This window comes from Paraburkholderia tuberum STM678 (genome assembly GCF_902833905.1).
Lineage (GTDB): Bacteria > Pseudomonadota > Gammaproteobacteria > Burkholderiales > Burkholderiaceae > Paraburkholderia > Paraburkholderia tuberum.
In genome coordinates, this window is record NZ_CADFGP010000010.1 from 112,875 (window position 1) to 170,545 (window position 57,671).

General features: G+C 65.4%; 42 protein-coding genes and 5 pseudogenes (3 of these 47 running past the window's edge). 18 read left to right on the plus strand and 29 right to left on the minus strand.

Annotation, left to right across the window (positions count from 1 at the left end; genetic code table 11):
- A protein-coding gene (locus tag HWY30_RS11295; protein ID WP_090804144.1) for a hypothetical protein crosses the window boundary here: on the minus strand, window positions 1-56 show its 5' end (the start). 211 nt of this gene lie to the left of the window's left edge; 56 of the gene's 267 nt are visible here — the first part of the coding sequence; its start codon is at window positions 54-56; its stop codon lies off the left edge, out of view.
- Between HWY30_RS11295 and HWY30_RS41575 the strand changes: the two are divergent.
- Window positions 1-174: pseudogene (locus tag HWY30_RS41575) on the plus strand (ShlB/FhaC/HecB family hemolysin secretion/activation protein); its annotated part reaches 24 nt to the left of the window's first position; the annotation flags it as partial. The gene HWY30_RS11295 and the pseudogene HWY30_RS41575 sit on opposite strands and share 80 nt — an antisense overlap.
- A 201-nt stretch (window positions 175-375) precedes the next feature.
- Entirely contained in the window at window positions 376-861 is a 486-nt protein-coding gene (locus HWY30_RS11300; protein ID WP_090804143.1) for a DUF2147 domain-containing protein, read from the plus strand.
- Between the two features lie 159 nt (window positions 862-1,020).
- Here HWY30_RS11300 and HWY30_RS11305 read toward each other — a convergent pair whose 3' ends face one another.
- The 6 genes from HWY30_RS11305 to typA all read right to left on the minus strand — a co-directional run bounded on the left by HWY30_RS11305 (window position 1,021) and on the right by typA (window position 10,858).
- Entirely contained in the window at window positions 1,021-1,479 is a 459-nt protein-coding gene (locus HWY30_RS11305) for a transposase (protein ID WP_090804141.1), read from the minus strand.
- A 99-nt stretch (window positions 1,480-1,578) separates the two neighbouring features.
- Entirely contained in the window at window positions 1,579-2,676 is a 1,098-nt protein-coding gene (gene zapE / locus HWY30_RS11310; RefSeq protein WP_090804139.1) for a cell division protein ZapE, read from the minus strand.
- A gap of 88 nt (window positions 2,677-2,764) precedes the next feature.
- Entirely contained in the window at window positions 2,765-4,207 is a 1,443-nt protein-coding gene (lpdA, locus tag HWY30_RS11315; RefSeq protein ID WP_090804138.1) for a dihydrolipoyl dehydrogenase, read from the minus strand.
- 138 nt (window positions 4,208-4,345) lie between these two features.
- Entirely contained in the window at window positions 4,346-5,620 is a 1,275-nt protein-coding gene (odhB, locus tag HWY30_RS11320) for a 2-oxoglutarate dehydrogenase complex dihydrolipoyllysine-residue succinyltransferase (RefSeq protein ID WP_090804136.1), read from the minus strand.
- A gap of 141 nt (window positions 5,621-5,761) precedes the next feature.
- Entirely contained in the window at window positions 5,762-8,623 is a 2,862-nt protein-coding gene (locus tag HWY30_RS11325; RefSeq protein ID WP_090804134.1) for a 2-oxoglutarate dehydrogenase E1 component, read from the minus strand.
- Between the two features lie 405 nt (window positions 8,624-9,028).
- Entirely contained in the window at window positions 9,029-10,858 is a 1,830-nt protein-coding gene (gene typA, locus HWY30_RS11330) for a translational GTPase TypA (RefSeq protein ID WP_090804133.1), read from the minus strand.
- Between the two features lie 326 nt (window positions 10,859-11,184).
- Here typA and HWY30_RS11335 point away from each other — a divergent pair, with 326 nt between their 5' ends.
- The 4 genes from HWY30_RS11335 to HWY30_RS11350 all read left to right on the plus strand — a co-directional run bounded on the left by HWY30_RS11335 (window position 11,185) and on the right by HWY30_RS11350 (window position 16,195).
- A complete protein-coding gene (locus HWY30_RS11335) occupies window positions 11,185-11,700 on the plus strand; it encodes a MarR family winged helix-turn-helix transcriptional regulator (RefSeq protein ID WP_090804131.1) in 516 nt (171 codons plus the stop codon).
- 52 nt (window positions 11,701-11,752) lie between these two features.
- Window positions 11,753-13,273, plus strand: a complete 1,521-nt coding sequence (locus HWY30_RS11340; protein WP_090804130.1) for an efflux transporter outer membrane subunit — start codon at window positions 11,753-11,755, stop codon at window positions 13,271-13,273.
- Between the two features lie 83 nt (window positions 13,274-13,356).
- Window positions 13,357-14,598 carry an EmrA/EmrK family multidrug efflux transporter periplasmic adaptor subunit gene (locus HWY30_RS11345; protein WP_090804128.1) on the plus strand — a complete coding sequence of 414 codons (1,242 nt, stop codon included), beginning with the start codon at window positions 13,357-13,359 and terminating at the stop codon, window positions 14,596-14,598.
- Between the two features lie 34 nt (window positions 14,599-14,632).
- Complete coding sequence (locus tag HWY30_RS11350) at window positions 14,633-16,195, plus strand: DHA2 family efflux MFS transporter permease subunit (protein WP_090804126.1); 1,563 nt, start codon at window positions 14,633-14,635, stop codon at window positions 16,193-16,195.
- Window positions 16,196-16,319: 124 nt separating this feature from the next.
- Here the strand turns inward: HWY30_RS11350 and truB are convergent, their stop codons facing one another.
- From truB to rimP, 5 genes are all read right to left on the minus strand, one after another.
- Window positions 16,320-17,255, minus strand: coding sequence for a tRNA pseudouridine(55) synthase TruB (gene truB / locus HWY30_RS11355; RefSeq protein WP_090804125.1), 936 nt, complete (start codon window positions 17,253-17,255; stop codon window positions 16,320-16,322).
- A 78-nt stretch (window positions 17,256-17,333) separates the two neighbouring features.
- A complete protein-coding gene (gene rbfA / locus HWY30_RS11360) occupies window positions 17,334-17,699 on the minus strand; it encodes a 30S ribosome-binding factor RbfA (RefSeq protein ID WP_008922231.1) in 366 nt (121 codons plus the stop codon).
- A 222-nt stretch (window positions 17,700-17,921) separates the two neighbouring features.
- The gene (infB, locus tag HWY30_RS11365; RefSeq protein ID WP_090804123.1) at window positions 17,922-20,843 is read right to left on the minus strand and encodes a translation initiation factor IF-2; all 2,922 of its coding nucleotides are present in this window, start codon (window positions 20,841-20,843) and stop codon (window positions 17,922-17,924) included.
- A gap of 94 nt (window positions 20,844-20,937) precedes the next feature.
- Window positions 20,938-22,413: a transcription termination factor NusA gene (gene nusA / locus HWY30_RS11370; RefSeq protein WP_090804122.1), complete on the minus strand. Its 1,476-nt coding sequence runs from the start codon at window positions 22,411-22,413 to the stop codon at window positions 20,938-20,940.
- Complete coding sequence (gene rimP / locus HWY30_RS11375) at window positions 22,410-22,868, minus strand: ribosome maturation factor RimP (protein WP_006052964.1); 459 nt, start codon at window positions 22,866-22,868, stop codon at window positions 22,410-22,412. Before rimP ends, nusA begins: the two co-directional genes overlap by 4 nt.
- Before the next feature lie 654 nt (window positions 22,869-23,522).
- Between rimP and HWY30_RS11380 the strand changes: the two are divergent.
- Window positions 23,523-23,989: pseudogene (locus tag HWY30_RS11380) on the plus strand (IS110 family transposase); the annotation flags it as partial.
- A 302-nt stretch (window positions 23,990-24,291) separates the two neighbouring features.
- Here the strand turns inward: HWY30_RS11380 and rluB are convergent.
- The 4 genes from rluB to HWY30_RS11400 form a co-directional block, all read right to left on the minus strand.
- Window positions 24,292-26,067: a 23S rRNA pseudouridine(2605) synthase RluB gene (gene rluB / locus HWY30_RS11385; protein WP_090804120.1), complete on the minus strand. Its 1,776-nt coding sequence runs from the start codon at window positions 26,065-26,067 to the stop codon at window positions 24,292-24,294.
- Window positions 26,068-26,130: 63 nt separating this feature from the next.
- Window positions 26,131-27,174, minus strand: a complete 1,044-nt coding sequence (scpB, locus tag HWY30_RS11390) for an SMC-Scp complex subunit ScpB (RefSeq protein WP_090804119.1) — start codon at window positions 27,172-27,174, stop codon at window positions 26,131-26,133.
- A gap of 384 nt (window positions 27,175-27,558) precedes the next feature.
- A complete protein-coding gene (locus HWY30_RS11395) occupies window positions 27,559-28,779 on the minus strand; it encodes a pyridoxal phosphate-dependent aminotransferase (protein ID WP_090804117.1) in 1,221 nt (406 codons plus the stop codon).
- A gap of 190 nt (window positions 28,780-28,969) precedes the next feature.
- On the minus strand, window positions 28,970-29,872 hold the full coding sequence (locus HWY30_RS11400) for a LysR family transcriptional regulator (RefSeq protein ID WP_090804116.1): 903 nt from the start codon (window positions 29,870-29,872) through the stop codon (window positions 28,970-28,972).
- A 403-nt stretch (window positions 29,873-30,275) separates the two neighbouring features.
- On the opposite strand from HWY30_RS11400, the pseudogene HWY30_RS11405 reads away from it, so the two are divergent.
- Both HWY30_RS11405 and HWY30_RS11410 read left to right on the plus strand, forming a co-directional pair.
- Window positions 30,276-30,671, plus strand: a pseudogene (locus tag HWY30_RS11405) (transposase); the annotation flags it as partial.
- A gap of 332 nt (window positions 30,672-31,003) precedes the next feature.
- Complete coding sequence (locus tag HWY30_RS11410) at window positions 31,004-31,255, plus strand: hypothetical protein (protein ID WP_090804114.1); 252 nt, start codon at window positions 31,004-31,006, stop codon at window positions 31,253-31,255.
- 371 nt (window positions 31,256-31,626) lie between these two features.
- Here HWY30_RS11410 and HWY30_RS11415 read toward each other — a convergent pair whose 3' ends face one another.
- A complete protein-coding gene (locus tag HWY30_RS11415) occupies window positions 31,627-31,950 on the minus strand; it encodes a hypothetical protein (RefSeq protein WP_018418368.1) in 324 nt (107 codons plus the stop codon).
- A 265-nt stretch (window positions 31,951-32,215) separates the two neighbouring features.
- Here HWY30_RS11415 and HWY30_RS11420 point away from each other — a divergent pair, with 265 nt between their 5' ends.
- From HWY30_RS11420 to HWY30_RS11430, 3 genes are all read left to right on the plus strand, one after another.
- Window positions 32,216-32,935, plus strand: a complete 720-nt coding sequence (locus HWY30_RS11420; protein WP_425199369.1) for a YdcF family protein — start codon at window positions 32,216-32,218, stop codon at window positions 32,933-32,935.
- Between the two features lie 199 nt (window positions 32,936-33,134).
- On the plus strand, window positions 33,135-33,374 hold the full coding sequence (locus tag HWY30_RS11425; protein WP_090804113.1) for a hypothetical protein: 240 nt from the start codon (window positions 33,135-33,137) through the stop codon (window positions 33,372-33,374).
- A 235-nt stretch (window positions 33,375-33,609) separates the two neighbouring features.
- Window positions 33,610-33,867, plus strand: a complete 258-nt coding sequence (locus HWY30_RS11430) for a DNA-binding protein (RefSeq protein WP_090804111.1) — start codon at window positions 33,610-33,612, stop codon at window positions 33,865-33,867.
- Window positions 33,868-33,947: 80 nt separating this feature from the next.
- Here the strand turns inward: HWY30_RS11430 and HWY30_RS11435 are convergent.
- Window positions 33,948-34,109: pseudogene (locus HWY30_RS11435) on the minus strand (putative quinol monooxygenase); the annotation flags it as partial.
- Between the two features lie 492 nt (window positions 34,110-34,601).
- On the opposite strand from HWY30_RS11435, the gene HWY30_RS11440 reads away from it, so the two are divergent.
- Entirely contained in the window at window positions 34,602-35,897 is a 1,296-nt protein-coding gene (locus HWY30_RS11440) for a sensor domain-containing phosphodiesterase (protein ID WP_090804110.1), read from the plus strand.
- A gap of 12 nt (window positions 35,898-35,909) precedes the next feature.
- Here HWY30_RS11440 and arfB read toward each other — a convergent pair whose 3' ends face one another.
- On the minus strand, window positions 35,910-36,314 hold the full coding sequence (gene arfB / locus HWY30_RS11445; RefSeq protein WP_090804108.1) for an alternative ribosome rescue aminoacyl-tRNA hydrolase ArfB: 405 nt from the start codon (window positions 36,312-36,314) through the stop codon (window positions 35,910-35,912).
- A 189-nt stretch (window positions 36,315-36,503) separates the two neighbouring features.
- On the opposite strand from arfB, the gene HWY30_RS11450 reads away from it, so the two are divergent.
- The gene (locus tag HWY30_RS11450) at window positions 36,504-37,145 is read left to right on the plus strand and encodes a VC0807 family protein (protein WP_090804107.1); all 642 of its coding nucleotides are present in this window, start codon (window positions 36,504-36,506) and stop codon (window positions 37,143-37,145) included.
- 55 nt (window positions 37,146-37,200) lie between these two features.
- Here HWY30_RS11450 and HWY30_RS11455 read toward each other — a convergent pair whose 3' ends face one another.
- The 3 genes from HWY30_RS11455 to recC are packed head-to-tail and all read right to left on the minus strand — an operon-like array spanning window position 37,201 to window position 46,411.
- Window positions 37,201-39,300 (minus strand): AAA family ATPase, encoded by a 2,100-nt coding sequence (locus HWY30_RS11455; RefSeq protein ID WP_090804105.1) that lies wholly within the window; start codon window positions 39,298-39,300, stop codon window positions 37,201-37,203.
- Window positions 39,297-43,022 carry an exodeoxyribonuclease V subunit beta gene (recB, locus tag HWY30_RS11460; protein ID WP_090804104.1) on the minus strand — a complete coding sequence of 1,242 codons (3,726 nt, stop codon included), beginning with the start codon at window positions 43,020-43,022 and terminating at the stop codon, window positions 39,297-39,299. Before recB ends, HWY30_RS11455 begins: the two co-directional genes overlap by 4 nt.
- The gene (recC, locus tag HWY30_RS11465; protein ID WP_090804102.1) at window positions 43,019-46,411 is read right to left on the minus strand and encodes an exodeoxyribonuclease V subunit gamma; all 3,393 of its coding nucleotides are present in this window, start codon (window positions 46,409-46,411) and stop codon (window positions 43,019-43,021) included. The genes recB and recC overlap by 4 nt, the downstream gene beginning before the upstream one ends.
- Before the next feature lie 213 nt (window positions 46,412-46,624).
- On the opposite strand from recC, the gene HWY30_RS11470 reads away from it, so the two are divergent.
- Window positions 46,625-49,165 carry an FUSC family protein gene (locus HWY30_RS11470; RefSeq protein ID WP_090804101.1) on the plus strand — a complete coding sequence of 847 codons (2,541 nt, stop codon included), beginning with the start codon at window positions 46,625-46,627 and terminating at the stop codon, window positions 49,163-49,165.
- Between the two features lie 19 nt (window positions 49,166-49,184).
- On the opposite strand, the gene HWY30_RS11475 is transcribed toward HWY30_RS11470, so the two are convergent.
- Window positions 49,185-49,394 (minus strand): hypothetical protein, encoded by a 210-nt coding sequence (locus HWY30_RS11475; RefSeq protein WP_090804099.1) that lies wholly within the window; start codon window positions 49,392-49,394, stop codon window positions 49,185-49,187.
- Window positions 49,395-49,680: 286 nt separating this feature from the next.
- Window positions 49,681-50,166, minus strand: coding sequence for an Lrp/AsnC family transcriptional regulator (locus tag HWY30_RS11480; protein WP_090804098.1), 486 nt, complete (start codon window positions 50,164-50,166; stop codon window positions 49,681-49,683).
- A 139-nt stretch (window positions 50,167-50,305) separates the two neighbouring features.
- Between HWY30_RS11480 and HWY30_RS11485 the strand changes: the two genes are divergently transcribed.
- A complete protein-coding gene (locus tag HWY30_RS11485; protein ID WP_090804096.1) occupies window positions 50,306-50,974 on the plus strand; it encodes a cysteine dioxygenase family protein in 669 nt (222 codons plus the stop codon).
- A 31-nt stretch (window positions 50,975-51,005) separates the two neighbouring features.
- Here the strand turns inward: HWY30_RS11485 and HWY30_RS11490 are convergent, their stop codons facing one another.
- From HWY30_RS11490 to HWY30_RS11505, 4 genes are all read right to left on the minus strand, one after another.
- Entirely contained in the window at window positions 51,006-53,810 is a 2,805-nt protein-coding gene (locus HWY30_RS11490; RefSeq protein WP_090804094.1) for a mechanosensitive ion channel family protein, read from the minus strand.
- Between the two features lie 118 nt (window positions 53,811-53,928).
- The gene (locus tag HWY30_RS11495; RefSeq protein WP_090804093.1) at window positions 53,929-54,576 is read right to left on the minus strand and encodes an NAD(P)-dependent oxidoreductase; all 648 of its coding nucleotides are present in this window, start codon (window positions 54,574-54,576) and stop codon (window positions 53,929-53,931) included.
- Window positions 54,577-54,756: 180 nt separating this feature from the next.
- Complete coding sequence (locus tag HWY30_RS11500) at window positions 54,757-55,206, minus strand: Rrf2 family transcriptional regulator (RefSeq protein ID WP_090804091.1); 450 nt, start codon at window positions 55,204-55,206, stop codon at window positions 54,757-54,759.
- A gap of 90 nt (window positions 55,207-55,296) precedes the next feature.
- The gene (locus tag HWY30_RS11505; RefSeq protein WP_167368673.1) at window positions 55,297-55,761 is read right to left on the minus strand and encodes a BCAL1086 family glycoprotein; all 465 of its coding nucleotides are present in this window, start codon (window positions 55,759-55,761) and stop codon (window positions 55,297-55,299) included.
- A 214-nt stretch (window positions 55,762-55,975) separates the two neighbouring features.
- On the opposite strand from HWY30_RS11505, the pseudogene HWY30_RS11510 reads away from it, so the two are divergent.
- Together HWY30_RS11510 and HWY30_RS11515 are read left to right on the plus strand one after the other, a co-directional pair.
- Window positions 55,976-56,158 (plus strand): annotated as a pseudogene (locus tag HWY30_RS11510) (SDR family NAD(P)-dependent oxidoreductase); the annotation flags it as partial.
- 173 nt (window positions 56,159-56,331) lie between these two features.
- Window positions 56,332-56,655 carry a hypothetical protein gene (locus HWY30_RS11515; protein WP_090804088.1) on the plus strand — a complete coding sequence of 108 codons (324 nt, stop codon included), beginning with the start codon at window positions 56,332-56,334 and terminating at the stop codon, window positions 56,653-56,655.
- A gap of 42 nt (window positions 56,656-56,697) precedes the next feature.
- On the opposite strand, the gene HWY30_RS11520 is transcribed toward HWY30_RS11515, so the two are convergent.
- Window positions 56,698-57,671, minus strand: partial view of a sensor histidine kinase gene (locus tag HWY30_RS11520; protein ID WP_090804087.1) — the 3' portion only. The gene runs 784 nt beyond the window's last position; 974 of the gene's 1,758 nt are visible here — the last part of the coding sequence; the start codon falls outside the window, past its right edge; its stop codon occupies window positions 56,698-56,700.

Sequence of the window (57,671 nt, forward strand, 5' to 3'; positions counted from 1 at the left end):
GATTCCGGCTGGAGCGCGACGGTCGAGGCCGACCGGCCGATCACGCTCGGCTTCACATATGCGCACTGCTACAGCCTCGATGTGTCCGTCGGAAAAGCGGTCGGTGATGCGCCGGTGGAGAGCGCATCGCACAGTCCGCGCATCAACGCGAGGTTCTGCTACCAGCTGAATTGACACGCTTCAGAAGTGCCGCGAGCGGATTAGAAGCTCCACTATCAAACGACGCATGCACTTTCGCGTATTCTGCGCTGACGATGCAAACGGCACACCGCTGGCACCGTTGCGCATCGCGAGGGCCGGTAACGCACATCCGACCACGATGCCCATAACGCCGCGCGACCATGATCGCGCCGTCTCATATCAAGGAGGAAGGCAATGACGCAATTCACTCGACGTGCCGGCGCGCTTGCGCTGCGCACCGCCCGTCACGCCGCGCTCGCCGGCGCCCTGCTCGCCAGCGCCGTGACCGCGATGGCGCAGACCGATACACCGATCGGCACGTGGCAAACCATCGACGATCACACGGGCCAGCCGAAGGCGCTCGTGCAGATCGCACAAGACAGCAATGGCGAACTGAACGGCAAGGTTATCAAGGGTCTCGGCGCGAACGACCAGCCGGATCGCCGTTGCACCGAATGCACCGACGCGCGCAAGGATCAACCGGTCCTCGGCATGACCATCATCAACAGCATGAAGAAGGATGGCGACGCGTGGGATCACGGCCAGATTCTCGATCCTGAAAACGGCAAGGTCTACAAATGCAAGATGCATCTCGAGGACGGCGGCAACAAGCTCGTGGTGCGTGGCTACATTGGGGTCGCGCTGCTTGGCCGCTCGCAAACGTGGATCCGGCAGCAATGAGGATCGACGTGCGGCGCATGCGTGGCGCCTCGCACGTCGCCTGAATGTGCGCATGATGCTGCAACGATGCGCGCTCTGCGCCAGGAGGTGCAACATAAAAAACGGCCGGCGATCAAGAATCGCGCGGCCGTTTTCATTGGGGCAAGCTGTTTGCGATGCTCATGCTGCCTGCTTGAGCGGTGCAGCGTAAGCGATCGGCGACGCCGGCACCGACGTGGCCGGTACCGGATCGTATACGGCGGCCGGAACACGAAACGCCGCGGGCACGCGCTTGGACGCGGCGCGCTTGTGCCGCACGCTCGCGTGCGTGCGCATACGCGCTTCCATCAATCTGCAGAAATCTTCGCTCGCGGTGTCGAGCAGTTGCTCCGTGACGTGCTTGAGCACGCCCGATTCGTACCACGACTTGAAGCGGCGATGACAGGTCTGATATGGCGGGTAGCGGCGCGGCATTTTGGACCAGGTGGCGCCGCTATACATGACCCAAAGCACGCCGTTGAGCACCGAGCGGGTATCGGCAAGTGGACGGCCACGCATTTCGGTACGCGGCCGGAGTTCGGGCAGCAGTGGCGCAACGCGCTGCCATTCTTCATCGGTGATTTCGCGATACGGGTTCATGCTTCCTCCTTTGTCAGAACAACGACAAAAGATAGCCAGTTATCCGTGCGCGGAATATCAGACCACTCCGAATCCTGAAAATGTGTCGTGCGCGGTAGCTCAGGTTAGGGACGTGTCGACGATCCGGCGCGGCGTGTCGAGATACTCCTTCGACTGCATCTCGACGATGCGCGACACCGTACGCGTGAATTCATTAGCCATCGGACCGTCGACGTACAACTGCTCCGGCGGCACCGCAGCCGACATCAACAGCTTGACCTTGTGGTCGTAGAACACGTCGATGAGCCACGTGAAGCGGCGCGCTTCCGACGCCATGCGCACCGACATCTGCGGCACGTCCGACAGGATCACCGCGTGAAAGCGGGTCGCGAGTTCGAGGTAGTCGTTCTGCGAGCGCGGGCCCCCGCACAGCGTCGCGAAGTCGAACCAGACCACGCCGTCCGCGCGGCGCAGCGCCTTCAGCTCGCGCTTCTCGATATGCAGCAGCGGGCTTTCGTCGGGCACCGCGGCGAGGCGCGCGAAGGCGTCGCGCAGCGCCTTGCCGGCGGCGGCGTCCAGTGGCGTGTGATAGACCTCCACCTGCGCGAGCGTGCGCTGGCGATAATCGATCCCCGCGTCGACGTTGATCACGTCGAGCTTCTGCTTGATCAGTTCGATCGCGGGCAGCATGCGGTCGCGATGCAGGCCGTCCGGGTACAGCGTGTCGGGCGCGTAGTTTGACGTCATCACGAACTGCACGCCGTTCTCGAACAGCTTGTCGAGCAGGCGATACAGGATCATCGCGTCGGCGATATCCGAGACGTGGAATTCGTCGAAACAGATCAGCCGATAGCGCTTCGCAATGCGGCGCGCGAGTTCGTCGAGCGGATCGGCCCGGCCTTTGAGCTCTTCAAGCTCGCGATGCACTTCGCGCATGAACTCGTGGAAGTGCAGACGGGTTTTGCGATGCAACGGCACGATCATGTAGAAGCTGTCCATCAGGAAGCTCTTGCCGCGGCCCACGCCGCCCCACATGTACACGCCGCGCGGCAGATCAGGGTGAATGATCAGCTTTCTGAACGCGTTCGAGCGGCGCGACTTGTATGCGACCCACTCTTCATAGCACCGCTGCAGGCGGTCGACCGCCGCGCGCTGCGCCGGATCGGATTGATAACCGCGCGTCTGCAGTTCTTTTTCGTAGTATTCGGTGACGTTCATCGTGTTGCTGCAAAAAGAAAGGCGGGAGGGATTGAACCCCGCCCGCCTTTGGTGATGCCAAGGTTGCGTTTCGCTCAGGCGTGCGTGCTTACATGTTCAGCGCGCGCTTGTCGACGGCGAGTGCCGCTTCGCGCATGACTTCCGACAGCGACGGGTGCGGATGGCAAATACGGCCGATGTCTTCCGAAGCCGCCTTGAACTCCATCGCCACCACGGCTTCCGCGATCAGGTCCGATGCGTTCGCCGAGATGATGTGCACGCCGAGCAGTTCGTCGGTCTTCGCGTCGGCGATCATCTTGACGAAACCGTCCGCCTTGTTGATGCCGAGCGCGCGGCCGTTAGCCATGAACGGGAACTGGCCGGTCTTGATCTCGCGGCCTTCCGCCTTCAGTTGCTGCTCCGTCTTGCCGACCCATGCGATTTCCGGTTCGGTGTAGATCACCCACGGAATGCAGTTGTAGTCGATGTGCGGCTTCTGACCGTCGATCACTTCGGCAACCAGCACGCCTTCGTCCTCAGCCTTGTGCGCGAGCATCGGGCCACGCACCACGTCACCGATCGCGTACACGTTCGGCACGGCCGTCGCGCAGTGGTCGTCCACGTCGATGAAGCCGCGCTCGTTGGCCTTCAGGCCGATCGCTTCGAGGCCGAGGTTGTCGGTGTTCGGCACGCGGCCGACCGACACGACCAGGCGGTCGGCTTCGAGCGTCTGCGCGTTGCCGTCCTTGTCCGTGTAGGCGATCGTCACGCCGTTCGCGCTCGTCTTCACTTCGCCGACCTTCACGCCGACGTGGATGTCGAGACCTTGCTTCTTGAACTGCTTGGCCGCTTCCTTCGACAGCGCCTGGTCAGCCACGCCGAGGAATTCCGGCAGCGCTTCGAGCACGGTCACGTCCGCGCCGAGGCGGCGCCACACCGAGCCGAGTTCCAGACCGATCACGCCTGCGCCGATCACGGCGAGCTTCTTCGGTGCCGTGTCGAACGAGAGTGCGCCTTCGTTGTCGGCGATCAGCTTGTTGTCGACCGGAATGCCCGGCAAATGACGCGCCTTCGAACCCGTTGCGATGATCACGTTCTTCGCCGTGACGACTTCGCTGCTTGCACCATCTTCGCCTTCGCCGCTCACTTCGATCTGCACGCCGGCGTCCGTCTTGCCGGTGAACTTGCCATGGCCCTTGAGCCACGTGATCTTGTTCTTGCGGAACAGGAATTCGATGCCCTTGGTCATCTTCTCGACGATGCCGTCCTTGCGGCCCATCATCTTCGAGATATCGACCGAGACGTTTTCCACCGAGATGCCGTGGTCGGCAAGGTGATGCGACGCGTTCTCGAACTCTTCCGACGAAGCGAGCAGCGCCTTCGACGGAATGCAGCCGACGTTCAGGCAGGTGCCGCCGAGCTTCAGCGTGCCGGCCGGGTTCTTCCACTTTTCGATACATGCGACGGTCTTGCCGAGCTGCGCTGCGCGGATGGCGGCGATATAACCGCCAGGGCCTGCGCCGATCACGACGACGTCAAATTCTTTGGACATGACAATCCCTTTGATGGCGGAACGGCGCCGGGCCACCCGAGGTGGCGCGCGCCGTTCCTGTACTGCGAAATGCTAAAGACGTGCTACGGATGACGCCGGCCCGCGCAAACCGCGGGCCGGCGTCGGTGGAACGTGCGCTTACAGGTCGAGCAGCAGGCGAGCCGGATCTTCCAGCGCATCCTTCATCGCGACCAGCGACAGCACTGCTTCGCGGCCGTCGATGATACGGTGGTCGTACGACAGCGCGAGGTAGTTCATCGGGCGGATCACGATCTGGCCGTTTTCGACCACTGCGCGTTCCTTGGTGGCGTGCACGCCGAGAATCGCGGACTGCGGCGGGTTGATGATCGGGGTGGACAGCATCGAGCCGAACACGCCGCCGTTCGAGATCGAGAACGTACCGCCGGTCATTTCTTCGATGGACAGCTTGCCGTCCTTCGCCTTCTGGCCAAATTCGGCGATCTTCTTCTCGATGTCGGCGAGGCTCAGCTGATCTGCATTGCGCAGGATCGGCACCACCAGACCGCGCGGCGAACCGACAGCGATACCGATGTCGAAGTAGCCGTGGTAGACGATGTCGTTACCGTCGATCGACGCGTTCACGAGCGGGAACTTCTTCAGCGCGTGAACAGCCGCCTTCACGAAGAACGACATGAAGCCGAGCTTCACGCCGTGTTCCTTCTCGAACTTGTCCTTGTACTTGTTGCGCAGCTCCATGACCGGCGCCATGTTCACTTCGTTGAACGTCGTGAGGATGGCGTTGGTTTGCTGCGACTCGAGCAGACGCTCGGCGATACGAGCACGCAGACGCGACATCGGCACGCGCTGTTCCGGACGGTCCTTCAGCCATTGATCGGCCGATGCCGGGGCCTTGACGTCCGGCAGCGACGGCTTCGCAGCCTTCGGTGCGGCAGCCGGAGCCGGTGCAGCCTTGGCAGCCGGAGCAGCCTGGCCGGCGACGAGCACGTCGCCCTTCGTGATACGGCCGTCGCGGCCGGTGCCGGCGACGTCGCCCGCAGCCAGACGCTTCTCTGCCATCAGCTTGCCGGCAGCCGGCGAAGCAGCGGTGTTCGAGCCCGTTGCGACAGCGGCCTGAGCCGCCGGTGCGGGAGCCGCGGCAGCGACCGGAGCCGGCTTCACTTCGGCTTCGACAGCGGCGGCGCCTGCGGTGCCTTCCGTGTCGATCTTCGCGATCACCTGCTCAGCCGTGACCGTGTCGCCGTCGTTCGAAATGACTTGCGCGAGCACGCCTGCTGCCGGCGCCGGCACTTCGAGCACGACCTTGTCGGTCTCGATTTCGATGAGGATTTCGTCCTGAGCGACAGCCTCGCCGGGCTTCTTCTTCCACTGCAGCATGGTTGCCTCCGAGACCGACTCGGAGAGCTGGGGAACCTTGACTTCAACAATAGCCATTATGAGTATCCTGAATACGTATCGGGTGACGGCGCTTCTTCACGACCGCCTGCGAACCGTGAACGCCGCGCCTGACCCTCATGGGAAACGTTCGGCGCGGCGCGGGAAAGCGCACTGCGCTTTCCCGGCTCGTCTGTTTCTTTATTTAGCGATCGACGCGCTCTTGAGACGGCCGAAAGCGCCTTCGATCAGCGCCTTCTGCTGCTCGTAGTGCTTCGCGTAGTAGCCGACTGCAGGCGAAGCCGAAGCCGGACGGCCGCTGTACGCCAGCTTCTGCCCTTCCTTCATGCCTTCCTTGAGATGGTGCTCGATGTAGAACCACGGGCCCTGATTCTGCGGCTCGTCCTGCACCCACACCACTTCGGTTGCGTTGTCGTACTTCTTCATTTCCGCTTCGAACTGCTTGTGCGCGAACGGATAGAGCTGTTCGATACGGATGATCGCGACGTCGTTCACCTTCGCTTCGCGGCGATGCGCGACCAGGTCGTAGTACACGCGGCCCGAGCAGGCCAGCACGCGCTTGACCTTCTTCGCGTCGATGGTTTCGTCCACTTCGCCGATGACCGGCTGGAACGAACCCTTCGCGAGTTCCGACAGATCCGACACGGCTTCCTTGTGACGCAGCAACGACTTCGGCGTCGCGACGATCAGCGGCTTGCGGAACAGGCGGATCATCTGGCGACGCAGCAGGTGGAAGACCTGCGCCGGCGTGGTCGGCTGAACGACCTGCATGTTGTGGTCTGCGCACAGTTGCAGGAAACGCTCGATACGGGCCGACGAGTGCTCCGGACCCTGGCCTTCGTAGCCGTGCGGCAGCAGCATGGTCAGGCCCGACACGCGGCCCCACTTCACTTCGCCCGACGAGATGAACTGGTCGATCACGACTTGCGCGCCATTCACGAAGTCGCCGAACTGCGCTTCCCACGCGACGAACGTGTTCGGTTCAGCGGTCGAGTAACCGTATTCGAAGCCGAGCACCGCTTCTTCCGACAGCACCGAGTCGATCACCGTGAACTTCGCCTGACCTTCGGCGATGTTCTGCAGCGGCACGTAGGTGCCGTCGTTCCAGCGCTCGCGGTTCTGGTCGTGCAGCACTGCGTGACGGTGCGTGAACGTGCCGCGGCCCGAATCCTGACCGGTCAGGCGCACGGCATAACCGGATGCGACCAGCGACGCGAACGCGAGGTGCTCGCCCATGCCCCAGTCGAGCTTCGCTTCGCCGCGGCCCATGGCGCGACGGTCGTTGATCACGCGCTCGACGAGCGGGTGAACCTTGAAGTTTTCCGGAATCGTGGTGATGCGTTCGGCGAGGCGCTTCAGTTCCGCGAGCGGCACGGCCGTGTCGGCCGCGTCGGTCCACTTGCGGTTCAGGAACGGCACCCAGTCCACCGCGTACTTGCTCTTGTAGTTCGAGAGCACCGGGTCGACCGTGTGGTGGCCCTCGTCCATCGCCCTGCGATAAGCCTTGACGAATTCCTCGCCATCCTCGGCCTTGATGACGCCCTGCTGAACGAGCTTTTCCGCGTACAACGCACGCGTGCCGGGGTGCTTCGAAATCGTCTTGTACATCAGCGGCTGCGTGACCGCCGGGGTGTCCTGCTCGTTGTGGCCCAGCTTGCGGAAGCAGACGATGTCGACGACGACGTCCTTGTGGAACTGCATGCGGAAGTCGATCGCCATCTGGGTGGCCAGCACGACCGCTTCGGGATCGTCACCGTTCACGTGCAGCACCGGCGCTTCGATCATCTTGACGACGTCCGAGCAGTACAACGTGGAGCGCGAGTCGCGCGGGTCCGACGTCGTGAAGCCGATCTGGTTGTTGATGACGATGTGCAGCGTGCCGTGCGTGCCATAACCGCGCGTTTGCGCGAGGTTCAGCGTTTCCATCACGACGCCCTGGCCGGCGAAAGCCGCGTCGCCGTGGATCTGCACCGGCAGCACCTGAACGCCGTTTTCGTCGCCGCGACGGTCCATACGCGCCTTCGCCGAGCCCTCGACCACCGGGTTGACGATTTCGAGGTGCGACGGGTTGAACGCGAGCGACAGGTGAACCGGGCCGCCTTCCGTCGCGACGTCCGACGAGAAGCCCTTGTGGTACTTCACGTCGCCAGCCGGCAGATCATCGACGTGCTTGCCTTCGAATTCGGCGAACAGGTCTGCCGGCATCTTGCCGAGCGTATTGACCAGCACGTTCAAACGGCCACGGTGTGCCATCGCGATGACGATTTCCTGAACGCCGCGCAGACCGCCGTGACGCACGACTTCGTCCATCGCCGCGATGAAGCTCTCGCCGCCTTCGAGCGAGAAGCGCTTCTGGCCGACGTACTTGGTGTGCAGGAAACGCTCGAGGCCTTCGGCGGCCGTCAGGCGATTCAGGATGTGCTTCTTCTTGTCGTTGTTGAAGCTCGGCGTCGAACGGATCGATTCGAGGCGCTCCTTCCACCAGCGCTTCTGCTCCGGATCGCTGATGTACATGTACTCGACGCCGATCGTGCCGCAGTACGTGTCGCGCAGGGCTTTGACGATCTCGCGCAGCGTCGCGCGCTCGAACCCGAAGTACAGATTCGTTGCGCTGAACTCCTGGTCCATGTCGGCTTCGGTGAAGTCGTAGAACGCGGGTTCAAGTTCGGGGATCGCGGGACGCTCGCGGCGCTTCAGAGGATCGAGATTGGCCCATTGCGAGCCGAGGAAGCGATATGCGCCGATGAGGGACTGGACGTAAACCTGTTTGCGGGCGGTTGCGAGATCTTCGCCGCCGGCCGTTGCGCGCGGCAGGAAGGCATTGGCCTTGGCGCGCTGGGCAAACGATTCGACGATCGGGCCATGGGCCACGTCGTTGGCGTTGCTGCCGTCCGATGCGGGCACGTTCTGCAACGCATCGAAATAGCTGCGCCAGGTCTCGGGCACTGACGCCGGATTATCGAGATACGCTTCGTACATTTCTTCAACGTACGGAGCATTGCCGCCGAACAGATAAGAGTTCGACTGGAATTGCTTCATCATTTTTACGCTCACCTTTCTTCGAGTTTCTCGAGAAATAGCGGGTTACCGAACCTTCCGCGACACGGCCTGACCGTTTAGCGGATTGCGCGAATCAAGTCTTGCTTGGAAGGACCTAAAACTTTGCACCCGGGAGCATAGCACAGAACGAATAGTCCAGATAGCGAACGGCACAGGCGCAAAGCCTGTGATGGCGGGCGTTTCGCGGGTGACGGGGTGCCTTTTCACAGCGCGCAACAGTGTTCTGTGAGAAATGAAGGCGAACGGCGCGATGGGTGTCTACATGTGTGCCGCCCCGGAAAGTGGCAGGCATGATGCAGCGCCAAACGTTTTGATGCGCCAAAAACAAGGAAGCCACCCGAAGGTGGCTTCCGCTTCCTGCTATCCAGACGGATATTCGAGTCCGGCTTATTCGCCGGCAACCTTGTTGCGGCTCGCGCTGCGGCGCTCGTGTTCCTTCAGGTAGCGCTTGCGCAGACGGATCGACTTTGGCGTGACTTCGACCAGCTCGTCGTCGTCGATGAACTCGACCGCGTATTCGAGCGACAGCTGAACCGGCGGCACGAGACGCACGGCTTCGTCGGTGCCAGACGCGCGCACGTTGGTAAGCTGCTTGCCCTTGATCGGGTTCACGACGAGATCGTTGTCGCGGCTGTGGATGCCGATGATCATGCCTTCATACAGCGCTTCTCCCGGCGCCACGAACATGCGGCCGCGGTCCTGCAGCTTCCACAGTGCGTACGCGACTGCCGCGCCGTCGTCCTGCGAGATCAGCACGCCGTTGCGACGTTCGCCGACCGCGCCTTCCTTGACCGGCTGGTAAGAATCGAACGTGTGGCTCATCAGTCCCGTACCGCGCGTGAGCGTGAGGAATTCCGACTGGAAGCCGATCAGACCACGCGCCGAAATACGGTACTCGAGACGCGTGCGGCCACGGCCGTCCGATGCCATGTCGAGCATTTCGCCCTTGCGGCGGCCAAGTTCTTCCATCACGCCGCCCTGGTGGGGGTCTTCCATGTCGACGGTCAGATTTTCGTACGGCTCGTGCTTCTCGCCGTCGATTTCCTGCATCACGACGCGCGGACGCGACACGGCCAGCTCGTAGCCTTCGCGGCGCATGTTTTCGACCAGAATGGTCAGGTGCAGCTCACCGCGGCCGGCCACTTCGAACGTCGTTTCGTCGCCGGTATCGCGCACGCGCAGCGCGACGTTGTGATTCAGTTCCTTCATCAGGCGGTCGCGAATCTGGCGGCTCGTGACGAACTTGCCTTCACGGCCCGCGAGCGGCGACGAGTTGACGAGGAAGTTCATCGTCAGCGTGGGTTCGTCGACGGTGATCATCGGCAGCGCTTCCGGCTGTTCCGGCGAGCAGATCGTCACGCCGATGCCCACTTCCTCGATACCGTTGATCAGCACGATGTCGCCCGCCTCGGCCGAGTCGACCTGCACGCGATCGAGACCCTTGAACGACAGCACCTGGTTGATCTTGCGATTGAGGATTTCGCCTTCCGGGCCCGATCGCACCGCGACGGCCATGCCCGGCTTGATGCGGCCGCGCGTGATACGGCCAATGCCGATACGACCAACGTACGACGAGTAGTCGAGCGACGTGATTTGCAGTTGCAGCGGACCTTCCGGGTCGGCCGGGCGCACCGGCACGTGCTGCAGGATTGCCTCGAACAAAGGACGCATGTCGCCGTCGCGTACATCAGGCGTGAGACCCGCGTAGCCGTTCAGGCCCGATGCGTAGACGATCGGAAAGTCGAGCTGCTCTTCGCTGGCGCCGAGCTTGTCGAACAGGTCGAAGGTCTGGTTGATCACCCAGTCGATCCGCGCACCCGGACGGTCGACCTTGTTGACCACGACGATCGGCTTCAAACCCAGTGCGAGCGCCTTCTTCGTGACGAAGCGGGTTTGCGGCATCGGGCCTTCCACCGCGTCAACGAGCAGCAGCACCGAGTCGACCATCGACAGCACGCGCTCCACTTCGCCGCCGAAGTCGGCGTGCCCCGGCGTGTCGACGATATTGATGTGCGTGCCCTCGTACTCCACCGCGCAGTTCTTCGACAGGATCGTGATGCCGCGCTCTTTTTCGATGTCGTTCGAGTCCATCACGCGCTCGGCGATCTGCTGGTTCTCGCGGAACGTGGCGGTCTGACGGAGGAGCTGGTCGACGAGCGTGGTCTTGCCGTGGTCGACGTGAGCAATGATGGCGATGTTGCGTAGGGCGCGGGTCATAGGAAACCTGAAGACGGTTGAGTGCGCCGCTTGCTTATGCTGCTGGTTGAAGAGCCAAACCACGACAACAAGCCCAAAGCGCACTTTTGGGAACCCAAAATTATAGCACGCACGGATGATCCTTTTCTGGTATTCCCCGATAGACCGTCCGCTCTCCGCGCCTGCGCGAGTTGCGCGAATCGCGCCTTGCCCCGCCCTACGTCATTCCGTACGGTTTGTTGCTTGAGCGCGAAATAATCCTTGCCTAAGCTGTATCAACGCTTGTCGCGTCAATCAACAGCCAGCTATACTAATGCCTAGTCAACCATTGCATTCGCACGAGAATCATGACGGAGCCGTCCAACGAATCCACGCCGGATCTCAGCGAGTACCAGCTCGGTGAAAGCGTCGGCTATCTCATCTCACGGGTGAGATCGACGCTATCAAACCTGATCACGCAGCGCAGCATGGCCGAACTCGGCATCACCAGCCAGCAAGGCAGCATCCTGTTCATGGTGGCGAGCGGCAAATGCCTGCTCGCGGCTGAGTTGGCGCGTGAATACGGAATCGACGCAAGCGCCGTCACGCGCCTGATCGACCGGCTCGAAAAGCGCGGCCTGCTCACGCGGGTGCGCAGTAACGAAGACCGGCGCGTCGTGCGCCTCGCGTTGACGCCGGAAGGCCATGCGATCGCGGCTCGCATGCCGGCTATTTTCAATGGCGTGCTCGATAACCTGCTGAACGGGTTCACCCCGGAAGAAGTGGGCTTCCTGAAGAGCATGCTGCGTCGCGTGCTCGTCAATTCCGGCGAGCACACGGGACTTTCCCGCGACGCCGCAAGCCATCCCGATAGCAAATCGTAATAGCTTGCTTGCTGCGTCCATCAATACATTCCACTCAAAGAAGAGTCGAGCGATGAAATCCCTTTCCCTGTCCGCGCCCGCGCTGTCGAGCCGGGCCGCTGTCGCCGCAGCGGTGACGGCGCTCGCCCTCACGGGGTGCGCGAACTACTTCGGCGTCAAAAGCGACAAGCAGATCGCGTCGCCGACGCAGTACGAGTCGACGCAGAGTCTGCCCAACGAGGGCGGCCAGTGGCCATCGCTCGACTGGGCCAACCAGTTCGGCGACCCGCAACTGCCGAAGCTGATCGCGGAAGCGCTCGAGGGCAGCCCGTCGATCGCCCAGGCGCAAGCGCGGCTCGCAAAGGCTTCCTCGTATATCGAAAGCTCGCGCGCAGCGCTGTTCCCGAAGGTCAGCGCGAGCTATTCCTGGACCCGCGAGCTGTATTCGGCAAACTCCCTTTACCCGCCTCCGTTCGGCGGCACCTGGTATAGCGAGAACAACGTGCTCGCGAGCGCGTCGTGGGATCTCGACCTGTGGGGCAAGAACCGTCAGCGGCTCGGCCAGGCCGTGTCGCAGCAGAAAGCCGCCGAGGCCGATATGCAGCAGGCGCGCGTGACGCTCGCCGCGTCGGTCGCGAGCACCTACAACCAGCTCTCGCAGCTGTATGCGTTTCGCGACATCGCCGCGCGTGAAATCGCGAACCGCCAGGACGTCGGCCGTATCACGAATGACCGCGTGACGGCCGGCCTCGACACCAACGTCGAGAAGCAGACCGCCGCCGGCAACGTCGCGACGAGCCAGTCGAACCTGACCGACCTCGACGGCCAGATCACCGTCGTGCGCTACCAGTTGGGCGCGCTGCTCGGCAAAGGCCCGGACCGTGGCCTGCGGATCGACAAGCCGGTGCTCACCGGCGGCGACGTGGTCGCTCTGCCGGACAACATCCCGGCCGACCTCGTGGCGCGTCGCGCGGACATCGTCGCCGCGCGCTGGCAGGTCGAAGCCGCGATGCATGACGTGAAGGAAGCGAAAGCCGAGTTCTACCCGGACGTGAATCTCGCGGCCGGCTTCGGCTTCGACGCGTTCGGCTGGGGCCGTTTCCTGACCGCGTCGAGCCGTCAGATCCAGTTCGGCCCGGCGATCCATCTGCCGATCTTCGACGCCGGCGCGTTGCGCGCGCAGTTGAAGGGCCGCTACGCCGACTTCGAGGGCGACGTCGCGAACTACAACCAAACGCTGATCAACGCGCTGCAGGACGTCTCGACGCAGGTGTCGTCGATCCGCTCGATCGACCGCCAGGAGGGTGACGCCCAGCGCGCGCTCGACGCGTCGAGCAAGGCGTACCAGCTCGCCGTAATCCGCTACAAGGCCGGCCTGTCGCCGCAGCTGCAGGTGCTCACCGCCGACGAAAACCGCCTTGCCGCGGAGCAGACGGTCACGGGTCTGCAGATGCGCCGCCGCAGTCTGCAGATCGGTCTGATCAAGGCACTGGGCGGCGGCTTCGACGCAACCCAGACCGGTCTCGTCGTGCCGACCGATGCTCCCGCATCGGCCAACGCCGCGAACCACGCCACGAGCACCGCCGCGAACTGAGCGAGCCCGCCCGCGCCGACGCACACGCATACACACGAACACCCGAATAAACGACGACGTTCAAAAGAACCCGGAGCACATCAATGAGCACCCCCCAGCAGCCCGCCACTCCACCGCAAGCGGCGAACAACGGCAAACGCAAGCGCATGATGACGCTGCTCGTCATCGTGATCCTGATTGCCGCGGTCGCGTACGGCCTGTACTACTTCCTCGTCGCGCGCTTCCATGAAGACACCGACGATGCCTACGTGAGCGGCAACGTCGTGCAGATCACCCCGCAGGTCACGGGCACCGTGATCGCGGTCAACGCGGACGACACCCAGGTCGTCAAGGCCGGCGACCCGCTCGTCGTGCTCGACCCGGCCGACGCGCGCGTCGCACTCGAACAGGCCGAGGCCAATCTTGCGCAGGTGGTGCGCCAGGTGCGCGGTCTGTTCGCCGACGACAGCCAGTACGAAGCGCGGGTCGCGGCGAGCCAGGCCGATCTGTCGCGCGCCCAGGACGACCTGAAGCGCCGTATGACGGTCGCGCAAACCGGCGCGGTATCGCTGGAAGAAATTTCGCACGCACGCGACTCCGTGAAGAGCGCGCAAGCCGCGCTCGACGCCGCCAAACAGCAACTCGCGGCAAACCGCGCGCTGACCGCGAACACCACGATCGCCGATCACCCGAACGTGCAGGCCGCCGCCGCGAAGCTGCGCGACGCATACCTGAACCACGCTCGCAATACTCTACCGGCGCCGGTCACAGGCTATGTCGCAAAACGCTCCGTGCAGGTCGGCCAGCGCGTATCGCCCGGCTCGCCGCTGATGGCGATCGTGCCGCTGCATGACGTGTGGGTCGAGGCGAACTTCAAGGAAGTGCAACTGAAGCACATGCGCATCGGCCAGCCGGTCGAACTGACGGCCGACGTCTACGGCTCGTCGGTGCCGTATCACGGCAAGGTGGTCGGCTTCTCGGCCGGCACGGGTTCGGCGTTCTCGCTGCTGCCCGCGCAGAACGCGACCGGCAACTGGATCAAGGTCGTGCAGCGTCTGCCGGTGCGTATTTCGCTCGATCCGCAGGAGCTGGAGAAGCATCCGCTGCGTATCGGTCTGTCGATGCAAGCTGACGTGAACATCAAGGACGACACCGGCGGCCAGCTCGGTCAGGCGCCGTCCACGGTTTACCAGACCAACGTCTTCGACAAGTACGGCGCTGAAGCCGATGCGGAAATCGCGCGCATCATCTCGGAAAACGCCGGCACGAACGCGAACGGCGGCGCGCAGAAGTCGACCGCGGCGAGCGCCGCGGCCGCCGCGAAACCGGCGGCCCATAAGAGCTGAGGGTCCGCCCGATGATTCATGGGAGGCTCTTTTAATGGCTCAGGCTCAGGCGCAGGTCCCTCACCCGCCGCTCGAGGGCGCGCAACTGGTGATCGGCACCATCGCGGTGTCGCTCGCCGTGTTCATGAACGTGCTCGACACGTCGATCGCGAACGTGTCGATCCCGTCGATTGCCGGCGACCTCGGCGTATCGTCCGACCAGGGCACGTGGGTGATTACGTCGTTCGCGGTGGCCAACGCGATCTCGGTGCCGCTGACCGGCTGGCTCACCGACCGCATCGGCCAGGTGCGGCTGTTCATGGCGTCGATCGTGCTGTTCGTGCTGTCGTCATGGATGTGCGGGCTGTCGCCGAACCTGCCGTTCCTGCTTGCGTCGCGCGTGCTCCAAGGCGCGGTGGCCGGCCCGATGATCCCGCTGTCGCAGACGCTGCTGCTCGCGAGCTATCCGCGCGCGAAGGCGCCGATGGCGCTATCGATGTGGGCGATGACCACGCTGATCGCACCGGTTGCCGGTCCGATCCTCGGCGGCTGGATTTCCGACAACATCTCGTGGCCGTGGATCTTCTACGTCAACATTCCCGTCGGCGCGGTCGCGGCCGCCGCGACGTGGATGATCTTCCGTAACCGCGATTCGGTCATCAGGAAGGCGCCAATCGACGGCGTCGGCCTCGGTCTTCTGATCGTCTGGGTCGGCTCGCTTCAGGTGATGCTCGACAAGGGCAAGGACCTCGACTGGTTCTCGTCGACGACGGTCGTCGTGCTCGCGCTCCTCGCGGTGATCGCGCTCGCGTTTTTTATCGTGTGGGAGTTGACGGCCGAGCATCCGGTGGTTGATCTGTCGCTGTTCAGCCGGCGCAATTTCACCGGCGGCACGATCGCGCTGTCGATCGGCTATGGGCTTTACTTCGGCAATCTCGTGCTGTTGCCGCTGTGGCTCCAGACCGATATCGGCTACACGGCGACAGAAGCCGGACTCGTGATGGCACCCGTCGGTGTGTTCGCGATCCTGTTGTCGCCTCTGACCGGCAAGGTGCTGCCGCGTACCGATCCGCGCTATATCGCGACGCTGTCGTTCCTGATTTTCGCGCTGTGTTTCTGGATGCGCTCGCGTTATACGACGGGCGTCGATACGTACTCGCTGATGCTGCCCACGCTGATTCAAGGTATCGGTATGGCCGGCTTCTTTATTCCGCTCGTGTCGATCACGCTGTCGGGCTTGCCGGGCCATCGGATTCCGGCGGCCTCGGGGCTGTCGAACTTCGTGCGGATCATGTGCGGCGGTATCGGCACGTCGATCTTCCAGACCGCCTGGGATCACCGCACGATCATGCATCACGCGCAACTGACCGAACAGGCGAATGCTTACAACCCAGCGTTCGGTCAATCGATTCATCAGATGGGCGCGGCGGGCCTGGATCAGCAGCAGACCTATGGTCTCTTCAACACCATGGTCACGCAGCAGGCCGCGCAGCTCGGCGTAAACGATCTGTTCTTCATTTCGGCCGGTATTTTTGTCGCGCTGATCGCGCTGATCTGGATCACGCGGCCGGAACGGGCAGGCGGCGATGCGGGAGCGGCGGCGGCCACGGCGCATTGAGGGGGGTGTTTGTGGTGTTGCTTTAGTTCGACACCGCTCCACCGGAGGGCATGATCAAAACGGGATCGCTCGATGGCGATCCCGTTTTTTTATTGTCCGCGCCGGGCTGGCAAAACGGCGACCTCTAGCTCTCCGTCGTCACGATCAGGCGGTCGGGTGCGAGCACGCCTTCGCCCGGCTTCGCGACCCCCAGAAGCCGCCCCTGCGCCGAGTACACCCTCACGCGCGGGGCATTCACCGCGTCGGCGGCGATCGTCAACGACGACAGCTTCAGGCGCTGGCCGTGAAGGAAGCGGCGCGTGTCATCGTCGTTCAGACAGACCTGTGGGAACGTGGACAGCAGCGCGTCGACCGGTTGCAGCCATGCGTCGCGTTCGAGTTCGGTCGCGTAGGACAACGCGTCGAGCGTGACCGAATGCTCGAGCGTCAGCGCGCCGACGCCCGTGCGCCGCAGCGCGACCAGATGCGCGCCGCAGCCGAGCGCTTCGCCGATATCCTCGGCAAGCGTGCGCACATAGGTGCCCTTGCTGCACGTCACGCGAAACGTCACATCCGGCAACGCGCACGCAATCAGCTCGAGCGCGCGAATCGTCACCTGCCGCCCTTCCCGTTCGACCGTCTGGCCGGCGCGCGCGTACTGGTACAGCGGCTTGCCATCGCGCTTGAGCGCCGAGTACATCGGCGGAATCTGAACGATCTCGCCGATGAATTTCGGCAAAGCCGCCCGCACCGCCGCTTCGTCGCAGTCGACGGCGCGGATGTCGAACGCCTCGCCTTCGGCGTCGCCGGTGGTCGTGCGGATACCGAGGCGCATCGTCGCCTCGTAGGTCTTGTCGGCTTCGAGCAAGTCTTGCGAAAACTTGGTGGCCTCGCCGAAACACAGCGGCAGCAGGCCAGTTGCCAGCGGATCGAGCGTGCCGGTGTGGCCCGCCTTTTTCGCCAGATAAAGACGTTTCGCGCGAACCAGCGCGTCGTTGCTCGACAGGCCGAGCGGCTTGTCGAGCAGCAGCACGCCATCGAGCGCGCGACGCGGCACGCGGGGGCGTTGAGGTGCGGTCATGTCGAGGGAGGCAGAACGTTCGGGAAATGCGAAAAACGGCGCCGCGCGCTACATGGAACGCCACGGCATGGCAGACGCTCAGTCGTCTTTCGCGCGCGTGGAATTTGCCTCGTCGATCAGACGCGACATCTCCACGGCGCGCTCGATCGTCTTGTCGTAGTGGAAATGCAGCGTCGGCACCGTGTGGATATGCAGGCGCTTGAACAGCAGATTGCGCAGATGGCCGGCAGCGTGCGTCAGCGCTTCGAGCGTTTGCTGCGGGTCGCCCGTCAGCGTCGTGAAGTAGACCTTCGCGTGCGCGTAGTCGGGCGTCAGCTCGACGCTCTGAAATGTGACGATGCCGATGCGCGGATCCTTGACCTCGCGCAGAAGCTCAGCCAGGTCGCGCTGGATCTGATCGGCGATCTGCACGTTGCGATTGGGAGTAGTACGTTTCTTAGGCATGGTGTTGTGTGCTCCGCTAAGACGGATGCCAAAAATTGGTTCGCGCGAGCCGTGTTCGATATTCGTTCGATACGACGGCGTCGCGGTCGCCGCGGCGGGGTGAGAGTCCATTTGCGACGAACGCGGCAGCCAAGCCAGCAACAAACTCGACACTGCGGGCTCAAAAACAACGGGCGGAGCGGGCGTCAAGCCCGTTCCGCCCGTTGTGCCGTGCCGCGCGAATTACAGCGTACGCGCGACTTCGGTGACCTCGAAGACTTCGAACTGATCGCCTTCGACGATATCGTTGAAGTTCTTGATCGACATACCGCACTCGAAGCCCTGACGGACTTCTTTCACATCGTCCTTGAACCGCTTGAGCGAATCGAGTTCGCCCGTGAAGATGACGACGTTGTTGCGCAGCACGCGCACCGACGACGAGCGCTTGACGAAACCGTCCGTGACCATACAGCCGGCCACCGTGCCGACCTTCGGCACCTTGAATACCTGGCGTACTTCCACCGTGCCCGTCACGACTTCGCGCTTCTCCGGCGCCAGCATGCCCGACATTGCCGCCTTCACGTCATCCACGGCGTCGTAGATGATGTTGTAGTAGCGGATGTCGACGCCATTAGCTTCCGCGAGCTTGCGAGCCTGCGCATCCGCGCGGGTGTTGAAGCCGATGATGACCGCCTTCGACGCCGTCGCGAGATTGACGTCCGACTCGCTGATGCCGCCGACCGCTCCGTGCACGATCTGCACGCGTACTTCGTCGGTGGAGAGCTTCTGCAGCGACTGCACCAGCGCTTCCTGCGAACCCTGCACGTCGGCCTTGACGATCAGCGGCAGGTACTGCACTTCGCCCTCGCCCATCTGCTCGAGCATGTTCTCGAGCTTCGCGGCCTGCTGCTTTGCGAGCTTGACGTCGCGGAACTTGCCCTGACGGAACAGCGCAACTTCACGCGCCTTGCGCTCGTCCGGCATCACGATTACTTCTTCGCCAGCCTGCGGCACTTCCGACAGACCCTGGATTTCGACCGGGATCGACGGACCCGCGGACTTGGTCGGCTTGCCGGTTTCGTCGAGCATGGCACGCACGCGACCGTAGGCGCTGCCTGCCAGCACGACGTCGCCGCGGTTCAGCGTACCTGACTGGACGAGGATCGTTGCGACCGGACCCTTACCCTTGTCAAGCTTCGCTTCGATGACGAGACCCTTGGCCGGCGATTCGACCGGTGCCTTCAGCTCCAGCACCTCGGCCTGCAGCAGCACGTTTTCGAGCAGATCGTCGATGCCCGCGCCGGTCTTCGCCGACACCGGCACGAACGGCGAGTCGCCGCCGTACTCTTCCGGCACGACGCCTTCCGTGACGAGCTCCTGCTTCACGCGCTCCGGATTCGCTTCCGGCTTGTCGATCTTGTTGATCGCGACGACGAGCGGCACGCCGCCAGCCTTCGCGTGGGAGATCGCTTCCTTCGTCTGCGGCATCACGCCGTCGTCGGCGGCCACCACCAGGATCACGATATCGGTCGCCTTCGCACCGCGGGCACGCATTGCCGTAAAGGCTTCGTGACCCGGCGTGTCGAGGAACGTGATCACGCCGCGCGGCGTTTCGACGTGGTAGGCGCCGATGTGCTGCGTAATACCGCCCGCTTCGCCTGCCGCAACCTTCGCGCGGCGGATGTAGTCGAGCAGCGAGGTCTTGCCGTGGTCGACGTGGCCCATCACCGTGACGACCGGCGGACGTGGCAGCGCTTCGGCGTCGCTCGCTTCGCCTTCGACCAGCATGGCTTCCGGATCGTCCAGCTTCGCCGCGAGCGCATGGTGGCCCAGTTCCTCGACGATGATCATCGCCGTTTCCTGGTCCAGCATCTGGTTGATCGTGACCATCTGGCCGAGCTTCATCATCACCTTGATGACTTCCGAAGCCTTCACCGCCATCTTGTGCGCGAGATCCGCGACCGTGATGGTTTCCGGCACATGCACTTCACGCACGATCGGTTCGGTCGGCGCCTGGAACGTGGTGCTCTGCTCCTGATGCTTGCCACGCCCCTTCGGACCGCCGCGCCAGCCACGATCGACGCCGCCGCTCGAATCGCCGCGCGTCTTGATGCCGCGGCGCTTCGCTGCGTCGTCCTGCCAGCCGCTCTTACCGCCGCCCGGCTTCTTCTTGTCGCCCGCCGACGGTGCGCTCGCGGGCGCCGGAGTCGCGGCGGTTGCCGGCTTTCTCGCTGCCGGGCGCGCCGGTGCTTCACCAGCCGGACGCGCCGGCTTATGCAGCGTGCCCTTGGCTTCGGCCGCCTTGGCCGGCTCGGCGGGCTTCGGTGCCGGTTCCGGCGCCTTCACCTGCGCCTTGCGCGGCGTGTTCATCATTTCGCGAATCGCGCGCGCTTCGGCTTCGGCCGCCGCGCGGCGCTTGGCGATTTCTTCCTGTTCGGCGCGCGCCTTTTCGGCGGCCACACGCGCGGCGTCTTCCGCTTTCTTCGCGGCTTCGCGTTGCGCGGCGCGTTCCGCTGCCGCGCGTTCGTCGTCCTGCTCGTTTGCCTTCTCGGCAACCGGTGCAGCGGCTTTCGCCGCCGCCTGCTGGGCCTTCTCGCGAGCCGCCGCCTCGGCCGCAGCCGCTGCGCGCTTCTTTGCATCTTCTTCCGCGCGCTGACGCTCGGCTTCCGCGGCCTGCTCGCGCGCCTGACGGTCGACTTCTTCGCGCTCGAGCTGTTCCTGGCGCGCCTTCAGCTCCTGCGCCTGCTTTTCGAGCAGCTCAGCTTCGTGACGTGCTTCTTCCTCCCGACGCTGCAGTTCGAGATCTTCTGCGTCCGCGTTCTCGGCCACATGATTCGATGCATCCCCGCCTTCCACGACAGTCTCGTCGCGGCGGACGAACGTGCGCTTCTTGCGCACCTCGACCTGAATGGTGCGAGCTTTGCCCGTCGCATCGGACTGCTTGATCTCCGACGTATGCCGTTTCGTCAGCGTGATCTTGCGCTTGTCTGCATCAGTCGAGCCGTGAGACTTGCGCAAGTGGTCGAGCAGACGCGCCTTGTCCGTTTCGGACAAGGAGTCGGCTTCGCTCGCTTTTGTGACGCCAGCTGCCTGCAGCTGCTCAAGCAGCACGCCTGCAGGCATTTTCAGTTCCGCGGCAAATTGGGCTACGTTGTTACTCGCCATTCATTCCTCTTAATGCAAGGACCGATTCCTTGCGGTTAGCATCGGGTCATGCGGCCTGACGGCCGCGTTCAATTCAGTGCGCCATGGTCATTTCTCACTGGAACCAGTGTTCACGTGCTTTCATGATCAACGCCTTAGCGGCATCCTCTCCCATCCCAGTCATCTCGACCAGTTCATCCACGGCCAGCTCGGCGAGTTCGTCGCGCGTCTGGATCTGATGTTCGGCCAGTTTCGCGAGCAGGTCGGCGTCCATGCCGTCCAGGCTCTTCAGGTCGAGCGCTACATTCTCGACCTTTTCTTCGTTCGCGATCGCCATCGTCAACAGCGCGTCGCGCGAGCGGTTGCGCAGTTCGTGAACGGTGTCTTCGTCGAATGCCTCGATTTCGAGCATTTCGTTGAGCGGCACGTAGGCGATCTCTTCGAGGCTCGTGAAGCCTTCGTCGATCAGGATGTCGGCGACTTCCTCGTCGACATCGAGACGCGCCATGAACAGGTCGCGCAGGACGCCACGCTCCTGATTCTGCTTCTGCGCAGATTCGTCCGGCGTCATGATGTTGATCTGCCAGCCGGTGAGCTCGCTGGCAAGCCGCACGTTCTGGCCACTGCGGCCGATCGCGACCGCGAGTTCGTTCTCGTCGACGACGACATCCATCGAATGCTTTTCTTCATCGACGACGATCGACTGCACGGCTGCCGGCGCGAGCGCGCCGATCACGAACTGGGCGGGGTCTTCCGACCATAGCACGATGTCGACGTTTTCGCCACCGAGCTCGTTGCGTACGGCCTGCACGCGCGAGCCGCGAATACCGACGCAGGTGCCGATCGGATCGATGCGCTTGTCATAAGCCACCACGCCGATCTTCGCGCGCACGCCCGGATCGCGAGCCGCCGCCTTGATCTCGAGCAGGCCCTGCTCGATTTCCGGCACTTCCATCTCGAACAGCTTCATCAGGAATTCCGGCGCCGTACGCGACAGCTCGATCTGCGGACCACGCGCGGTGCGGTCGACCTTCGCGATATACGCGCGCACGCGGTCGCCCACCCGAAGGTTTTCCTTCGGGATCAGCTGGTCGCGGCGCAGCAACGCTTCGACGCGGCCCGATTCGACGATGAAGTTGCCCTTGTCGAGGCGCTTCACCGAGCCAGTCATGATGTGTTCGCCGCGCTCGAGGAAGTCGTTCAGGATCTGCTCGCGCTCGGCGTCGCGCACCTTCTGCAGGATCACCTGCTTGGCGGCCTGCGCTCCGATACGGCCGAATTCGATTGACGGCACCGGCTCCTCGATGAACTCGTCGAGCTGAATATCGGGCTGCTGCTCGCGCGCCTCGAACAGCAAAATTTCCTGATCCGGTTCCTGCAGACCTGCTTCGTCCGGCACCACCTTCCAGCGGCGAAACGTTTCGTGCACGCCGCTTTCACGGTCGATGTGGACGCGGATATCCGCATCTTCTTCGAAGAGTTTCTTGGAGGCCGAAGCGAGAGCCGCTTCGAGCGCGGCAAATACCACGTCCTTATCGACATTCTTCTCGCGTGCCAGCGCATCCACCAGCATCAACACTTCGCGACTCATTGTTTGCGGCTCCTAAAGTCAACTTTCGGAACAAGGCGCGCCTTGTCCATGTCCGCGAGCGTGAAATCGAGCATCGCGGCCCCTTCTTTTCCTTCAAATTCCAGACCGATCGTCTCGCCTTGCGGAGCATGCAAAATGCCCCGGTACGATTTCCGACCGTCCAATGGCTTTTTCAGTGTGATAACCGCTTCGCTGCCCGCGAAACGTTCAAAATCCGCCAGTTTCTTCAGCGGGCGATCGAGACCGGGTGACGATACTTCGAGCCGCTCGTAATCGATATTTTCGACCGTCAGAACGTGCTGGAGCTGACGCGTGACTTTCTCGCAGTCTTCGATTGCGATGCCGGCTGGCTGGTCGATATAGATACACAACATGCCGCGCCCGGTGCGCTCGAGATCGACGAGCTCGTAGCCGAGTCCCACGACCGTGGTTTCAATCAGTTCCGTCAGTTGCACAGTGCCCTCTTAGATGTTCGCGCAGCGAGCCTCGCCTCTTCTGCAAACAACCAATGCGGGCCGCGCGCCAAGCCGGCGCACGTTCGTGCGAACCCGAGATGCCGAACCACGATGAACTGAGCGGCAAAAAAAAATGGGCTGAACGCCCATCATCTTATTGCCGGTGGTCGCACCTGAGCCGCACATGAAACCGTACGCCCAGCGACTTCGCGATTGTAGCCATTTTCCGGCCCAAACGCAATCCGCGGAACGCGGGGCGATGCGCATTTCCGCTTGATTTGATAGGAATCTTTCGACAATGTGGCGGCAAATCCGGGCTTTTGCAAGGTCGCCCGAGCCGTCGGGAAGGGGAGCCGGACGGGCTACGCCAACACTTTGCGGCGATGCGTCCTGTCGGTCTTCAGCGCAGTTTCGCACGGCGTTTGACGCATCGGAACGCCATGCGAACGCGGCAAACAAGAGGCGGCATAAAATCGCCAAAAACGATAAACGGCTCGGCCGGGAAGCACTCGACATTGCTAATCAGTATGCAGTATGACTCCCGTGAGGCAATGGCTAGGCCGCCGTAAGGAATCAAGCGCGGGTTAGCATTGCAGCCAGAGCAGCACAGTGCGGACACGGCCGCTCCCGGCGATTTTCGGCACGGAGGCCAGCATGGAAGACGATAGCACGCTGTGCGTCGGTCTCGATGGACACAAGGACTCGATCACAGTCGCGTATGCGCCGGGCTCGGGCGAAGTCGAACTGCTGGGCAAGATCGGTATGACGCAGACTGATATCGATCACCTGCGCAGGCGCCTGCAGTCGAAAGTGCGGCACATCTGCGTTGTCTGCGAGGCCGGTCCATGCGGCTACGGACTTTACCGGCAGTTCGTGCAGAAGGGATTCGGGTGCATCGTGTGCGCCCGATCGCTGATTCCGAAAAAACCGGGTGAACGGGTCAAGACTGAGCGGCGTGATGCGATCAAGCTTGTGCGGTCTTTGCGCGCCGGTGACCTCTCCGCGGTGTACGTGCCGAGCGACGACGAAGCGTTCCGCGATCTGGCACGGACGTGGGTGGCGCCAAAGACGACCTGAAGCGCGCACGGCAACGCGTGAAGGCATTTCTACTCTCGCTTGGGACGAGTAAGCCGCGACCAGGCTACGCAACGGACTACTGCATCCGACTTGCGGTTCCAGATAGCGGCAGGCTCATTGGGCGGACATCTGTAGTGCGGTACCCAACCCGCGGATATCAGCTTGATCCACCGCCGAAATGTACTGCTACGCCGCCCTGAGGAAATTCCGGCAACATGAATTCGAGAAACTAAAAACCCGATCCCGATTGACACCGGGAGTCATATCAGCCTGGCAGGTCATGCGAACTGCACCAAAGGGTATGGCCGTTCAACGGCCACTCCTCAAACGCGGTACAGCGCTCCGCTCAACGGCCGCGCGAGCGACCGCGCGCCGTGCCGCCGCCACGATTCGCGCCGCCCGAACCCGCGTTGCCGCCGGCACGGTTGGCGTTGCCGCCACGATTGCCGCCCGGCCCGCGATTGCCGCCGCTGTCGCCGGACGCGCCGGCACGCTTGCCGCCAGTGCGCGCACGGTTGCCGTTGGGCGACGACGCGCGATTGCCGTCGACGTCGCGGCCGCGCTGCCCCCCGGCGCCGCGATTGCCCACACCGACACCAGAACCAGTGCCGCCCTCCATGCCCGCGCCGAAGCCACCGCCCGCCGCGCCACGGCGACCCTGTCCGCGCGGCTGCTGCTCGAAGCGGCTGTGTGACATCAACACCGGCTCGCGGTTGATAAAGCCCATCGACGTCTGCATCGGATCCGGCTGACGACGCTCCGGCGCCGCATTGCGGCTACCGCGCTCCTCAGCCGGCGCCTTCAGGCCGACCGATGCCATCAGTGCGCGCACCTGATTGTCCTCGAGTTCTTCCCAGCGGCCGCGCTTCAGACCACGCGGCAGGGAGATCGGGCCGTGGCGCGTACGGATCAGCCGGCTGACCATCAGGCCGGCCGCTTCGAACATACGGCGTACTTCGCGATTCCGCCCTTCGGCGAGCGCGACGTGGTACCAGTGATTCGTGCCTTCGCCGCCGCCGTCGCGGATGCGCAAGAAATTCGCCGGGCCGTCCTCGAGTTCGACGCCGTTTAGCAGCTTCTGACGCATACCCTCGGCGAGTTCGCCGACGACACGCACCGCGTATTCGCGCTCGACGCTATAACGCGGATGCATGAACCGGTTCGCGAGATCGCCCGAGGTGGTCAGCATCAGCAGACCTTCAGTGTTGAAGTCGAGACGCCCGACCGCGACCCACTTGGCGGTTTTCATCGGTGGCAGCTTGTCGAACACCGATGGACGGCCTTCCGGGTCCGCGTGGCTGACGATTTCGCCGGTCGGTTTGTGGTACAGCAGCACGCGCGGCGGCTTGCCGGCGACCTTGCGCTTGACCGGCTTGCCGTTGATGCGGACCTGGTCGGTCGGCATGATGCGCTGGCCGATGTGCGCCGGTTCGCCGTTCACCGACACGCGGCCGGCGATGATCAGCTCTTCCATGTCGCGACGCGAGCCCATGCCCGCCTCGGCGAGCACCTTGTGCAGCTTCGGCGCGTCGTCATCGGGCGACAGCACGCGCTTCGGGGCCGCTGCCTTGCCATGGCGCAGCATCGGCGCGCGTACGCCGCCAGTCGTGGTGTTGTCGGCATCGAATGCGGGCGACGTCACGTATGAGAACAGATCGTCCTGAGCTGACTCCGCGGCCGCATCGGCGCCGCGGCGATTCTGGCGCTGGCCCTCACGTTGACCTTCGCGCGGCTGACGTTCGCGCTGGTCTTCGCGTGATGCGCCCTCGCGCTTCGCACCGCCAGCGTTACGACGCCCGCCCTGTTTCGCGCCCGCGTCCTTGCGCGGCGTGCGCACCTGGGCGACGACCTCGCCGTCCGGCGGCGTTTCGGCGACGACCGGCGCGCCTTGCGCGGGCGCGCCCTCGGCTGCCTTCGTCTTCGCGCCGGCGCGGCGTCGCGCGATCAGGCTGCGCGGCCCGCGACGCAGACCGCGGCGGGGGCGCTCTTCGCCCTCTGCTTCCGCGCCATGAGCCGGGCGCTCGCCCTCGCCTGTCGCCGCTTGCGTAGTGCGTTCGTCGGTCCGCGCCGACGGCACGGGGCGCTCGGATTCGGACGAATCGGTGTCGTGGGTATGTGTCAAAACAACCTCAAAATGTCAGGTCGCGCGCGCCCGTTGCGGGCGCGGCAAAAAAGTTCGGTTACGTCAGGCGCTGCGCGACTCGGTTTCGTCGTCGGTCAGAAAACCTGCGTCCTGTGCGGCATCGCGGCGATCCTCGGGATCGTCGTGCGCCGCCTCGATCGGGTTCGGCTCGGCAGCGTGCTCCGTATTGCGAGCTGCGCCCGAGCCGTGCGCGGGTGTTGCCGGATCGGTCTGGGCGACCGGATCGTAATGCTGTGCCGAGCCGGCGACGCTGGCATGCGCTGCCGCGGGTGCCGGTTCGGGCTGTTGTTGCATGTCGTGCGGCGCGCTCGACGCGTCTGACGCACTCGACGTGCCGGCCTGCCCGGTCGCTTCCGCACGGGGCTCCGGTTCGAGCGTCGACTCGGCTACCGTCTCGGGCGGCGCTGCTTCAAATCCCGACGCAGCGTGCTGCGCCGCTTCCGGCGGAGCCGGCTCGCCAGCCTCACCTGCGATGTCGTGCCCGGCATCCTGCACCGGCTGCTGCATGCTTTGCGCGTCACCCTCGGCAAACTCGATCGCGTGCTGACCCAGCAGATCCGCGTTCAGTTGTGCGGACGGATCGGCAAGCGGAGGCAACTCGTCAAGCGCCGTTAGACCAAGGTCGTCGAGGAACTGGCGCGTGGTCGCATACAGCGCCGGACGCCCCGGCACGTCGCGATGACCGATCACCTCGATCCAGCCGCGATCCTCGAGCTGCTTGACCACCTGCGTATTCACCGTCACACCGCGAATTTCTTCGATATCGCCCCGTGTCACCGGTTGCCGGTAGGCAATGATCGCGAGCGTTTCGAGCACCGCGCGCGAATATTTCGGCGGTTTTTCCGGATGCAGCCGATCCAGGTACGAACGCATCGCGGGCTTGCTTTGAAACCGCCAGCCCGACGCCAGCCCGACCAGCTCCACACCGCGCCCAGACCAGTCCCGCTTCAGGTCTTCGAGCAAGGTCCGAACAGTGTCCGCCGACACGCCGTCGGCAAAGAGCTTGCGCAATTCGCCGAGCTTTAACGGCTCCTGCGCGCAGATCAAGGCAGTCTCGAGGACGATCTTCGCCTCTTGGGTATTCATGCAGCTAGGTCAGACCCTGTGGTCAAAGAACCGGATCAAACAGACGATGTGGAACTGAAGACGCGCTCGCCCGATTCTGATCGGTCATATTGATGGGAGCACGCACCGGGGGGTGGCGAACAGACTTATCGAGCCAGACCCAGCCGGACGGAGCGGCGATATTCCTGAAAGGAATCGCGTGACTGAGCGCCATATTACGCAAAAACGACCGGGGCGTAAAGCCGCGATCTGCCGTGCATCTTCTGCTGCGGCGCCGACCGGTGTAGCCGCGCCCGCCCGGGTCGAGTCGAGTCGAGTCGACAGCAAGAAGATTCTCACGATTCGCGGCTTTTCGCCGCTCGCGGTGCGTCAACACGAAGCGGGGGGGCGTACGAGGCCGCATGATCAGGCGCCGGCGTGGCGCGCCAGAAACCGCGTCAAGCGCTCGACGCCGGCATCGAGCCGCACCGTATCGCACGCATAGCACCAGCGCACGAACCCCTCGCCCTGCGGCCCGAACGCGCTGCCCGGTGCCACGCCGAGCCCGACCTCCCGCACCATCGCCTTGCACAAATCGAGACTGCGCGTCGCGCCCGGCATCGAGAAGAACAGATACATCGCGCCCAGCGGGGCCTTCACATCGACGCCGGGAACCGCCGACAGCGCGCGCACCAGATGATCGCGCGATGTCCTCAGGTCACGCACCAACTGCTGCGTAAAACGCTCGCCCTGCTGGAGCGCCGCGATGCCCGCCTGCTGCACGAACGACGGCGCGCACGACGTGTTGTACTCGACCAGCTTCGCCAGGTCGTCCATCAACGCGGTCGGCGCGACGATCCAGCCGAGCCGCCACCCCGTCATCAGCCAGGCTTTCGAGAACGAATTCACGCAGATCACGCGTTCGTCGCGTGTCGCGAGGTCGAGAAACGATGGCGCGGTGCGCACACCGGCCGCCTGGGCGGCGTCATCGCCGGGATAGTAGAGCCGCTCATAGACCTCGTCCGCGACGATCCAGATGCCGTGCCGCCGGCAGTGTTCGAGCACGCTGCGCTGGTCGTCGCGATTCATCACCCAGCCGGTCGGGTTGTTCGGCGAGTTGATCATCAGCATCTTCGTGTCAGGCGTCAGCGCGGTCAGCAATCGCCCGACGTCGAGCTCCCAGCCGCGTTCGCCGTAGCCGAGCGCGACGGTTTCGACATGCGAGCCGAGAATCTTCGGGATTTCGACCAGATTCGGCCATAGCGGCGTCACCGCGACGACGCGGTCGCCGCCGCCGACCACCAGCTGCGCGGCGAGCATCAGCGCGTTGACGCCCGCGCTCGTGACCGCGACGTGCTCGGGCGACGTCGCCCCGTGCAACTCGCTGACGTAGCCCGCAAGTGCTGCGCGCAATGGCGCGATGCCGAGATTGTGCGTGTAAAACGTCGCGCCGGCGGCGAGCGCGGCGCTCGCGGCGTCGCGAATGAATGCGGGAGTGACGCGATCGGACTCGCCGAACCAGAACGGCAGTACGTCGTCGACGCCGAAACCGGCGTTCGCGACTTCACGGATTTGCGATGGACGCAGCGCGCGTACGGCGTCGCGCGCATTCGGGATGGAGGGCACGGGCAGGTCCAATTCGCTCATCGAGGCTTCCGGGTGGGTGAAGGATAAGAGGCTCGAAGCGCAACCGCGAAGGCGTGCGCGATGAAGATGGTAGTTTAGCGCGCCGGGTAACCGGACAGCGGCGCAGCGAGTAGCGGCAGGCGGCGTGTGGGCGGCGGGCCGCGCCCGGCGCCAATCCACCAGTCGAACGGATCGCACGCGATCCCGCCCGTTAATTCAACTCCTCGGCCCGGGCCGGCAACTGGCGGATCAGATTCCACACCGCCTCGGCCGCGGGCGACAGCGACCGGTCGCGCCGCCGCACCAGTTCGACGAGGCGTTCCGCGCGCGGCACCAGCGGACGCGCGACCAGCGACGCCCCCGCCGGCAGCGGCAGCGCGAGCCACGGCAGCACGCTGATCCCGACGCCCGCCTCGACGAGCCCGAACACCGTCGCCGAATGGCCGAGTTCCTGCACCACGGTGGCGTTCACGCCCTGCGCCTGCATCACGGCATCGATGAGGGGGCGGCTGCCGGACGCATAATCGAGCATCACGAGTTGCTCGCCGTCGAGGTCCTTCCACGTAACCTGCTTGCGCGCGGCGAGCCGGTGATCGTCACGCGACACGATGCAGAACGAGTCCGTCATCAGCGTCTCGCTGAGCAGATCGTCGTCGGAGAACGGGCCGATGATCACGCCGAAGTCCACTTCACCCGACTTCACCTTGCGCACTACGTCGCTTTGCACGTCGTCGCGCAGCCCAAGCGTCACATAAGGAAACTGCTGTCCGCACGACGCGACTACGCGCGGCATCAGCCGGCACGCGACGGTCGGGCTCGCCGCGACCACCACGCGTCCGCGGCGCTGCTCGCCGATTTCGCGGATCTCGCGCAACGCGTCGTCGAGATCCCCCAGCAGTCGCGACACACTCGCCACGAGGTTGCCGCCTACGTCGGTTAGTTGCACTTCGCGCGTCGTGCGATCGATGAGCTTCAGGCCGATCTCGCTTTCGAGCTCGCGTACGCAGCGACTGACCGCCGACTGCGTGAGGCCGATTTCGGCGCCGGCCCGACTGAAGCTTTGCAAGCGCGCCACCTCGATGAAAACCCTGAGCTGTCGCAGCGTCACATTCATTTGTTCACCTCATCAATAGCGCAGCTTGATGCGCATTGTACGACCAAATGCATGCGGCAAAGCACCGTCCACGCGGCCGCTGCAATGCAGCAAAAAAGCGCGAACGCACGCCGGTCGGGCTTTTCTGCCCCAGATTGGTGATTGTCCCGATTTGCGAGATGGGTTTTTTGGATTCTTATACGGCCCTGGCTGGCGCCCGCGTTGGCCCGCCGCTACGGGGCTTTCAGGCAATCGGCAGCAGATTGGCACACTTCGTGCGTTGTGAAACGCACAGGGAGGGCGCCATGATTTCCGATGGCAATCCGTGGCAAGCCCGTCCCCTTTGGCACTCGCCTATCGAGTGCGTGAAGAGTGCGCGGCGCGGGGCAGCGCACCGGAGTTAGCTTCGCTGAGGTGAAACATGATGCTGTTCGACGATTTGAGAGATAACGAATGGGCGCTGGTCGAGGCTTTGTTCTGCGCCGAGCCGGCGCGCAGCGAACGGCGCGGTCGACCGCGCGTGGAAGCTCGGGCGGTGGTCAACGCCGTGCTTTGGGTGTTGTCGACAGGCGAAGGCTGGTCCAAGTTGCCGGGCCGCTACCCGTCCCCCCCGACTTGCCGTCGGCGCTTCGACGAGTGGCAAGCCGATGGCACGCTCGCTGAAATTGTGAAACGGCTTGGCACGAGCGGCCGTGAAATCTCGCTGCGCGGCCGGATCGGCGCAACGGCCGCGAAACCGCCGGCACCGCCGAGCCGCGACCGCCTACGCGGCGCGTTCTGGACCAATCCGGAATCGTGGCGCGCGCCGGTCAAGATGGCCTGACGCGAAACTACGCGGTCACCGGGCGCCTGTAGGCGCCCGGTTTTTATCCAGCCACTTTTCCACGTTTGCGTGCGCGCCCACGACCCGCCAGCATTTGACGGTCGCCGCGAGACGCTGTCTTCTCCGCTTCGCGCGCCCCTTCGTCGCGCCTCCCGCACGACCGCCACAGCGCTCCTTGCGCGCTGCCTCAGACTGCCAAACTACCCGATAGCTCCGGGTGAAACATCCATTTACTATTAATTACAGCGTGCTTTCGTCCTCCGGCATACGTTAATACTTATGCAAACAGGCCTTGAGTCGAGGGGCTCGAGGTTGAGGGGGATTTCGGAATGAAACCAATGTCACTGGTGTTGTGCGGCATTGTGATTTCATCGATGGCCGCGCCCGCAATTGCGCAACAACGCCCGCAAGGGTGGAACTGGCGCCCGGACCGCCAGGCCACGCTGGAAGCGTGGCAGCAGAGCGAGGCCCATAATCGCGACTTCACGCCGCCGACGCCGCGTGGCGATCTGCGCGGCGATATCGCCAGCAATGTGCGGGCTCGGCCCGATGCGCCGCGTGAGGATCAGCGGCGGCGTTGATTTGCCAAGTCGTCGCTCGGACGGCGCGTCGCGCGACGCGGTGCCCAGTATCTTGCATTGCGCACTTACGATCGGGGAACCACCGGACGCGGCACCAGTCTGACTCAACGCCATTAGCACAGCGTGGCAGTAGTAATTCCGGTATGCCCGTATCTTCGTGATACGGGCTTTTTTTCGCCCTCGAGGCGTTGATGGCATGAAAGGCGCGCAACGGCAACGACCTGCGCGGATCGCGTCGCCGCCTTGTCGATGGGAAGCCGAGATTCGCCCGCGGACGCGCACGGCGACCGGTCGACGTCAGCGACGGCCCGCCGAGGGGCGACAGGCCCGGGCGGACAGTGACTCAGTTCAGGTAAGCGATGAACCTGGAGCTAAGATCTGACTTCGGCTGTCGCGGCGGACTGCGGTTCGGCCGCGCCGAGAACATAATCGTTCATGCGTTGCGCTGTCCATGTGAGCAGACGCTCGTCGTGCTCGAGCCGCGCAAACTCCGCTTTGCCGCGTTCGGTGAGCACCGCGATGTCGACGGGAGCATGAAAGCCTGGCGCCGGTGCGACGGTTCGCTGACGAACGGTGTCCATCAGCCCCAGCGCGCGAAGATATTGGAAGACACCCGGCCTTCTGGCCCAGGGAACCTGACGATATTGCGCTCGCCGCAGCGCTTCAAGTACCGCTTCGTTGGAATACGTGGTCATCTCACTTCTTTCTTAAAGTGCAGCTATGACACATTCATGCCCACGCGTCACTGCGCCACCGGCGACGCGCGTAGCACCCGCGCCTGGTCGGAAGCTCGCCGCCTGTCTGACGGCGGATTTCCGCCAGGTGCTGCCTGGTCTCGTTTTCGGAACCCCCGTCAGAACGGCATGTTAGCGTTCTCTCCATGAACCGACGATGCAACCGCCGCGGCGCGATGGCAGGCCCGTGGATTTGTCCCGAAAGACATACGTTACCCCATTTAAATTGATTCTATTCACTTTATTAGCGCTTTTTTTTGCAGCAATCGTGCTATGGAAACGTGCGCGCCGGCCGCTCATCTTCTGCATGATCGCGCTGTTCTGGCTGCTCGCGGCCGGCTGGCTAACCGCGCCACTGCTCGATCTGGCGCAGCCGCAACGACAGAGCGCCACGGCCGCCACCTTCGCGCCACGCACCGCGATCATCCTGCTCGGCGGCGGCACGGTCTACGACCACGACCATGTGCTGGTGCCACCGCGCGACGTACTCTCGCGCATCGAGGTCAGCGCGCAGAACTACGCGGCCTGCAAGCGCACGGCGAGCACGTGCCGGGTGATCGTCAGCGGCGGCAATCCGCAGCGGCATAGCGCGACCGAAGCCGACACCTACCTGCCCTATCTGCTGCGTCAGCAGGTGGCGCGCTCGGACATCGTGCTCGAGCAAAGCAGCCGCACGACCTATGAGAACGCGCGCAACGTCTCAGTTATTGTCGGTCAATCACATTACGACACGTTGATACTCGTCACCTCCGCGTATCAGATGCCGCGTGCGCTGCTCGATTTTCAGCGCTTCGGCGTCGAGCCGCAGCCGCAGATTTCGAGCGCGCGGCGCGCGCGGATCGGCGTGCTGCCGCGCTTCGCCAATCTCGTGGCCGCGGAGATAGCGTTGCATGAGCTAATCGGCCTCGCGCAATTTCACCTGTATCGCGCGATCGGCTGGTTCTGACGAACGATGTAGGCCGCTGCGCTCTCGCACTCGAGGACGTCGCGGTTTATTCGACCAGCGTCCAGTTATTACAAAACGTAACAAGTGTTGAGCGCGGTTACAAAGCCATCGGCTAGAGAAGAGTTTGCTCGATAGAATGCATTGTCTTTCCCACTGGACAGGCAATACTCGGGTCCACCACCATTCTACGGAGGTAACGATGAAGAAAGTGTCCATGGCGATCCTGGTTTCCTTGTGTGCCGCAGCCGGCGCGGCTCACGCGCAGGACAACGGCATCACGACGAGCACCGATCCGGCGAAGGCCGCCGACGTCGAGCAGCGTGCGCAAGATTTGCAAAACCGCGAGCAGTCGATGGGAAGCGCACCGGCCGCGCCGGCCAAGCATCACAAGATGGCTCCGCATCATCCGAAGAAGGGTGCCGACGCGTCGGGCACCTGAACGACTTCGCGGATCTCGCCTCGCGGCCTCGTCGTGAAGGTGAAAAAGCCGAAGCTGGCAGCGCCGGTTTCGGCTTTTTTTATTTGTGCGACCCGCTCGCTGTTGGCAAGGCACTCCGAGCGCGCACCGGCCCGGCAAGCCGCCGGCGCTCTGCTCTCTGTATGCTAAAGTCGCGCACCGACCGGCGAGCCGCCGGCATCCCCTAACCCGTGCGCACCCTGGTGCGGAGGACAGCATGAGCAACATCCAGCTTGATATCGAATGGACCGAAGCAGCATCTCGCAAGATCGAAAAACTGATGCCGCGTGGCGGTCAGGAAGCGTACCTCGCGCTGCCGCCTGTCGAATGCCTGCCGATGGAAGGCGACGTGCTGTTTCTCGGCCCGGCTGGCAAGCAGGAGCCGTTCATTGTCGCGGAGCGCCAGTATCACCATGACGGCGACGCCGACTGGACCATCATCCTGATTCTCGATGTCCCGCAAGCAACCCACTGATCGCTGACGGCGCGCCGGCGGCCTCGGGGCCGCCCCACCTGTCCAGCGTGTCCGCGCGCCGCTGACGCCGGCGCCCGAATTCAGGCGATCTTCGACACCACGCGAATCTCCGCGTGCTCGATCCAATCCGCGGCCGCCTTCTTACAAGCCTGGATATGCGCGGATTTCGCATGCGCCGCGAGCGCATCCTGGCTTTCCCACCGCTCGATGAACACGAACCGGCGCGGCTCCTGCACGTCGCGCCAGAATCCGCCCGGCAGAGCAGTGCCAAGCCCGCCGCCCGAATGGCCGCATCAGCGCCTACAGCGGCACTAGCACGTGAGCACCGTCGGCCTGGAGTTTGGCGGGCGACCACCGGGCGCCCTGCTACCCTCGGCGTGGTACGGTAACTCATTGCGATTGGGAATCGGTGTCGCGCGTGGCAAGCGCGCGGGACGCTCCGACGCATTACCGCAACGGATTGCCGCACGGCCGTAGGCAGTCGTTTTGCAGACAATTTTCGCGCCCATGCGTTTGTGATAACCCGCACATTGCCGCGCGCTGCAAACTGCTAGACTCATTTTGACCAATTCGCCGGAGTCCAGCGTGGCTGGCACCGCCCTCCGTGTTCGCGGGACGCATTCGTTTCGTTCCGGCGACGCTCCGGGTGTGCGAGCGCTACGCGCCGAATGGGTTTGCGTGCCCCTTCATTCCCTTGCCGCAACGATCCCATGTCAGCTTTCATGCCCGCTTCTATGCCATCCGTCAGCGAATTGACCGTGAGCGGCCTGCTCCCGCACCTGGTCCGCGGCGAGTCGGGCTGGACCGCGACCTGGCGCGCGTTGACATTGCACAGCGTGTTCCAGCCGGTGCTGTCGGTCACGCATCAGTGCGTGGTCGGCTACGAGGGGCTGTTGCGCGCGTTCGATCCGGTCGGTCTGCCCGTCTCGCCCGAAGTATTGTTCTCCGGCACGCGCTCGGCCGCCGAAGCGCGCGAACTCGATCGCATCGCGCGCTGCCTGCATGTGGCGAACTTCATGGAGCAAGGCATCAGCACCGGATGGCTGTTTCTGAACACGCGCCCGCAGGTGTTCGAAACCGGCTGGCCGCAGCGCGCTTTCATCGACGAGTTGTCCGCGCATTTCGGGCTGCCGCAGGAGCGCATCGTGATCGAAGTGCTCGAGCAGCCCGCCGACGATGAATCCGCCGTCGCCAGCATGCTCGCCGCCTCGCAGCCGCGCGATTTTCTGATCGCGATCGACGACTTCGGCACCGGCTTCTCGAACTTCGATCGCGTGTGGCGCTTCCGCCCCGACATCGTCAAACTCGACCGTTCGCTCGTCGCGCGCGCGGGCAAGCGCGAGGGCGACGAATCGATGATCAGCCATCTGATCGCGATGCTCCATCAGTCGGGCACGCTCGTGCTCGCCGAAGGCGTCGAAACCGATGAAGAGCTGATGATCCTGATGCAGGCCGACGTCGATTTCGTGCAGGGGTTCTGGTTCGGTCAGCCAAAGAGCAGCGTGCTGGCCGCCTGCACGAAGGTGCCTGAGCTCGTCGCGTCGATCTGGAGCAAGTTCGCCGAATACGAGCGTGCGAACGCCGGCCACCAGCGGCTCGGGTTCGAGGGCTTCGCGGAAGCGGTGCTGGCCGCCGCCGACACCTACAAGGCGACCGGTGACCTCGAACAGGCCGCGCAAAAGGTCTGGCATCTGCCCGAAGCGCGCCGCGTGTTCCTCACCGACGGCCTGGGCGAGCAGACCCAGCCTTCGGTGACGGCGGCGTCGGTCCCGCCGCCTCCGAAGCGGCTCGCGCCGCTCTATACGGAGACGCGCAGCAACTGGTCGCGTCGCGCGTATTTCCGGCACGCGCTCGCGGCGCCAGGCCGCGTCGCGATGATGGGGCCGCATTATTCGCTCGCCGATGGTCAGGACTGCTACACCGCGGCGATCGCGTTCGAGCGCGACGGCACGCACGTGCTGTGCGTCGACTTCGTGCCGGAGGCGTCGCCGCCGGATGTGCGCACCGGCAGACGCGGCGCGAGACGTTAGCGACCCACGCCGCTACTCGTGCATGCGGCCGCGCCCCGACTTGACCTCGCTGCGCCTGGCCTTACTGTCGAGCCGCCGCAGGTTCGACGCGCGGGTCGGCCGCGTCGCGACCCGATGCTTGCGGGTCACGCTGACGCTTTCGATCAGTTCATCGAGCCGCGCGAGCGCCGCCGCGCGGTTCATCTCCTGGGTCCGATGCTCCTGCGCCTTGATGATCACGACGCCGTCGCGCGTGAGCCGGTGGTCGGACAGCGCGAGCAGACGCATCTTCAGCACTTCCGGCAGCGACGAGGCGCGCACGTCGAAACGCAGATGGATCGCGCTCGACACCTTGTTGACGTTCTGACCACCCGCCCCCTGCGCGCGCACGGCGGTCAATTCGATTTCGTTGGGCGGGACCGGATAGCGGGATGTCATGGGTGGTCGGGAAGGAAGATGCGTCAGTGTACAAGCGCTCGACGCGAAATGCCCAAACTCGCGGGAAGGCGGCGGAGCGCCCGGTGCGGCGCCCGGCGGCGCCGGCTCGCGAACGCTACGAAAAAAACCATTTGCGTCGGCCCGACCGGTTCATCGATACTGGTTCTTTCGCTTACGGCGTAAATTCATATGAAAATCCGTCCCGGTTTCGTGCTCGAACTGGCCGTCAACTTTCTGCTGCCGTGGCTTGCTTACCGGCTCGCGTTGCCGCGGGTCGGCGAGACCGGCGCGCTAATCGCGTCCGCCGTGCCGCCGCTCGTGTGGAGCGCGATCGAGCTCGCGCGCTTCAGGCGCGTCGATGCGCTCAGCGTGATGGTGGTGGCGGGCATCGTGCTGTCGGTCGCGGCCATGGCGCTCGGGGGCAGTCCGCGCATGCTGCTGTTGCGCGAGTCGCTGGTGTCCGGCGCGGTCGGCGTCGTGTTCCTGCTGTCACTGCCGATGCGTCGTCCTCTGATCTTCTACCTCGCGCGCGCGACGGTCGCGCGCGAAATGGAAGGCGGCGCCGCGCATTTCGAGGCGCTATGGCGCGAGCGCCCCGGTCTCGCCACCGCGATGCGAACCATGACGCTCGTGTGGGGCATCGGGCTGACCGCCGAAACCGCGCTACGCGCGTGGATGGCGCTGACGTGGCCGATCGAACGCTTCCTCGTCGTGTCGCCGTTTATCGGCTACGGCATCTACGCGGGACTCGCGCTGTGGACACTGTGGTATCGCAGGACGATGCGCAGCCGCGTCGAGGCCATCGAGCGGGCGAGCGGGGTTGCCGGTTGAGCGCCGCTCGCACCACAAGTCCGCCACTTCGCTCTTTCTGCCTGCTGCCGCGCGATCAACGCGATGCTTCGGCAATCCGCGCGGCCAGCCCCGAATCACGCTGCGTCGGCGTCGCGATCGCCTGCGCGAGCACGGCTCGCGCGCCGATCACCTCGACACGTTCGCGCGCGCGAGTAATCGCCGTATACACGAGCTCACGCGACAACACCCGGCTGAACGCCGACGGCAGCACCAGCACCGCTTGCTCGAACTCCGAACCTTGCGACTTGTGGACCGTCAGCGCGAACGCGGTGTCGTGCGGCGGCAGCGCGGCCGGCGACACCGCGCGCACACCGCCGTCGCCGGTGCGGAAGTACACGCGCAGCGCGCCGCCCGCGCCCGGCAGCGCAATGCCGATGTCGCCATTGAACAGACCCAGCGCGTAATCGTTGCGCGTCACCATCACCGGACGTCCGGCAAACCACTGCGCGCCGACCGCGAGCGTGACGCCCGCGGCGCGGCGCACCTCAGCCGCCATCGCCGCGTTGACCTGATCGACGCCACGAGGTCCGAGCCGCGTCGCACAGAGGATGCGGAAGCGGTTGAGCGCGTCGAAGAGCGGCACTGGATCGGGCGTATCGACGGCGAGCGCCCTGGCAAGCGCGTCGGCGTACGGCGCGAAGCCCCCGGCAAGTCTTGCGGTGGTGCGCTCGGCCAGCGTCGTGTGAGCGTCCTCGTGCAGCGCCGCGGCGCAGACCTCGGTCGGGTCGATCTGCAATACGTCGAGCGCCGCGCTCGGTGAGCCGTTGCGAATCGCGACGGACAAACGGCCGATCGGCGACTCGAGGCCGAACCGGTAGTTGCGCTCGAGCCAGACGACGCAGTCCGCGAGCGGGTTGCGTTCGATCGCCGATCGCTTATCGCGATCCGCCTGCTCGCCAGTCGCCGATGTCACGCCGTCACCGAACGGATCGCCCGACGCGGGTGGCTCGAAGGTTTGCGGCGTCTCGGGCGGCGCAAATACATCGTCCAAAGGTGCTTCATCGACTTCACGCAACGCGCGCGGCAAAGCCCGCGCGAGCCGCGCCTCGTCGATGTCGAGCGCCTGCGCGACCCATTGCAATCCGCGCGCGCTCAACGCCGGCCGCGCGCTGAGTTCGGCGAACACCGCGCCGGCTTCGACCGCGGCGAGCTGGTCCTTGTCACCGAGCATCACGAGCCGCGTTTGCGGCCCGATCGCGTCGAGCAGATGCGTGGCCATCGCCACGTCGATCATCGACGCCTCGTCGATCACGACCACGTCATACGGCAACGGATTATCGCGATGATGCCGGAAGCGCCCGCCCGGCCCCGACCCCAGCAAGCGATGCAGCGTGTACGACGTCTGCGGCAAACGCGCGGCGAGTTCGGGCGGCAGCTCGCCCGCGCGCGCGAGCAACGCTTCCTGCATCCGTTGCGCCGCCTTGCCGGTCGGCGCCGCCAGCGCGATGCGCAAATCGGCCCGCGCATCGAGCAGACACGCAAGCACGCCGACCACGGTCGTGGTCTTGCCGGTTCCCGGGCCGCCGCTGACGATCGTCAGCCGCCCCGACAGCGCCATCACGGCCGCGACGCGTTGCCAGTCGACGTCGTCGTCTCGCGGCGGACCGAAGTAGCGCAGCAGGCGTTCGCGCAAAGCGGCGGGGGCGGTGTCGGCGTCGGCCTTCGCGGTGCTCGCCTCGCCCGTCGCATGCGCGACCAGGGCGTGGGCCAGGCGCCGCTCGTAGTCGTAGTAGCGCGCGAGATAGAGACGCCCCTGCGCGTCGATCACGAGCGGGCGCAACGCCGCCGCGCCCGCCGCGCCCGCCGCGTCCGCTGCGCCCTCGCTTGCCATGCCGCTCGCGAGCAGCGCCGCGCGCACTTCGGCGCTCGACGCGTCGAAGCGGCGCGCGAGCGTCGCGAGCGGCACGCACACGTGCCCTTCGGCGGTCGCGCGGCTCGCGGCGAAGGCGCCGCGCGCGGCCCACTTCACCACCTCGGTCGATGCGCCACCGCGCCGCGCGAGCATGCCGATACGGCGCGCGAACCCTTCGGCCAGCGCGATGCTGAAATCGGCCGGTGCGGGCAGGTTGACGCCGATGTCTTCGAGGCCGAGCGGCGCGGCCGCACGCTCGTCAAGCGTGCCGAGCGTGCTCATGCGCCACCTCCGATCATCGCCGCGTCGAGCAGCGCCACCAGTTCGAACGGCGCACGCCGCCTGTGCACACCGGCGGCGCCGTCGACATCGCGCCAGTCGGGCCGCACGCCGCGCACGAACAGATACAGGTAGCCGCCGATATGCGTGTCGTATGCATAGTCGCGCACGCGCGTCTTCAGATAGCGATGCAGCGCGACCGTATAAAGCAGCGCCTGCAGGTGGTACGCGTGACTCGTCATCGCCGCTTCGAGCGGCGCGGCTGCGTAGTCGGCGGCGGTGTCGCCGAGATGGTTCGACTTCCAGTCGACGATCCAGAAGCGGCCGTCGTGCTCGACGATCATGTCGATAAATCCTTTGACGAACCCGCGCAGCACGCCGGGCTCCAGCGCGACGTCGGGATAGCCGTATTCGATCAGCAGCTCGCGCAGCGCCGGAAAATCCAGCGACGGGGCCGCGAACAGAAACTCGAGTTCGTTCAGGCGCCGACGCGGATCGAGCCGCGCGAGCGTCATGCCCGGCACGAGTTCGGTCGAGACGACGTCGGCGATCAGCCGATGCATCATCGCGGGCAAGCGCGCGGCGAGCTCGGGCGCGGCCGGCGCCGGACGCTCGCGCAGCGCGCCGCGGATCGCGTCGGGCCAGGTGCGCGCCTCGGTAAAATCGGCGAGTTCGAACATCCGATGCAGGCAATCGCCGGCCGCCGCGCCGCGCGGGAACGCGAGGATGTCGTCGTCGGCATGCGCCGGGGCGCTCGACGCGGCGAGCGGCGTGAGCAGCGGCGCGGAGGGTAGCGCATCGGCGATTTCATCGTGGTCGGGCCGCACGTCTTCCTGCGGCGCGTGCGCGTGGGCATCCGCGCTCCTGCCGCCGGCCGCGATCAGCCCGCTGAAACTTGCCATGCGCCACTGATCGCGCAACGGCCGCCGATTCGCGCGCGCGTGCAGATGCGTGCCCTGATCCCGCAGACTTTCGAGCGGCACGCGGCGCGTCACTTCGGGCAGCGCCCGCAACGTGACCGGTCCGCCCGCGAGCGCCTGCCAGCTCGCCGCGAGCGCGGCTTCGTCGGGCGGCTCGGCGAGCCAGGCGTCGAACGTGTGGCCGCTGCCGCCGACGAGCCAGTTCAGCACGCTGCGCCGCGACTCCTTCGTCGAGCGCGACGACAGATACGTGCCCGCGACCAGGTAGCAGCGATACACCGCGCGCGTGAGCGCCACATAGACGAGCCGCGCGCGTTCCGCCGCCTGCTCGCGCACCGCGTAACGCGAGGCGCGCTCGGCTTCCTCTTCGTCGCAACCGTAGTGCAGCACCGCGTCGCCGCTGTCGTCGTGATACTCGCGCGCATCGGGCAAGCCCGACGAGGGCGGCTCGCGCAAGCCGCCATCGTTCAGAAACGGACAGAACACGACCGCGTATTCGAGTCCCTTCGATTTATGGACCGTGACGATCTGCACGAGATTGCGATCCGACTCGAGCCGCAGTTGCGCCTCGTCACCGCCGCCCTGCTCGCGCTGCGCGGCGAGCCAGCGCAAGGTAGGCGCGATGCCGGGCTGGGTGGCCGCGCGCGCCTGTACGAGCTCGGCAAGATGGTTCACGTTGGTCAGCCGACGCTCACCGTCGACACCCGCGACGAGCCGCTGCGCGACGCGCAGTTCGCGCATCAGCGTGCGCCACATCACCGCGAAGCCGCGTTCGTGCCACAGCATCCGGTAGCGCGAAAAACGCTCGACCCAGCCCATCGCGTCGGCGGCGTCGAGCGCTGGCGCGGGTTCGTCAACGGCCTCGGCCGCGGGCGCATCGGCGACCTGCGTGAGACGCCACAGCGCGGCGGCATCGAGCCCGAGCCAGTCGGTGGCGAGCGCGGCGCGCAGGCGACGCAGATCGCCGGGCGTGTCGATGGCGGCCAGCACGCGCTCGATCTGCTCGGCGTCGAGCGTCGCGAACACCGACGCCTGCGCAAGCTCCACGCTGCCGACGCCCCACGCCGCGAGCACGCGTTTGACGAGGCTGCCCTGCTTGTGCGTCTGCACGAGCACGGCGATATCGCCCGGTGCGAGCGGCTTGTCGCCGATCGTCACGACACCTTCGCGCGCCCCTCGCAAAAGCCGCACGATCTCGGCCGCGCACGCTTCGCTCGCGGCGCGCTGCGCGCTGCGTTTGTCCAGCGGCGTTGCGCCGCGCGGCAACGTCCAGATGCGGAAATCGCCGCCGCTCGCGTCGGGATCGGTAAACGGCGCGCGGCGCCGCTCACCCGCACGCACTGGCTGATAGTCGAGCCCGTCGAGCACGAACGCCTGGCGGTTCGCTTCGAAGATCCGGTTGCACGCCTCGACGATCGGTGCGGTCGAACGCTGGTTGACCGCGAGCGTGTAGCACGCGGACGCCGACTCGCGCGCCGCGAGATACGTATGCAGATCCGCCGCGCGAAAACTGTAGATCGCCTGCTTCGGATCGCCGACGAGGAACAGCGGTCCCGCCGGCGCGAAGATGCGGCTGAAGATCGCGAATTGCAGCGGATCGGTGTCCTGGAACTCGTCGATCAGCGCGGCCGGATAGCGGCTACGCAATGCATCGGCGAGCCAGGCATGCGCGGCCAGTGCGCGATACAGATTCGCGAGCAGATCGTCGAACGATACAACGCGGCGCGTGCGCTTGCGCGCCACCAACTCGGCCGGCGCGTAGTCGAGCCATGTCTGCACCAGCGCGAGCCAGCGCGCGCGCTGCGCGGCCTCGGCGGCGACCACGGCCGCGGCCAGCGCGTCGGCATGCTCGAAGAACGGATGTGCGGGCGGCTCGAACTTGACCTTGGTTGCCTTCTTCAACGCCGACGCCGTCAGCTTCAGCGCGGCGCGCGGCGGCGGCGCATGGCAGTCGCCCTGCGCGAAGTAGTCGGTCCACGCGGCGATCGCGGCGCTCACGTGATCGGGCTTGTGCGTGGTCTTGCTCAGGCGCTCCTGTGCCTCGGCCAGTAGCGCGACGATCGCGTCGCGTTCGGCCCGCCAGATCGCGCACGCGACATCGAAGCCGGCCTGCGGATCGGCGCTTGCACCGGCCGCGTCGACGCTGCCCCAGCGCAATTGCGCGAGCGGCTTTTTCAGGCGCCGTGCCAGTTGCTCGTCGAGCGACGCGGGACCGGCGCGCTTGGCCACCAGCCACGCGGCGAACGCCGGATGCGCATGCGCGACCGGCTCGACTTGCTCGCGCCAGAAATCGGCGGCGAGTTCGAAACGCAGCGCCGCGTCGTCGGCTTCCATCTCGAACGCGAATGGCATCGCGGCCGCGAACGGCGCTTCCTGCAAGGCGCGCTGACAGAACGCGTGGATCGTGTGGATCGCGGCCTGATCGAACGTGCGCAGCGCGCGGCGCACGACCTTCAACGCGGCCTCGCGCTCGATACCGCGCTCCGGCGCGAGCGTCGTTTCGAACAGCCGGCGGATGAACGGATCGTCGCCGTCGTCGTCCATCTCGATCGCGCGATGCAGTTCCGCGAGACGGCCGCGTATGCGCTCGTGCAGCTCCGCGGTCGCGGCCTTCGTGAACGTGACGACGAGAATCTGATCCGCGTTCAGGTTCTTTTCCAGCAGCAGCCGCACGTACAGCGCGCAGATGTTCCACGTCTTGCCGGTGCCCGCCGACGCTTCGATCTGGTTCACGCCGTCGAGCGGACATGCGAACACGTCGAGTTCGTCGGCGGCGAGGCTTTGATGGCGCAGCGCGTCGCTCATGAGGCGCTCCGCAAATGCTGGATCAGTGGCTTGAAGACGATCGCGGCGAGGCTGCCGAACGGTTCGTCGAGCGTGAGCGGTGTGCCGCGCAGCGCGATGCGCAACGCGGGGTCGTCGGATTCGCCGCGCACGCGGTCGTTGACCCATACGCCTTGCGCCGCCGATTCGCTTTCGCTGAGCCGCGCCCATGCGCTTTTCGGGAAAAAGCGCAGCGGCAGCCGGCGGCCGGCATTGAAGAGCGCAGCCAACGGCGCGAGCTCGTCGAGCGGAGCCGCGACGGGCGCGAGCTCGAAGCTCTCGCCGCTGCCGTGCCATACGGTGCGGCGCGGGCCGTCCGGCTGCGCCGCGCAATAGACCAGATGCGCGAGCCACGCGGACAGATAGTCGCGCGCGCTGGCTTTGGCATAACGAAAGATCACTTGTCCCGTTCCGGTCAGCAGGTTCAACGTGCCGCGCAATTGCAGCGGCGTTTCGGCGGACTCGAGCAACAGCGCGTCGTAGTCGCCAAACAGGGAGACGGCGCTGTCGGTGCCATCGCCGCCTTGCGGCCAGCGCGGCGAGACGTCGAGCACGAACGGCAAGCGCTCGACGCCCGCGGCCACTTCGCGCCGCACGCTTTGCGCCAACTGCCGCAGCGCGGACAGCTCGCGCGCGCGCCAGACCGCGCCGGTCGCGCCGCCGGGCAACTCGGGGCTCGCCTCGGCGACGCGCTGCACGCGGCTGTAGATCACCTCGTCGTCGGTGCCGGCGTCTAGCAGGACCGGCAGCAGGCGCTCGGCGAGTGCGTCGCGGCCCGCATAGTCGAGATCGAACGGCTCGGTGTCGAGCAACTCGCCCTGCGCATCCGACAACGCGATTCCGAGCCGGTCGCGCAGCAGTGCGCGCGCCGGATGACGCCAGAAGCGCACGAAGTCGTCGAACTCCACCTCGTGCATATCTTCCGGCGGCAGCGGTTGATCGAAGAACGGCGTGGCGGCGGCATGCTGCGGTTCGGCAAGCAGCGTGGCCAGCTCGGCGCGATTGGCGTCGTAGGTGAACAGGTCGGGCTTCGCCGCGAAGTAGTCCGACGCGAACGCCTGCAACGGATGCTCGACGATGAACTCGCGCCGCGCGCTGTCGACCCCGGCCGGACTCGCGTCCTCGCCCGCCGACACCTGCGCGAGATGATCGAGCAGTTCGTCGACGAGCGCGGCCGGCGGCAGCGGCGCGTTATCGCGAATGCTGCGGCCGGTGTAGGCGATGAAGAGCCGCTCGCGCGCGGCGAGCAGCAGATCGAGGAACAGATTGCGCTCGTCGTCGCGGCGCTGACGATCGCCGGCCTTGCCAAACGCGGCCATCAGGTCGAACTCGTCGGCACGCGCGAGCGACGGCAGCACGCCGTCGTCCATGCCGAGCAGGCAGACCACGCGGAACGGCAAACCGCGCAAGCTCGTCAGCGAAGAAAACGTCACGCTGCCCCACGGCACGCCGCCGCGTGCGGGGTCATCGAGCGCTTCGGTGAGCGCGGTGCGCACCACCGAGGCCGGCAGCAACACATCATGCGCGCCGGCCTGCATCGCGGCGCTCATCGCATCGAGCGCGTCGCGCACGGCCGCGAGCGAATCGGCGAACTCGACGCCGCCGTCGAAGCACTGCCCGAGCGTTTCGAGCAGCAGTTGCGACCAGTCGGACGGCGTGCGCTCGATCGCGCAGCTCGCCGCGAAGCTGTCGATGTCGTCGACGAAACGCGACAGACGGCCGAGCAGTTCAGCATCCGAACCGCCCGCGCCTTCGACCGGCAGCCACGCATCGACCGGCTCGCCGCCTGCCGGCATCGCGTAGCCGAGGTACAGGCGCGTCAGCGCATCGGCGAACGTATGACGCGCGACCGGTACGTGCTCGCCGACCGGTTCGAGCGGCGCGAGCCCGCGCCGCGCGCCGGCGGCCGCGAGCCATTCCTGCGCGGCTTCGAGCGAATTCGCATCGATGCCGTAGCGCACCGCGACCGCGTCGACGCGCAGCCATTCGATCAGATCCGGCGCGCCGACGCTGCGCTCGGGCAGCGCGAGCCAGTCGAGCAACAGACGCGCGACCGGATTGGCCTGCGACGGCGGCAGGCCGGTAATGCGGTACGGAATGCGACGCGTGTCGCCGGCGGGCGTGGTGCCGAACACCGCATCGATCAGCGGACCGGCCGCCGCGAGATCGGACACGGCGACCAGCACGTCGGACGGCTGTAGATCGTCGAATTCGTCGAACCAGCCGAGCAGGCGATCGTGCAGCACTTCGAGCTGCCGGGACAGGCTATGACAGACGTGCACCTCGATACCGCGCTCGATAGGCAACTCGTCGGCATCGGCCTCATTGCGCAAAGCGAGAATGCCGTTCTGCACGGCGGCGAGCCAGCTCGGCTCCGGGTTTTCGGTGAAGTCGCCGGTCTCGGCCGATGCGGCGCTTTCGGTCAGCTCGTGCAGCATATGCAGCTGCGCCTGAGTCTGGCGGCCCCATTCGGCGAGCAGCGGATGACCGACTTCCTGATAGTCGAGCTGCCCCGCCGCGTCGAGTGCCTGCACGCGCCCTTCGCTGACCACGTCGAACCAGAACTCGCGGCACGGGTTCATCACGTACAGACGCACGTCGATCCAGCGCGACAGCGCGCGCAGCAACGCGATATGCAGCGGCGGCATGGTCGGCAGCGCGAACACGCTGACCGCCTCGGGCCATTGCGCGTTCGAGATCGCCTCGAGATCGAGCGCCGCGATTTCATCGAGGAACCGATACGCGGGCGGCAGCGCGGCCGCGGATGTTTGCGCATGACCGCCGGCCTGCGCGAGCTCGGCGAGCACCGCGCGCCACAGCGCCGCCTGCCAGCGCTCGTCCTCGCGCGCCGCGTCGCTCGCGCCGGTCAGACGCGGACCGGTGTCGTCAGCCGCGCCGCTCGCGAAGATCGAGCCGCCCTTGTGCCATTGCAGCAGCCATTCGGGGCGATAAGTCAGATAGTGATCGAGCACGGTCGCGACGCGCCGCGCGAGTTCGTAGCGCATCGACGCGTCGGCCGCATCGAGATAGGTGCGCAGACGCGGCGACGCGTTCCACGGCAGCGCTTCGTCTGAGTCGTCGAGCAGCCGGTAGCAGCGCCACACGAGCCGGTCCGGCGCGAACGGCGAATGCTTCGGCACCTCGATCACGCCGCCGATCTGCGCCCACAGCCATTGCGCGAGATAACCAAAGTTAACGTTCGCGCAGATGCCTTGGCGCGCGGCGATATCGAGCTCGAGCCGCCGGCGCACGGCCGCGCTCGGCACGATCACGGGCCGCGCGGTCCACGGGTCGGACGGCGCTTGCGCGAGGTCGCCGAGCAGCGCGCCCACCAGCGTTTCGTAGCGGTTCGAGTAGAAGAGCTGAAGCATGGATTCCAGATCACATTTGGCACGCTGATGGCCCGCGAACGATGCGCACGAGCCACGGCGGACATTGAAGCGACAGCATAACAAACCCATCCCCAGGGCATAACCCGGCCGAATGGGCGAGGTCAGAACGCGCGCAAAATCAGTTAGACTCGACGGCAGTTTCGCGCTGTCTTTCCAACTACGGTTTTCTCGGTGAATGGATTCAGGTAGTCGATGCGCTATTCGGTCGAAATAAGAAAATTCCTTTATAGCCAGTATTTTTATGGCGGCCTGCGCATCGCGGTCGGCGTGTCGTTACCGGCCATCCTGTGCCTGATCGTGTTTCACAATCGTGACCTCGGCTTCACGATCGCGACCGGCGCGCTCGGCGCCTGCGTCGTCGACATGCCGGGCCCGCTCAAGTACAAGCACAACGAGATGCTGGCCTGCTCGGTGATCGGCTTTCTGTCCGCGCTCGCCACCGGCCTCGCCACCGTCAATCCGCTCGCGCTGTGGTGCACGGTCGTGCCGCTCACGTTCGTGCTGTCGCTAATCGTCGTGTACGGCAATCGCTGGCCGCAGATCAGCTTCGCGACGCTGTTCATGATGATCATGACGCTGGAGGAGCACTTCACGCCCTTGCAGGCGCTCGTCAACGCGTCGTGGATCCTGCTCGGCGGTCTCTGGTACACGTACTGGTCGACCTTCGTGAGCCGCTGGATGATGCATCGGATCGAGCAGCAGGCGCTCGCCGAAAGCGTGTTCGCGTGCGCGGACTATCTGCTCGCGCGCGCCGCCTTTTACGATCTCGACAACGATCTCGACGAGTGCTATCGCAACCTCGTCGACAAGCAGATCTCCGCGGTCGATCGCCAGGACGCCGCGCGCGACATCGTGCTGCGCAATCTGCTCAAGTTGAAGCGCGGCAAGCTCGAACCACGCCGCGCGATGCTCTACAACCTGTTCATCAATAGCGTCGATCTGCACGAGCTGTTCGTCGGCGCGCAAACCGATTACCCGCTCGTGCGCAGCACGTTCGGCGGCTCCGATCTGCTGGTGTTCTATCGCGATCTGATCCGCAAGGCGGCCGAAGATCTCGAGGAGATCGGCCTCGCGGTGCTGCAGGACCAGGCGCCGCGCATGCGCGTGAACGTGAAGGCGGAATTGCGCGCGATCGAGTATGAAATCGAACTGATGCGCAAGCAGGAGCTGCCGACGCAGAACCCGGAGGCGTATTCGGCCGTGTCGTCGAATTTCCGCCGCATCTGGAGCGCCACGCGGCTGATCGACAAGATGCGCCGAAGCCTTGCCACCGAGCCGAGCCCGACCGAAACCGAACTGCGCATCGACCAGGCGCTGAGCCGTTTCGTGTCGAGCCGGCGCGTGCCGTTCGGGCAGATCCTGTCGAATCTGACAATGGCCTCGCCGAGCTTTCGACACGCGTTGCGCGTGACGATCGCGGTCGCCGTGGGCTTCTGGCTCGGCCGCCTGCTGCCGCTCACGAACGCGTACTGGATCGTGATGACCACCGTGATCATTCTGAAGCCCGGCTACTCGCTGACCAAGCAGCGCAACGGGCAGCGGATCATCGGCACGCTGATCGGCTGCGCGGCGAGCATCGCGCTGACCATCTTCGTGAAGGAGCCGCACATCCTGATGGTCGTGATGTTCGCGTCGATGGTGATGAGTTACAGCCTGCTGCTGTTCAACTACACGGCGAGCGTCGTGTTCACGTCATCGTATGTGCTGCTGCTGTTCCATCTGCTCGCGCCGGGCAGCATGCGCATCATCGGCGAGCGCGCGATCGACACCGTAGTCGGCTGCGCGATCGCGATCGCGGCGAGCCACCTGTTCCCGTACTGGGAGTACCGCTTGATGGGCAAGCTCGTCAACAACATGATCAGCGCGACGCGGCAGTATCTCGAAGCGAGCTGGTGGTGGAGCGGCAAACCGGCCGCGGCGGTGGTCGCGGCCGTGACCGAAGCGGGCGCGCGCGCGCCGGCGGCGGCGATGGCGGATCCGGCGATCGGCTTTGGCGGCCCGGCGCTCGCCGTCGCCGTCGCCGGCTCCGGCTCCGGCTCCGGCGCCGGAGCCGAAGTGGCGGGTGGCGTCGGTGCGCGCGGCGCTGGGCGCGCCGGCGTGGCACAGCCGGTCGCCGACGCCAATGCCGAGGCGAACGCGGGCGAGGCCAGCCATGACACCACCACGATCCGCAACGCGACCGCGCGCCCGGCAAGCGGTGCATCGGTCGCCGCTGCCGCCGCGGCGACCGCGCTCGACCGCGATTACCGTTATCGGCTCGCGCGCAAGAACGTTCACGTTGCGTTCGCGAATCTCGGTCAGGCGTTCCAGCGGATGATGCTCGAACCGAAGTCCGCGCAGAAGTTCGTGCCGGAGTTGAACGGTCTGCTGGTGCGCAGCCATGTGCTCGCGTCGCAGATCACGGCCGCCGCGCCACTGTTGCGCACTTCCGCGCAACAGCAGCACCAGGTCGAGGATATCTCGCTACAGCCGCTGCAGCGCGCTTTGAGCCTCGTGCGCGACAACCTGAGCGCCGCCGAAGCCGGCACCGCGTTGCCCGCCGAGCAGGGCGAGCAGATCAAACTGATGAGTCGCGAGCTCGATGCGATGGTCGTCGAAACGGAGAAATCGCCGGACTATACGGCCGATGCCGTGCATGACACGAAGCTGCTCGCGCATCAATGCAAGCAGATGCTCGCGGCGTCCGCGCAGATTCGCAAAGACGCGAGCATGATCCGGCTACCGGAGGAGTGAAGCAGGAAGCGCGCGGGCGTTATTGCGCGGCGCCGCTCGCCGGTTTCATCGCGGTGGCCGCCGCGGCTGCCTGCGAAGCCACTGGCGGCACCTGCGTGGGCTGGCTGTCGAACTCGTGCTTTTCGCGGATCGCGTTATAGAACAGCGTGGCAATCACCAGCAGGATCGCCACCACGATAAAGACGGAGATGCCAAAGGTCGGATTCTTCTTGCGCGGCGGTCTGGTCATGAAGCGGGCTCGATTCGCGAAGCAGTCGCGGATGGGTCGGAGAAGGCGGCATTCTACGCCCAGTGGGCTTGCACGCGGCTTGCAGCCGGGGGAGCAGCATGGATGCGCTGTGGCGCGTTTACTGTCGAGGCAGCAAGCGGCGCTCCTGACGGCACGCGGTCTGCCTCGTGTCGCTGCTGGTGATTTTGGTCTGTGCTCTCCCGTCGCCTTAAATGCATCGACCCCGTCGCCATCGTAGCGAACCCGTGTTCCGTTCGTTCGTCACCGCCCCATCGCATGTCGCGCGTCAGCCGTTATTTGTGACAGTCACAGCCGGCCGCACCGGCAACGCCGTCGAATACTTGATCTGCTCCATCGCAAAGCTCGAACTCACGTCGTACAGCGGCACGGCCGTGATCAACTGTTTGTAGATCCGGTCGTAGTCGTCGATATCGGAGACCACCACGCGCAGCAGATAGTCGGTCTCGCCGCTCATCCGGTAGACCTCGACCACTTCGGGAATATCGCGCACCGCCTGCGTAAATGCGGCGGCCCATGTCTCCGTGTGCTGATTCGTCCGCACCGCCACGAACACCGTGGTTCCGACCCCGAGCTTGCGCGCGTCGCACAGCGCCACCTGCGCGCGAATCACGCCCGCCTCCTTCAGGCGCTGCAGCCGCTTCCAGCAAGGCGTCTGTGACAGGTTCACGCGCTGCGCGAGTTCGGCGATCGGCATCGTCGCGTCTGCCTGCAGCAATTCGAGCAGCTTCCGATCGATGATATCCATACTCATACCACCCACCCCTCATAGGAAATTATTCTACTTTTCTGACGGCCGAGGGAATTATATGGAAACTCTTTCTCCGGGCAAACCGGTATAAATATCGATACCGAAAATTGCCGAACAGCAGCACCCGCGCTGCAATAAAACCATGAGCGACGACCTTCGCGCCACCGCTTTCGAGCACCTTCCCGACTACCTGAAGTCGCTGCCGGACCCGGCCCGACTTGAAGCGGCCGCGTTACCGACACAAACGCTGGGCGAGATCGGGCGCACACCGCTCGAGCGCCTGTGCGAGACGCTCGATGCGATGTTCGAAGCCTGCGCGAAATTTCCGGAACCGTCGCATTCGACGTTCTTCGCGCGCACCATGCGGCTCGCGCTCGCCGAGGCGGCCGCGGACCCGGCGCTGCTCGCACCGATGCAACGCGAAGGTTCCGCCGACACCTATCGGCGCCATCTGCTCATCGCCGATCCGCAAGGCCGCTATGCGATTGCCGCGCTGGTCTGGCAGCCCGGCCAGGCGAGCCCCGTGCACGCGCATCACACCTGGTGCGGTTACGCGGTGGTCGAGGGCAAGCTGAGCGAAACGGTCTTCGAATGGGACGACGCGCATCAATGCGCGAGCGCGCTGCGCGCTCAGACGCGCAAACGCGGTGCAGTGTCGTTCGTGCGCGGCGGCCGTGCTGCGATTCATCGGCTTGGCAACAGCAGTGATGCGCCGGCGGTGTCGCTGCATATCTATGGCGTCGAAGGCGCGCGGATCGGCACGCACGTGAACGACATCGTGCGCATGGCCGACGCGGCGGAGATGGTTTGACGGTTGCACGGCCCCCAAACACACCCCCGCCTCAATTCTTCCCACCCACATCACCCGCCGTCGGAATCTGCGGCGGAATCGGCGCGGTCTGTCCGGTCGTCGGCGGCGCCGGACGCGGTTCGTGCGACACGTCACGGGCGGGCGCAAGCGGCACCTGTGTCGACGCGCGCGCCGACGGGCCAACGACGCCCACCTCATACTCAGCTTCGCGCGGATACTCGTGCGGCCCTTCGCGGTCTCTTTCGCGAGCGGGTTCACGCGCCCTTTGATGGGTTTTGCCGCGCTCGCCGTCCCGCGCCCGCTGCTGCGCCTCGCCATGCGCATGCCGGCTGTCATCGGCACCGGCATTCACAGGCGCGACGAACCCGGTCATCTCATCGTCGCGCAGCGGCTCGCCCTCGCTATCTTTCGACGATGTGTACACCCGCATCTGCGCGACCGGAATCTCGATGCCGGCCTCGTCCATCTTGCGCTTGAGCCGCAAATTGAACGCGCGCGCGACGCTCCATTGCTGCAGCGGCCGCGTCTTGATCTGCCCTTTGACGACCATCCAGTTCGGATCGAAGCGGTCGAGGCCCCACACCTCGATCGGCCCGAGCATCTCGCGCCGGTAGCGGAAGTCGGCCATCAGCTCCGCGCCGACTTCGCGGATCAGCTGCGTGATCTCGTCGACATCGGTCGAGAACGACATGCGCACCTCGAACACCGCGTACGCGAAATCGCGCGACAGGTTCTTCACGATCTTGATCTGCGAGAACGGAATCGCGTGGATCGCGCCCTGCCCGTCGCGCAGCCGCACGGTGCGGATCGACAGATGCTCGACCGTGCCCGCATGCCCGCCATCGACGTCGATCCAGTCGCCGACCGAGATCGTGTCCTCGATGATGATGAAGAGCCCGGTGATCAGGTCGGTCACCAGCGACTGCGCGCCGAAACCGATCGCCAGACCGATCACGCCCGCGCCCGCGAGCAGCGGCGTCACGTTGATGCCGAGGTTCGCGGCGGTGACGATCCCACCGATCGTCATGATCGTGACGAGCAACACGTTGCGCACCAGCGGCAACATCGTGCGGGCGCGCATGCTCGGGCTGCGCGCCTTGTTGCGCGGGCTGCCCGGATTGAGCGTCTCGGTGATCGCGGTGTCGACCAGAATCCACAGCAGCCACGCGATGAACACGGTGGCGACGATCGCCGTCATCGCATGCGCGACGCCGCGCGCCGCCACGTTCCTCTCGATCACCGCGGCCAGCGACACCCCCCACAGACGCGCCGCGGATTCGAAGAAAAACAGCCAGATGAACAATGTCAGCAAGGTGCCGCAAAAGCGCAGCAGCCGCGTCAGATACGGCGAGCGGCGCCGCGCGCGGGCGCTGCGCGGCCGCGTCATGCGCAGCACGATCGCCGACAGGAAGAACGCCAGCACCAGCAGCAGCGCGGTGACGATCGAGATCTGCAGCACGTTTTCGCTGGAGCCGGAGCCGCCGAGCGTCGCGACCACCGACGCGGTCGCGAGCACCAGCACCGGCACGTGCCACAGCGCGGCGAGCACCTCGAACGCTTCGGTCGCGGCCTTGTGGTCGTTGCGCTGTTCGTACGGCCGGTTGCGGATCAGATGCGCGACCGGCCGGCGAAACGCGAGCGCGAAATAGCCGGTCAGCACGGCGGCCGTCATGTTGGCCGCGGTCGAAATCAGCGCGGCGAGGTTGGTGCCGAGCTGATGCTCGACGTCGTAATTGACGGCTGCGTCGCCGAGCGCGCCGCACACGCCGATCACGAACAGCACGCGGCGCGCGTGATCGATCAGCAGACGCACCGCGACGCGGCGGTGGCCCGAGCCGAACAGCGAAAACATGATCAGACAGATCGCGGAAAACACCGCGCCCGCGACGATCGCATACGCGACCACCATGCCGAGCGTGCGGCCGAGCGAATCGGGCATCGCGCGCATGAACAGCAGCGCCGCGATGAACGCGATGATCCACGGACCGACGCGGCGCAACGCGAAGATCAGCAGCTCGCGCGTGGTGGGATTGGGCCGCAGCACCAGCTCGACACCGAAGCGCCGGTGCAGCCGTTGCTGCAGATAGATCAGCGCGCCGGCACAGGCGCCCCAGCCGGCCAGCATCCCCAGCATCGCCAACAGGATCGTGCCGACACCCTCGTGTCCCTGGCCCGAGACGATCGTGTACAGCTCGTTGCCGGCCGCGGTCATGCGCCCGCTCCAGTAGCGCACCGGCGTGCGGCCCTGATGCACGTCGGATTCGAACGACGCGATGCCCGAGGCGATCGCGCCGAGCAGGCCCGGGCTAGGTTGCGCGGACGCGGGCGCAGGTGGCCCGACGGTTTGCGCGGCGCTTTGCGACACGTCGCGCAGCTTTTTCAGCTGGGCAACGAGCGCGCTGCGCTGGCGGTCGTTGTCGAGCGTGGCGATCACGCTGTCGAGCGAGCGCGCCAGCTCCGCCTGGCTCGCGGGCGACGGCGCCGACGCCGCCTCGGGCGCCGACGCCCCCGATGCCGCGGACGCAGGCGTCGCGTTCACCGTCGCGCTGTTGATCAGGCTCTGCAATGCCGGGATCACCGGCGTGCCGCCGCCGACCGCGGGGCCCGCGGCTTGCGCCATGCGCGGCAGCGCGCCGAGGCACAGAATCAGCGCGGCGCACAGCAGCGCGGCAAACCAACCGACGGCATCTGTGCTCGCGCGCGGGCGGGCGTCGCCGCTGGCCGTGTCGCGAGCGGTGTGAGCGGAGGAGAGATGGGGGGCGCTGAGAATCGCCGGCTGCTGCCCGCCGCCAGACGGCGCAGCCTCGGACTTACGCCGCGACGGGCATGACTGCATGGCAATCCGTGAGAAAACGGCAGACGCCAGTGTAGCCGCAGTTTCGCCCGGCGCGGCCGAACATGCGTAACCGAATGTTAGTACGCTTGCGCGGCCGGCGAATTCGAACCGCCGCTCGTCAGTACGCGACCGTCGCGATCTGGCGGATGAAGCGGCCCTGCTCCAGTTCGTCGACGAACGCGATCGCGTAGTCTTCGGCCGAAATGCGGCTATTGCCGTCCGCGTCCGCAATCAGCGTGTTCGCGCCCGTGCGGAACTTGCCGGTGCGCTCGCCCGGCGCGATCAGCGCGGCTGGCGCGAAGAACGTCCAGTCGAGATCGGTCACGCCGCGGTAGTACTCGAAGGCGTCGCGGTGCGCGAGTGCAATACCCTTGTACGCGTCCGGAAAGCCGTCGGTATCGACCAGTTGTTTGCCCGGTGCGACTTCGAGCGAGCCCGCGCCGCCTACCACGACGACGCGCTTCAGCCCCGCCGCGCGCACCCCCTCGACCAGCGCGCGTGTCGCTTGCGTCAGGGCGGCGAGATCGCCCTGCGGCGGCGCATACGCGCTTGCGACCACGTCCTGACCGCGCACCGCCGCGCCGACGCTCGCGGCGTCGAGCAGATCGGCCTGCGCCGCATGCAGATTCGCGACGCCGGTCGGCACGCGCGCCGGATCGCGCACCAGCGCCGTCACCTGATGCCCGCGACGCGCGGCTTCCGCGGCAATCCGCGAACCGATCATGCCAGTCGCGCCAAACAGGGCGATCTTCAGTTGCTTGCTCATATCAGCGTACTCCTCAGGTTGTCTTATATGTAACTTTTATAGTTACATATAACGAGAAAAAAAGCGGGGCGCTCACCCCGTTCCTTTGTTTGGCACGCGTGCCGGAATAGTTCGACCCGCGCCCAACGACACTGCGCTTCTATCGTTCACCGCCGACGCGTCTTGCGCGCGAAGACACGCTCAAGCACGGCGCTTGCGCTCGCGCTGCTTCTCCGAGCGGACCACGTCGGCGGTCGCGTCGGCGAGCGTGCGCGCGGCCAGCGCCGCTTCCATTGCCTGCTGCGCTTCGTCGATGATCCCGCTCAACACGCTCTGGATATTGCGCCCCACCATGCACGCTGGATTTGGCTCCTCGCGATGCAACGCGAACAACTGCGCGTCTTCCACCGCGCGATAGACCTCGAGCAACGTGATCCGTTCCGGCCGCCGCGCAAGCAACGCGCCGCCACCGGCGCCCATCTGCGAGGTGGTGAGGCCGGCGTCGGAGAGCATGGTCAGAAGCCGGCGAATGAGCGCGGGATTGGTGTTCACGCTGCCCGCAATCATCTCCGACGACAACGGCACGCCGCCCTGTAGCGACAACAGCGCGAGCACATGCACGGCAAAGGCAAACCGGCTACTCGTGTTCACGGCAGATCCGTCCCGAAACGACAATGTGTAACCATCGTAATTACATATAATGCTAATGTCAAACGGCGAAACCGGATCGAACGGCGCGAGTCATTTATCCATCTGCTTCTGCGCGTCGGCGGAGTCGGTCGATGCAGTCGACGAAGCCGACGCGCCCGCATTCTGCGCCGACCACGCCTGCAGCTTGCGCCCCGCCGTTTCGAGGCCCTGGCCCGTGATCGACGCGGCCTTGCCGAGCTGCGCGTTGGCCGCGCTCGCCGCGTTCTGCAGGTTGGCCTGCGCGCTCGACGCGAGCGCGGCGGGGTCGATCTTGAGCGACGGCGCGGAGGCCGAGTCGAGGTTCTGTTGCGCGGCGTCCTTGGTCGCATCGACCTGTTGGCCGACGTAGCTCGCGGCCTGATCGAGCTTCTGACCGGCAAGCTGCGCGGCGTCGTTCAGCTTGCCCGCGACCTGGCCGGCCGACGCGTCGTTCTTCTGGCACGCGGCCAGCGCGCCGAACACGAGGACCACGACCGCCGCGCGGTGCAATAACGATGAGGAAACAGATGAAATCATGATCTGGAAGGAGCCGCGTCGGGCGGCTCGCACATGCGAAGACGTGCCCATGATACCGCCGTTGCGCGGCGCGCCCGCTTCGGATCGCCCCGGCGAGTTGGTCGCGGTTCTGTCGAACCTGATGGAGCTGACGTCCGCGCGATTCAAAAGGCGACCCTTCCCTCAACGATCGTCTTCGGCGCGCGCTTCTTGCCGCGGCAGTATTGCGAAGCCCACGCTCGCTGTATCGCCGACCATGCGCGCGAACCGCTCGGGCCACGTGATCAATGTTCCATCGATTGGCGGCTATCGTGCCGCGGCGGGCTTTGGCGTGTATTCGTCGACGAAGTTCGCCGTCGAAGGCATCACGGAAGCGTTGCATGCCGAGTTGAGACCGCTGGGCATTCACGCGACAGTCGGCACGCGGATCGCGCACCGAGTCCCGAGACCACGTGCAGCAACGAGCGTCGACTTGCAGCGGCGCTCGCCTCAACATCGCTCAACAGCGCCCCACAATTCAGAATCTTCCGACTGTTGCAGGCGAAACACCTCCCTATAGTGTCGCGGCTGCTTTTGGGGAGTGCTGTTTCGATGAAACTGATCGACTGGATCGTCACCCTCGTCATCATGCTGATGGCGATCGTTTTTTTCTGCGCGCGCCGGCTGCCCACCTGGTCGCACGACACCCGCGCTCGGCATATGAAAGGGACCCGTTTGCTGATGCAGGCCGCGTGTGCACTGTGGGCGGCGCTGCTGGGTGTCACGCACGGCCTGTTTGCCGTCGAGGGTCTTGCCGGCATTCGGCCAACACCGGCCGAAACTTTCGCCGGCATCGCCGTGCTGCTGGCATGCGGTTGCTACTGGTCGGTGCGCGGCAGAAGACTGCTGAAGCCGCGGCGGATTTTCGCCGGTTGATGCGCGGGCGAGCGCCATCCGCGCCGCACGATCGAGCGCCCCCTACCGCGTGCTGATTCCTCGCACCGCGTCGATCGAACGCGCGGACGACCCGCTGCCTGCGCCCAAGCCTGGTCCCGCAGCGCCCGGCACACTCTGACGCGCACCGCGCGCCGCCGGAGCCGGACCCGCCGCGGCGAGCGCAGCCGCGCCAGCCGCGGCCGGTTTCGCGCCCGCAGCACCCGCCTCTGGCAGCGACAGATAGAACGTCGTGCCTACCCCCTCCTTCGATTCCGCCCACACGCGGCCGCCATGTCGCTCGACCATCCGCCGCACGAGCGCGAGGCCGATGCCCTCGCCGGCCGCGGCATTGCCGTGCAGCCGCTGGAACGCGGTGAACAGGCGCGGCAGCGCGATCGCCGGGATACCGAGGCCGTTGTCGCGCACGTAGAAGATCCGCAGCGAATGCACGCCCGGCGGCGCAGGCGTCGTGCCGATTTCGACGCTGCCCTCGCGCGCCGGGTCCAGATAGTTGACCGCGTTGCCAATCAGGTTTGCGAAGATCTGTTCGAGCGCGGTCGGATCGCCCCATACCGCGGGCAGTTCGCCGACCGTCACGCGCGCGCGCCGCGCACGGATCGAGCCCTGCATCGCATCGACGACACGTTGCACGATGTCGCGCACATCGACATTCTGGCGCCGGTACTCGACCCGCCCGACCCGCGACAGCCGCAGCAGCGCGTCGATGATGTGCGACGCGCGCAGCACCGCGGTCTGCAGATAATGCAGCGCCTCGCCGATGTCCTCGTCGACGATGCGCTCGATCCGCTCGCGCGTGCTGATCGCGAGCGACGAACCGCGCACCGCGTCGCGCAACTCGTCGCTTGCGCGAATCAGCTCCCTGGAAAATCCCTGCAGGTTCACGAGCGGCGCGCGCAGGTCGTGCGACACGCTGTAGATGAACATTTCGTTTTCCTGGGTTTGCTGGTGCAGCGTCTCGTTGCTGTGCGCGAGCTCGGCGGCGCGCCGCTCGAGGT

Excerpts from the sequence above, each read along its gene's own strand:
- HWY30_RS11300 (WP_090804143.1), top strand. The coding sequence starts at position 376 with ATGACGCAATTCACTCGACGTGCCGGCGCGCTTGCGCTGCGCACCGCC.
- HWY30_RS11305 (WP_090804141.1), bottom strand. The coding sequence starts at position 1,479 with ATGAACCCGTATCGCGAAATCACCGATGAAGAATGGCAGCGCGTTGCG.
- zapE (WP_090804139.1), bottom strand. The coding sequence starts at position 2,676 with ATGAACGTCACCGAATACTACGAAAAAGAACTGCAGACGCGCGGTTAT.
- lpdA (WP_090804138.1), bottom strand. The coding sequence starts at position 4,207 with ATGTCCAAAGAATTTGACGTCGTCGTGATCGGCGCAGGCCCTGGCGGT.
- odhB (WP_090804136.1), bottom strand. The coding sequence starts at position 5,620 with ATGGCTATTGTTGAAGTCAAGGTTCCCCAGCTCTCCGAGTCGGTCTCG.
- HWY30_RS11325 (WP_090804134.1), bottom strand. The coding sequence starts at position 8,623 with ATGATGAAGCAATTCCAGTCGAACTCTTATCTGTTCGGCGGCAATGCT.
- typA (WP_090804133.1), bottom strand. The coding sequence starts at position 10,858 with ATGACCCGCGCCCTACGCAACATCGCCATCATTGCTCACGTCGACCAC.
- HWY30_RS11335 (WP_090804131.1), top strand. The coding sequence starts at position 11,185 with ATGACGGAGCCGTCCAACGAATCCACGCCGGATCTCAGCGAGTACCAG.
- HWY30_RS11340 (WP_090804130.1), top strand. The coding sequence starts at position 11,753 with ATGAAATCCCTTTCCCTGTCCGCGCCCGCGCTGTCGAGCCGGGCCGCT.
- HWY30_RS11345 (WP_090804128.1), top strand. The coding sequence starts at position 13,357 with ATGAGCACCCCCCAGCAGCCCGCCACTCCACCGCAAGCGGCGAACAAC.
- HWY30_RS11350 (WP_090804126.1), top strand. The coding sequence starts at position 14,633 with ATGGCTCAGGCTCAGGCGCAGGTCCCTCACCCGCCGCTCGAGGGCGCG.
- truB (WP_090804125.1), bottom strand. The coding sequence starts at position 17,255 with ATGACCGCACCTCAACGCCCCCGCGTGCCGCGTCGCGCGCTCGATGGC.
- rbfA (WP_008922231.1), bottom strand. The coding sequence starts at position 17,699 with ATGCCTAAGAAACGTACTACTCCCAATCGCAACGTGCAGATCGCCGAT.
- infB (WP_090804123.1), bottom strand. The coding sequence starts at position 20,843 with ATGGCGAGTAACAACGTAGCCCAATTTGCCGCGGAACTGAAAATGCCT.
- nusA (WP_090804122.1), bottom strand. The coding sequence starts at position 22,413 with ATGAGTCGCGAAGTGTTGATGCTGGTGGATGCGCTGGCACGCGAGAAG.
- scpB (WP_090804119.1), bottom strand. The coding sequence starts at position 27,174 with ATGAATACCCAAGAGGCGAAGATCGTCCTCGAGACTGCCTTGATCTGC.
- HWY30_RS11395 (WP_090804117.1), bottom strand. The coding sequence starts at position 28,779 with ATGAGCGAATTGGACCTGCCCGTGCCCTCCATCCCGAATGCGCGCGAC.
- HWY30_RS11400 (WP_090804116.1), bottom strand. The coding sequence starts at position 29,872 with ATGAATGTGACGCTGCGACAGCTCAGGGTTTTCATCGAGGTGGCGCGC.
- HWY30_RS11410 (WP_090804114.1), top strand. The coding sequence starts at position 31,004 with ATGAAACCAATGTCACTGGTGTTGTGCGGCATTGTGATTTCATCGATG.
- HWY30_RS11415 (WP_018418368.1), bottom strand. The coding sequence starts at position 31,950 with ATGACCACGTATTCCAACGAAGCGGTACTTGAAGCGCTGCGGCGAGCG.
- HWY30_RS11425 (WP_090804113.1), top strand. The coding sequence starts at position 33,135 with ATGAAGAAAGTGTCCATGGCGATCCTGGTTTCCTTGTGTGCCGCAGCC.
- HWY30_RS11430 (WP_090804111.1), top strand. The coding sequence starts at position 33,610 with ATGAGCAACATCCAGCTTGATATCGAATGGACCGAAGCAGCATCTCGC.
- HWY30_RS11440 (WP_090804110.1), top strand. The coding sequence starts at position 34,602 with ATGCCATCCGTCAGCGAATTGACCGTGAGCGGCCTGCTCCCGCACCTG.
- arfB (WP_090804108.1), bottom strand. The coding sequence starts at position 36,314 with ATGACATCCCGCTATCCGGTCCCGCCCAACGAAATCGAATTGACCGCC.
- HWY30_RS11450 (WP_090804107.1), top strand. The coding sequence starts at position 36,504 with ATGAAAATCCGTCCCGGTTTCGTGCTCGAACTGGCCGTCAACTTTCTG.
- HWY30_RS11455 (WP_090804105.1), bottom strand. The coding sequence starts at position 39,300 with ATGAGCACGCTCGGCACGCTTGACGAGCGTGCGGCCGCGCCGCTCGGC.
- recB (WP_090804104.1), bottom strand. The coding sequence starts at position 43,022 with ATGAGCGACGCGCTGCGCCATCAAAGCCTCGCCGCCGACGAACTCGAC.
- recC (WP_090804102.1), bottom strand. The coding sequence starts at position 46,411 with ATGCTTCAGCTCTTCTACTCGAACCGCTACGAAACGCTGGTGGGCGCG.
- HWY30_RS11470 (WP_090804101.1), top strand. The coding sequence starts at position 46,625 with ATGCGCTATTCGGTCGAAATAAGAAAATTCCTTTATAGCCAGTATTTT.
- HWY30_RS11475 (WP_090804099.1), bottom strand. The coding sequence starts at position 49,394 with ATGACCAGACCGCCGCGCAAGAAGAATCCGACCTTTGGCATCTCCGTC.
- HWY30_RS11480 (WP_090804098.1), bottom strand. The coding sequence starts at position 50,166 with ATGAGTATGGATATCATCGATCGGAAGCTGCTCGAATTGCTGCAGGCA.
- HWY30_RS11485 (WP_090804096.1), top strand. The coding sequence starts at position 50,306 with ATGAGCGACGACCTTCGCGCCACCGCTTTCGAGCACCTTCCCGACTAC.
- HWY30_RS11490 (WP_090804094.1), bottom strand. The coding sequence starts at position 53,810 with ATGCAGTCATGCCCGTCGCGGCGTAAGTCCGAGGCTGCGCCGTCTGGC.
- HWY30_RS11495 (WP_090804093.1), bottom strand. The coding sequence starts at position 54,576 with ATGAGCAAGCAACTGAAGATCGCCCTGTTTGGCGCGACTGGCATGATC.
- HWY30_RS11505 (WP_167368673.1), bottom strand. The coding sequence starts at position 55,761 with ATGATTTCATCTGTTTCCTCATCGTTATTGCACCGCGCGGCGGTCGTG.
- HWY30_RS11515 (WP_090804088.1), top strand. The coding sequence starts at position 56,332 with ATGAAACTGATCGACTGGATCGTCACCCTCGTCATCATGCTGATGGCG.